This window comes from Alsobacter sp. P4_H11 (genome assembly GCF_056400925.1).
The window spans coordinates 1-57030 of the sequence record NZ_JBFUKI010000002.1 but is presented as its reverse complement, the minus strand read 5'-3'; the positions used below and the strand labels follow the sequence as shown (position 1 = coordinate 57030).

General features: G+C 68.5%; 47 protein-coding genes, 1 tRNA gene, 1 other RNA gene and 1 pseudogene (1 of these 50 only partly in view). 19 read left to right on the top strand and 31 right to left on the bottom strand.

Annotated features, from left to right (window positions below; all coding sequences use genetic code 11):
* The 11 genes from AC1DSZ_RS03705 to AC1DSZ_RS03655 all read right to left on the bottom strand — a co-directional run.
* Position 1, bottom strand: a 1-nt sliver of a protein-coding gene (locus AC1DSZ_RS03705) for an HAD family hydrolase (protein ID WP_476837041.1). Its footprint begins 617 nt before the window's first position; just 1 of its 618 coding nucleotides falls inside the window; the start codon is cut by the window's left edge — 1 of its three bases falls inside, at position 1; its stop codon lies off the left edge, out of view.
* Positions 2-3: 2 nt separating this feature from the next.
* Positions 4-648 (bottom strand): uracil phosphoribosyltransferase, encoded by a 645-nt coding sequence (gene upp / locus AC1DSZ_RS03700; protein WP_476837040.1) that lies wholly within the window; start codon positions 646-648, stop codon positions 4-6.
* 55 nt (positions 649-703) lie between these two features.
* The gene (locus AC1DSZ_RS03695) at positions 704-1963 is read right to left on the bottom strand and encodes a URC4/urg3 family protein (protein WP_476837039.1); all 1260 of its coding nucleotides are present in this window, start codon (positions 1961-1963) and stop codon (positions 704-706) included.
* Complete coding sequence (locus AC1DSZ_RS03690) at positions 1963-3225, bottom strand: GTP cyclohydrolase II (protein ID WP_476837038.1); 1263 nt, start codon at positions 3223-3225, stop codon at positions 1963-1965. Before AC1DSZ_RS03690 ends, AC1DSZ_RS03695 begins: the two co-directional genes overlap by 1 nt.
* An 86-nt stretch (positions 3226-3311) precedes the next feature.
* On the bottom strand, positions 3312-4538 hold the full coding sequence (locus tag AC1DSZ_RS03685; RefSeq protein WP_476837037.1) for a phosphopentomutase: 1227 nt from the start codon (positions 4536-4538) through the stop codon (positions 3312-3314).
* Positions 4535-6166 carry an ABC transporter ATP-binding protein gene (locus tag AC1DSZ_RS03680; protein WP_476837036.1) on the bottom strand — a complete coding sequence of 544 codons (1632 nt, stop codon included), beginning with the start codon at positions 6164-6166 and terminating at the stop codon, positions 4535-4537. The genes AC1DSZ_RS03685 and AC1DSZ_RS03680 overlap by 4 nt, the downstream gene beginning before the upstream one ends.
* Positions 6163-7362 (bottom strand): ABC transporter permease, encoded by a 1200-nt coding sequence (locus AC1DSZ_RS03675; protein ID WP_476837035.1) that lies wholly within the window; start codon positions 7360-7362, stop codon positions 6163-6165. Before AC1DSZ_RS03675 ends, AC1DSZ_RS03680 begins: the two co-directional genes overlap by 4 nt.
* Positions 7362-8480: a microcin C ABC transporter permease YejB gene (locus AC1DSZ_RS03670; RefSeq protein ID WP_476837034.1), complete on the bottom strand. Its 1119-nt coding sequence runs from the start codon at positions 8478-8480 to the stop codon at positions 7362-7364. Before AC1DSZ_RS03670 ends, AC1DSZ_RS03675 begins: the two co-directional genes overlap by 1 nt.
* 215 nt (positions 8481-8695) lie before the next feature.
* Positions 8696-10576, bottom strand: coding sequence for an extracellular solute-binding protein (locus AC1DSZ_RS03665; protein ID WP_476837408.1), 1881 nt, complete (start codon positions 10574-10576; stop codon positions 8696-8698).
* Between the two features lie 368 nt (positions 10577-10944).
* Positions 10945-12831 carry an extracellular solute-binding protein gene (locus AC1DSZ_RS03660; protein ID WP_476837033.1) on the bottom strand — a complete coding sequence of 629 codons (1887 nt, stop codon included), beginning with the start codon at positions 12829-12831 and terminating at the stop codon, positions 10945-10947.
* 146 nt (positions 12832-12977) lie between these two features.
* Positions 12978-13535, bottom strand: coding sequence for a c-type cytochrome (locus tag AC1DSZ_RS03655; protein WP_476837032.1), 558 nt, complete (start codon positions 13533-13535; stop codon positions 12978-12980).
* 274 nt (positions 13536-13809) lie between these two features.
* Between AC1DSZ_RS03655 and AC1DSZ_RS03650 the strand changes: the two genes are divergently transcribed.
* Positions 13810-14553 carry a 3-deoxy-manno-octulosonate cytidylyltransferase gene (locus AC1DSZ_RS03650; protein WP_476837031.1) on the top strand — a complete coding sequence of 248 codons (744 nt, stop codon included), beginning with the start codon at positions 13810-13812 and terminating at the stop codon, positions 14551-14553.
* Positions 14554-14568: 15 nt separating this feature from the next.
* Entirely contained in the window at positions 14569-15432 is an 864-nt protein-coding gene (locus AC1DSZ_RS03645; protein ID WP_476837030.1) for a prephenate dehydratase, read from the top strand.
* A gap of 169 nt (positions 15433-15601) precedes the next feature.
* Here the strand turns inward: AC1DSZ_RS03645 and nudC are convergent, their stop codons facing one another.
* Both nudC and AC1DSZ_RS03635 read right to left on the bottom strand, forming a co-directional pair.
* Positions 15602-16546, bottom strand: coding sequence for an NAD(+) diphosphatase (gene nudC / locus AC1DSZ_RS03640; protein WP_476837029.1), 945 nt, complete (start codon positions 16544-16546; stop codon positions 15602-15604).
* A gap of 41 nt (positions 16547-16587) precedes the next feature.
* Positions 16588-17025 (bottom strand): HIT domain-containing protein, encoded by a 438-nt coding sequence (locus tag AC1DSZ_RS03635; protein ID WP_476837028.1) that lies wholly within the window; start codon positions 17023-17025, stop codon positions 16588-16590.
* A gap of 249 nt (positions 17026-17274) precedes the next feature.
* On the opposite strand from AC1DSZ_RS03635, the gene ffs reads away from it, so the two are divergent.
* From ffs to recR, 4 genes are all read left to right on the top strand, one after another.
* An RNA gene (ffs, locus tag AC1DSZ_RS03630) (signal recognition particle sRNA small type) lies at positions 17275-17372 on the top strand.
* An 81-nt stretch (positions 17373-17453) separates the two neighbouring features.
* Complete coding sequence (locus tag AC1DSZ_RS03625) at positions 17454-19340, top strand: DNA polymerase III subunit gamma/tau (RefSeq protein ID WP_476837027.1); 1887 nt, start codon at positions 17454-17456, stop codon at positions 19338-19340.
* Between the two features lie 27 nt (positions 19341-19367).
* Positions 19368-19688 (top strand): YbaB/EbfC family nucleoid-associated protein, encoded by a 321-nt coding sequence (locus tag AC1DSZ_RS03620; protein ID WP_476837026.1) that lies wholly within the window; start codon positions 19368-19370, stop codon positions 19686-19688.
* 213 nt (positions 19689-19901) lie between these two features.
* The gene (gene recR / locus AC1DSZ_RS03615) at positions 19902-20504 is read left to right on the top strand and encodes a recombination mediator RecR (protein ID WP_476837025.1); all 603 of its coding nucleotides are present in this window, start codon (positions 19902-19904) and stop codon (positions 20502-20504) included.
* Positions 20505-20828: 324 nt separating this feature from the next.
* On the opposite strand, the gene AC1DSZ_RS03610 is transcribed toward recR, so the two are convergent.
* On the bottom strand, positions 20829-22010 hold the full coding sequence (locus AC1DSZ_RS03610; protein WP_476837024.1) for a DNA recombination protein RmuC: 1182 nt from the start codon (positions 22008-22010) through the stop codon (positions 20829-20831).
* A gap of 112 nt (positions 22011-22122) precedes the next feature.
* Between AC1DSZ_RS03610 and def the strand changes: the two genes are divergently transcribed.
* The 3 genes from def to truA are packed head-to-tail and all read left to right on the top strand — an operon-like array spanning position 22123 to position 24339.
* Entirely contained in the window at positions 22123-22641 is a 519-nt protein-coding gene (gene def / locus AC1DSZ_RS03605) for a peptide deformylase (protein WP_476837023.1), read from the top strand.
* 28 nt (positions 22642-22669) lie between these two features.
* Positions 22670-23602 (top strand): methionyl-tRNA formyltransferase, encoded by a 933-nt coding sequence (fmt, locus tag AC1DSZ_RS03600; RefSeq protein ID WP_476837022.1) that lies wholly within the window; start codon positions 22670-22672, stop codon positions 23600-23602.
* Positions 23602-24339 carry a tRNA pseudouridine(38-40) synthase TruA gene (gene truA, locus AC1DSZ_RS03595; RefSeq protein WP_476837021.1) on the top strand — a complete coding sequence of 246 codons (738 nt, stop codon included), beginning with the start codon at positions 23602-23604 and terminating at the stop codon, positions 24337-24339. Before fmt ends, truA begins: the two co-directional genes overlap by 1 nt.
* Here the strand turns inward: truA and AC1DSZ_RS03590 are convergent.
* The 10 genes from AC1DSZ_RS03590 to rpmH form a co-directional block, all read right to left on the bottom strand.
* Positions 24336-24920, bottom strand: a complete 585-nt coding sequence (locus AC1DSZ_RS03590) for a hypothetical protein (protein WP_476837020.1) — start codon at positions 24918-24920, stop codon at positions 24336-24338. The genes truA and AC1DSZ_RS03590 overlap by 4 nt on opposite strands.
* 123 nt (positions 24921-25043) lie before the next feature.
* Positions 25044-26210, bottom strand: coding sequence for a succinyl-diaminopimelate desuccinylase (dapE, locus tag AC1DSZ_RS03585; RefSeq protein WP_476837019.1), 1167 nt, complete (start codon positions 26208-26210; stop codon positions 25044-25046).
* A gap of 296 nt (positions 26211-26506) precedes the next feature.
* A complete protein-coding gene (dapD, locus tag AC1DSZ_RS03580; protein ID WP_476837018.1) occupies positions 26507-27349 on the bottom strand; it encodes a 2,3,4,5-tetrahydropyridine-2,6-dicarboxylate N-succinyltransferase in 843 nt (280 codons plus the stop codon).
* A 65-nt stretch (positions 27350-27414) separates the two neighbouring features.
* The gene (locus tag AC1DSZ_RS03575) at positions 27415-28161 is read right to left on the bottom strand and encodes a pyrimidine 5'-nucleotidase (RefSeq protein WP_476837017.1); all 747 of its coding nucleotides are present in this window, start codon (positions 28159-28161) and stop codon (positions 27415-27417) included.
* 402 nt (positions 28162-28563) lie between these two features.
* Positions 28564-29454 (bottom strand): acetylglutamate kinase, encoded by an 891-nt coding sequence (gene argB / locus AC1DSZ_RS03570; RefSeq protein ID WP_476837016.1) that lies wholly within the window; start codon positions 29452-29454, stop codon positions 28564-28566.
* Positions 29455-29525: 71 nt separating this feature from the next.
* Entirely contained in the window at positions 29526-29894 is a 369-nt protein-coding gene (locus AC1DSZ_RS03565; RefSeq protein WP_476837015.1) for a DUF423 domain-containing protein, read from the bottom strand.
* Positions 29891-30583 (bottom strand): ribosome biogenesis GTP-binding protein YihA/YsxC, encoded by a 693-nt coding sequence (gene yihA, locus AC1DSZ_RS03560; protein WP_476837014.1) that lies wholly within the window; start codon positions 30581-30583, stop codon positions 29891-29893. The genes AC1DSZ_RS03565 and yihA overlap by 4 nt, the downstream gene beginning before the upstream one ends.
* Positions 30583-32439, bottom strand: a complete 1857-nt coding sequence (yidC, locus tag AC1DSZ_RS03555) for a membrane protein insertase YidC (RefSeq protein WP_476837013.1) — start codon at positions 32437-32439, stop codon at positions 30583-30585. The genes yihA and yidC overlap by 1 nt, the downstream gene beginning before the upstream one ends.
* Before the next feature lie 3 nt (positions 32440-32442).
* On the bottom strand, positions 32443-32904 hold the full coding sequence (gene rnpA / locus AC1DSZ_RS03550; protein ID WP_476837012.1) for a ribonuclease P protein component: 462 nt from the start codon (positions 32902-32904) through the stop codon (positions 32443-32445).
* Positions 32905-32930: 26 nt separating this feature from the next.
* On the bottom strand, positions 32931-33065 hold the full coding sequence (gene rpmH, locus AC1DSZ_RS03545) for a 50S ribosomal protein L34 (RefSeq protein ID WP_188516119.1): 135 nt from the start codon (positions 33063-33065) through the stop codon (positions 32931-32933).
* Between the two features lie 288 nt (positions 33066-33353).
* On the opposite strand from rpmH, the gene AC1DSZ_RS03540 reads away from it, so the two are divergent.
* The 3 genes from AC1DSZ_RS03540 (at position 33354) to AC1DSZ_RS03530 (ending at position 37079) form a co-directional block, all read left to right on the top strand.
* A complete protein-coding gene (locus AC1DSZ_RS03540) occupies positions 33354-34157 on the top strand; it encodes a TVP38/TMEM64 family protein (protein WP_476837407.1) in 804 nt (267 codons plus the stop codon).
* A gap of 40 nt (positions 34158-34197) precedes the next feature.
* Positions 34198-35628 carry a dihydrolipoyl dehydrogenase family protein gene (locus tag AC1DSZ_RS03535; RefSeq protein ID WP_476837011.1) on the top strand — a complete coding sequence of 477 codons (1431 nt, stop codon included), beginning with the start codon at positions 34198-34200 and terminating at the stop codon, positions 35626-35628.
* 131 nt (positions 35629-35759) lie between these two features.
* Positions 35760-37079 (top strand): ATP-binding protein, encoded by a 1320-nt coding sequence (locus AC1DSZ_RS03530; protein ID WP_476837406.1) that lies wholly within the window; start codon positions 35760-35762, stop codon positions 37077-37079.
* A 398-nt stretch (positions 37080-37477) separates the two neighbouring features.
* Here the strand turns inward: AC1DSZ_RS03530 and AC1DSZ_RS03525 are convergent, their stop codons facing one another.
* Positions 37478-40576 carry an efflux RND transporter permease subunit gene (locus tag AC1DSZ_RS03525; RefSeq protein ID WP_476837010.1) on the bottom strand — a complete coding sequence of 1033 codons (3099 nt, stop codon included), beginning with the start codon at positions 40574-40576 and terminating at the stop codon, positions 37478-37480.
* A gap of 10 nt (positions 40577-40586) precedes the next feature.
* Positions 40587-41705, bottom strand: a complete 1119-nt coding sequence (locus AC1DSZ_RS03520; RefSeq protein ID WP_476837009.1) for an efflux RND transporter periplasmic adaptor subunit — start codon at positions 41703-41705, stop codon at positions 40587-40589.
* A gap of 166 nt (positions 41706-41871) precedes the next feature.
* On the opposite strand from AC1DSZ_RS03520, the gene AC1DSZ_RS03515 reads away from it, so the two are divergent.
* A complete protein-coding gene (locus AC1DSZ_RS03515; protein WP_476837008.1) occupies positions 41872-42444 on the top strand; it encodes a TetR/AcrR family transcriptional regulator in 573 nt (190 codons plus the stop codon).
* Between the two features lie 29 nt (positions 42445-42473).
* Here the strand turns inward: AC1DSZ_RS03515 and AC1DSZ_RS03510 are convergent, their stop codons facing one another.
* Entirely contained in the window at positions 42474-42821 is a 348-nt protein-coding gene (locus AC1DSZ_RS03510) for a hypothetical protein (RefSeq protein WP_476837007.1), read from the bottom strand.
* A 298-nt stretch (positions 42822-43119) separates the two neighbouring features.
* On the opposite strand from AC1DSZ_RS03510, the gene treZ reads away from it, so the two are divergent.
* The 4 genes from treZ (at position 43120) to AC1DSZ_RS03490 (ending at position 50140) form a co-directional block, all read left to right on the top strand.
* On the top strand, positions 43120-44898 hold the full coding sequence (gene treZ, locus AC1DSZ_RS03505) for a malto-oligosyltrehalose trehalohydrolase (RefSeq protein ID WP_476837405.1): 1779 nt from the start codon (positions 43120-43122) through the stop codon (positions 44896-44898).
* Positions 44899-45207: 309 nt separating this feature from the next.
* A complete protein-coding gene (locus AC1DSZ_RS03500) occupies positions 45208-46470 on the top strand; it encodes a class I SAM-dependent methyltransferase (protein WP_476837006.1) in 1263 nt (420 codons plus the stop codon).
* Entirely contained in the window at positions 46410-48290 is a 1881-nt protein-coding gene (locus AC1DSZ_RS03495) for a glycosyltransferase family 2 protein (protein WP_476837404.1), read from the top strand. The genes AC1DSZ_RS03500 and AC1DSZ_RS03495 overlap by 61 nt, the downstream gene beginning before the upstream one ends.
* A complete protein-coding gene (locus AC1DSZ_RS03490) occupies positions 48287-50140 on the top strand; it encodes a hypothetical protein (protein ID WP_476837005.1) in 1854 nt (617 codons plus the stop codon). The genes AC1DSZ_RS03495 and AC1DSZ_RS03490 overlap by 4 nt, the downstream gene beginning before the upstream one ends.
* A 161-nt stretch (positions 50141-50301) precedes the next feature.
* Here AC1DSZ_RS03490 and AC1DSZ_RS03485 read toward each other — a convergent pair whose 3' ends face one another.
* From AC1DSZ_RS03485 to AC1DSZ_RS03470, 4 genes are all read right to left on the bottom strand, one after another.
* The gene (locus AC1DSZ_RS03485; RefSeq protein WP_476837004.1) at positions 50302-50643 is read right to left on the bottom strand and encodes a hypothetical protein; all 342 of its coding nucleotides are present in this window, start codon (positions 50641-50643) and stop codon (positions 50302-50304) included.
* Between the two features lie 6 nt (positions 50644-50649).
* Positions 50650-50925, bottom strand: coding sequence for a hypothetical protein (locus AC1DSZ_RS03480; RefSeq protein ID WP_476837003.1), 276 nt, complete (start codon positions 50923-50925; stop codon positions 50650-50652).
* The gene (locus AC1DSZ_RS03475; protein ID WP_476837002.1) at positions 50922-51584 is read right to left on the bottom strand and encodes a nucleotide-binding protein; all 663 of its coding nucleotides are present in this window, start codon (positions 51582-51584) and stop codon (positions 50922-50924) included. The genes AC1DSZ_RS03480 and AC1DSZ_RS03475 overlap by 4 nt, the downstream gene beginning before the upstream one ends.
* A 136-nt stretch (positions 51585-51720) precedes the next feature.
* The gene (locus AC1DSZ_RS03470) at positions 51721-53880 is read right to left on the bottom strand and encodes a DEAD/DEAH box helicase (protein ID WP_476837001.1); all 2160 of its coding nucleotides are present in this window, start codon (positions 53878-53880) and stop codon (positions 51721-51723) included.
* Positions 53881-54149: 269 nt separating this feature from the next.
* On the opposite strand from AC1DSZ_RS03470, the gene AC1DSZ_RS03465 reads away from it, so the two are divergent.
* Both AC1DSZ_RS03465 and AC1DSZ_RS03460 read left to right on the top strand, forming a co-directional pair.
* Positions 54150-54226 (top strand) — tRNA-Arg (locus AC1DSZ_RS03465).
* 453 nt (positions 54227-54679) lie between these two features.
* Positions 54680-57030 (top strand): annotated as a pseudogene (locus AC1DSZ_RS03460) (calcium-binding protein); the annotation flags it as partial.

Sequence of the window (57030 nt, the reverse complement as noted above, 5' to 3'; positions counted from 1 at the left end):
TGGTCAGCGCGTGCCGTACATGCGGTCGCCCGCATCGCCGAGGCCCGGCACGATGTAGCCGTGGTCGTTCAGCTTCTCGTCGATGGCGGCGGTCCAGACCGGCACGTCCGGATGCGCGGCCGTGAGCCGTGCGATTCCCTCGGGCGCCGCCAGCAGGCACACGAAGCGCAGGTCCTTGGCGCCGCGTTCCTTCAGGCGGTCGATCGCCGCCACGGCCGAGTTGGCGGTCGCCAGCATGGGGTCGACCACGATCACGAGGCGCTCGGCAATGTCGGACGGGGCCTTGAAGTAGTATTCCACCGCCGTCAGCGTCTCGGGGTCGCGATAGAGCCCGATATGGGCGACGCGGGCGGACGGAACCAGCGTCAGCATGCCGTCGAGGAAGCCGACGCCCGCGCGAAGGATCGGAGCCAGCACCAGCTTCTTGCCGGCGATCATCGGGGCCATCGTGGTGGTGATCGGCGTCTCGGTTTCCACCAGCTCCGTCGGCAGGTCGCGCGTCACCTCATAGGCGAGCAGCATGCCAATTTCGTTCAACAGCTGGCGGAAGCCCTTGGTGGAGCGCTTCTTGTCGCGCATCAGCGTCAGCTTGTGCTGCACGAGCGGGTGGGAGACGACGGTGACGCCCTTCGGGGCAGCGTCCAGCATGGCGACCTCGATCAACCTGAATTGGATTCGAGCACCATAGCGCGGCGGCCGAAAACTAAAACACCGTGCCGTCGCTGATTACCGCGATCGGCGGCGCGCCGCCCGGGCGCTTCTCCCGCGCGATGCGCCGGCCCGCCGCCCAGGTGCCGCCTTCCAGCGCCTTGGCGAGCGGAAACTGCTCGGGCGTGAGACCCAGGCGGCTGCGGATCAGCGCCGCGACGTCGTCCAGCAGCGCCACCGTGAGGGCGCGCCATTCCACCACCAGCGTGGAGTCCACCGCGTGCGGCCTCTCGGCCTCGGTCGGGTCCTTTAGCGCCAGAACGCCGGCGTCCACGAAGAGGCCGCCATTGCGGTACTCGGCGAGACCCGTGAGCCCGTCCACCCCGGACACGCCCACGCCGGCCTGCTGCAGTGGCTCGATCAACGAATAAGCCAGCCATTGCGACAGCTTGTGGAAAGGCAGCAGCCCGGTGGTGGCGTCGTCGGTCACCAGGCTCGGATGCCGCCACGTGTCACCGAGATCGACGCCGCCCAGCGCGATGCGGCCGGGCCAGATCGCGCCGAGATGCTCCAGCAACGCCGACAGGATCGCTTCCGCCGGCAGGAGGCCGCCCTCGACCTGGGCCACGAGGTGGTCGAACAGACCGCCCGGCCGCGCCTCGTCATGCCGGGCGAACACGGCCGGTCGCGCGAGCGCCGCGCGGCCCAGGCGCCGGAGCAGGTCGACGCGGCCCTCAAGTCCGACCATGGGATTGTGCGCGTCGATCTGGAAGCCGGCCGCAACCTCATCCGCCTGCAGCGAAGCAAGGCGGCTTGCGTCCGCCCGCAGCGGCTCGCCGGGCCGAGCCGAGAACAGCCCGGCCGCGAACATGTCGAAGCTCGCCACCGCGAGCCCTTCGGACCGGGCGAAACGCTCGCCGCTCGCGGCTTCGAGATAGGACCAGTCCGGCCCCGCGCCGGCGTCGAGCAGCACGCTCACGATGGCGAGGTCGAAGGCCGCACGGGCGCGCGCGGCATCGGAGGGCCAGATGGTGTTGCGATCCAGCGTCGCCCAGCGGTCGAAGCCGCCGGCCGCGAAGTGGCGCCATCGCGCGTGGAACGGCACCTGGAAAGTCGGGTAGTTGCGCCGGATCGTGTCGAGCACGTAGTCGGCGCAGCGGCAGAGCTTGCCGGAATCCACCGTGAAGTGCGGCAACTCGCCCGCGATGCCGAGCGCCAGCATGCGGTGCGCCCGCTCGCGAACCGCGCGCGGCGACAGCAGCCCGCGCGCCAGCGCGGCGTCCGCGCCCGGTTCTGCCCCGGCGGCTCCGCTCATCAATATTTCTCCAGCGGTCGACCCACCGTGCGCCGCAGATCGTCCTGCCCGGGCGCGCCCTGCGGCGCGTAATAGCCCGCCGCCTTCTTGGCTTCCATCTCGACGGAGGCGTCCGGCGGGATCAACTCGTCCGGAATGGAGACGCGTTCGCCAATCTCGATTCCCGCGCCCACTATGGCGTCGTATTTCATGTTCGACATCGACATGAACCGGTCGATGCGGGTGATCCCGAGCCAGTGCAGCACGTCCGGCATCAGTTGCTGGAAACGCGCGTCCTGCACGCCGGCCACGCATTCGGTGCGCTCGAAATAGGTGGCCGCCTGGTCGCCGCCCTCCTGGCGCTTGCGCGCGTTGTAGACGAGGAACTTGGTGACCTCGCCGAGCGCACGCCCTTCCTTGCGGTTATACGCCACCACGCCCGCGCCGCCGCGCTGGGCTTCCTTCACGCATTCCTCGACGCCATGCGCCAGATAGGGCCGGCAGGTGCAGATGTCGGAGCCGAACACGTCCGAGCCGTTGCATTCGTCATGCACCCGGCAGGCGACGCGCCGGCGCGGATCGGCGAGGGCGGCGACATCGCCGATCACGTACACGGTTGTGCCGCCTATGGGCGGCAGGAACACCGCGAGATCCGGCCGCGTCACGATCTCGGGAAACATGCCGCCGGTCTGCTCGAACAGCGTCCGCCGCAACGCGTTTTCGCTGACGCCGAAGCGCGCCGCGACGCCGGGAAGATGCCACACGGGATCGATCGCGATCTTGGTGACCGAGATGTCGCCGTTCGCCTGCAGGATCGCACCATCATCCTTGAGCCGCCCGGCCGCCATGCCGGCCACGATCTCGGGCATGTTCAGCCGCGCCTTGGTGATCGCTATGCTGGGGCGAATGTCGACGCCCTGCGCGATCCAGTCGGCGAAGACCTCGCCGGCCGACGCGCCCCACGGGTCGAGCGAAACGATCTTGCCGGGATCGCGCCATTGCGGGTGCGGCCCCACCGGCGTCACCGGATGCGTGTTGCGCAGGTCCGGCCGCACCGCCGGGTTCAGCGCGCCCGACGACACCGCCAGCGCGCGATACAGCGAATAGGCGCCGCCATGCGCCCCGATGACGTTGCGGTCCGCCGGATTGGTGACGGAGCCGATCACCGGACCGCGCTCGGCCGGCGTCGCCGCGCCCCAGCGGATCGGGAAGCGGGTCACGCCCGTGCCGGGCTCGGGGTGCGACGTGAGCCGGATGTGGGTGTTGCGGTTGTCCGTGCTCATGCGCGTCTCTGGCGGCCCACGCCTCCGGGCGTGAGATCGATTGAAAACGATCGTCTGCCGACGTTACGGTCCCGTCAACGGCGCCGTCAAAGCCAGCTCCGGCCGGGTCCATGCGTGGGCAGGCCGAGCAGCGCGGCCGCGGTCTCGCCGATATCCGCGAAGGTCTCGCGCCGCCCGATCGAACCCGGCGTCGCGCCCGGCCCGAAGCACAGGATGGGCGTGTGCTCGCGCGTGTGGTCGGTGCCGCGCCAGGTGGGGTCGTTGCCATGGTCGGCCGTGAGGATCACGAGGTCGCCCGGCCGCAGCCGCGCGTCCAGCTCCGGCAGGCGCGCATCGAAGGCTTCCAGCGCGGCCGCATAGCCGGGCACGTCGCGCCGGTGGCCGAACTCGCTGTCGAAGTCGACGAAGTTGGCGAACAGGAAGCCGCCGCTGTCCATGGTGTCGACTTCACCAAGCAGGGCGTCGAACAGCGCCATGTTGCCGGCCGCCTTCACTTCGCGGCCCGTGCCCCGGTGGGCGAAGATGTCGCCGATCTTGCCGACCGTCACGACGGCGCGCCCGGCTTTCGCGGCACGGTCCAGGATCGTGCCTTCGGGGGGCGGGATTGCGAAGTCCTTGCGCCGGGGCGTGCGCACGAAGCCGGTGTCGGCGGATCCCGTGAACGGCCGGGCGATCACCCGCCCGATCCGCAGCGGATCGCACAGCCGTCGCCCGATGCGGCAGAGATCGTAGAGGCGCTCGAGCCCGAAGACCTCCTCGTGGGCGGCGATCTGCAGCACCGAATCCACTGACGTGTAGCAGATGGGCTTGCCCGTCCGCATGTGCTCGGCCCCGAGCTCGTCCAGGATCTCGGTGCCGGACGCGTGCTTGTCGCCGAGGATGCCGGGCAGCGCGCCCTCGCGGATCAGCGCAGCCGTGAGGTCCGGCGGGAAGCTCGGTTGCGTATCGGGGAAGTAGCCCCAGGCGAAATCGACCGGCGTTCCGGCGATCTCCCAATGGCCGGACGGCGTGTCCTTGCCGCGCGAGGTCTCGACCCCGTAGCCCCATTGGCCCCGCAGCGGGCCGTCGGCGGCGGCTGCCGGCCAGCGCCGGCCCGTGGAGGCTTCGGCCGCCAGCCCCAGGCCCAGCCGGGTCATGAAGGGCAGCCATAGCGGGCCGGCGCGCAAGCCCGCCCGGTCGCCCGCCCCGGCCGCGCAGGCCTCCGCGATGTGGCCGAGCGTGTCGGCCCCGACATCGCCATAGGCCGCCGCGTCCTCCGCGCCGCCGCAGCCGACGGAATCGAGCACGATCACGAAGACCCGGGAGTGCGTCACTCGCGCACCACGCCGCTATCGGCCGTTTCGAGGTTGAACGCGGCCGCGAACAGCGCGCGCGTGTAGTCGGTCTTGGGATGCGCGAAGAGCTCGGCGGCGGGGCCCTGCTCCACCACCTTGCCGTTCTGCATCACGATCACCTCGTTGGCGAGCGCCCGCACCACCCTGAGGTCGTGGCTGATGAACATGTAGGCGAGGTTGCGCCGCTGCTGCAGGTCGCGCAACAGGTCGACGATTTGCGCCTGCACGGACATGTCGAGCGCCGAAGTCGGCTCGTCCAGCACGACGAATTTCGGCTCCAGCGCCATCGCGCGCGCGATCGCGATGCGTTGGCGCTGGCCGCCCGAGAACTCGTGCGGGTAGCGGTCCATGGCGGCGGGATCGAGCCCGACGTCGAGCAGCGCCCGCGCGATCACCTCGCGCCGCGCCTCGTAGCTCTGGCCCTTGTCCAGCGCGTCCAGCCCCTCGCCGACGATGTCGGCCACCGACAGGCGCGGCGACAGCGAGCCGTAGGGATCCTGGAACACGATCTGCATGTCGCGCCGCAGCGGCCGCATGGCCTTGCTGTTGAGGCCGTCCAACCGCTGGCCGAGATACACGATCGGCCCCTGCGAGGAGATCAGTCGCAGCATCGCCAGGCCGAGCGTGGTCTTGCCCGAGCCGCTCTCGCCCACCACCCCGACGGTCTCGCCCTCGCGCACCGCGATCGTGATGCCGTCCACGGCCTTCACGTGGCTGACGACCTTCTTGAAGAACCCCTTGCGGATCGGGAACCAGACCCGGAGGTCCTGCGCCTCCACGATCACGGGCGCGTCCGCCTTCGGGGCTTCGGGCCGGCCCTTTGGCTCGGCGGCCAGCAGCTTGCGCGTATAGGCGTGCTGCGGCGCGTCGAACACCTGCGCGACCGGGCCGTGCTCGACGATCTGGCCGTTGGTCATCACGCAGACCCGGTCGGCGATCTTGCGCACGATGCCGAGGTCGTGGGTGATGAACAGCATCGCCATGCCGTTCTCGGTCTTGAGCCGCGCCAGCAGCTTCAGGATCTGCGCCTGCACGGTGACGTCCAGCGCCGTGGTGGGTTCGTCGGCGATCAGCAGGTCCGGCGCATTGGCGAGCGCCATCGCGATCATCACGCGCTGGCGCTGCCCGCCCGAGAGCTCATGCGGATAGGCGCCGAGCCGCCCCTCGGGATCGCGGATGCCGACCTGGTTCAGCAACTCCACGGTGCGCCGCCGCGCCGCGTCGCCCGAGAGCCCGTTGTGCAGCCCCAGGATCTCGCCGATCTGCCGCTCGATGGGATGCAGCGGGTTCAGCGACGTCATGGGCTCCTGGAACACCATCGTGATGGCATTGCCGCGCACCTTGCGCAGCTCGTCCTCGCTCGCACGCAGGAGGTCCTGGCCCTTGAACAGCACCTCGCCGGACGGATGCGACGCCGGCGGATAGCTCAACAGCTTCAGGATCGACAGCGCGCTCACGGACTTGCCGGAGCCCGACTCGCCCACCAGCGCCACCGTCTCGCCGGCATGGACGTCGAACGACACGTGGTCCACCGCCACGGTGGTCTTGCCGCCCTGGCGGAATTGCACGGACAGGTCGCGGACGGAGAGGAGGGGGGTCATGCTCATCCGAACGTCTTCCGCGGGTCGAAGGCGTCGCGGACGGCTTCGCCGATGAAGATCAGCAGCGACAGCATAATGGCGATCACCGAGAAGCCGGTGAGGCCGAGCCAGGGCGCGGAGATGTTGCTCTTGCCCTGCAGCAGCAGCTCGCCCAGCGACGGCGAGCCCGGCGGCAGGCCGAAGCCCAGGAAGTCGAGCGAGGTCAGCGTCGTGATCGAGCCGTTCAGGATAAACGGGAGGAACGTCATGGTGGCCACCATGGCGTTGGGCAGCACGTGCTTCACCATGATCCTGGCGTCGCTCAGCCCCAGCGCCCGGGCGGCGCGGACATAGTCGAAGTTGCGGGCGCGCAGGAACTCGGCCCGCACCACATGCACCAGCGCCACCCAGGAGAACAGCAGCAGGATGCCGAGCAGCGTGAAGAAGGACGGCTGGAAGAAGTTGGACAGGATCATCAAGAGGTAGAGCGACGGGATCGCGGACCAGATCTCGATCACGCGCTGGAAGTAGAGGTCGACGCGCCCGCCGAAATAGCCCTGGATCGCGCCCGCCATGATGCCGATCACGGACGAGATCACGGCCAGGATGAGCCCGAACAGCACCGACAGCCGGAAGCCGTAGATCACGCGCGCCAGCACGTCGCGGCCGCCGTCGTCCGTGCCGAGCCAGTTCCACTCGAGGTCCCGGCAGCCGAGCGTCTTGCCGGCTGCGTCCGGCCCCGCCCGCTTCTCGGCGACGGGGCGGCACACCTCGTCCTTCAGCGACCATGTCGGCGCGGCCGGCGCGGCGGTGGGGAGGTCGAGGTTGATGGTGTTGGACGCGAAGCGGATCGGCGGCCACAGCGCCCAGCCGTGCTCGGCGATCTCCTTCACGATCACGGGGTCGCGATAGTCCGTCTGCGCCAGGAAGCCGCCGAACTTCTCCTCCGGGTAGTCCACCGCGATGGGCGCGAGCCACTCGCCCTTGTAGCGCACCAGGATGGGGCGATCATTGGCCAGCACCTCGGCGAAAAGGCACAGCACGAACAGCACCATGAAGATCCAGAACGACCAGTAGCCCCGCCGGTTGGCCTTGAAGTTGGCCAGCCGCCGCTCGTTGATGGGCGACAGCCGCAGCAGCCCCTTGCGCGGCAACGGCGGCGCGAGCGGGCCGCCGGGGCTGGTCTCGGGCCCGAAGGTGCGGGTGGCCACGGGGGCGTCCATCAGACCTCCCGCGTCTCGAAGTCGATGCGTGGATCGATCCACGTATAGGTGAGGTCGGACAGCAGGTTCACCACCAGCCCGAGCAGCGAGAAGATGTAGAGGTTCGCGAACACCACCGCGTAGTCGCGGTTCACGATGCTCTCGAAGCTCAGCAGCCCCAGCCCATCCAGCGAGAACACGGTCTCGATCAGCAGCGAGCCGGTGAAGAACGCGTGGATGAACGCGCCCGGAAAGCCCGCGATCACGATCAACATGGCGTTGCGGAACACGTGGCCATACAGCACCTGCCGCTCCGACAGGCCCTTCATGCGCGCCGTCAGCACGTATTGCTTGCGGATCTCGTCCAGAAACGAGTTCTTGGTCAAAAGCGTCGCGGTCGCGAATGCGCCGAGCGCCATGGATAGGATCGGCAGCGTGATGTGGCGGGCATAGTCCAGCGCCTGCGCCCACCAGGGCAGCTGCGCGAAATTCTCGGACGTCAGCCCGCGCAGCGGAAAGAACGGCATGAAGGACGAGCCTTCGCCAAACAGCACGATCAGCAGGATCGCGAACAGGAATCCCGGGATCGCATAGCCGACGATCACCACCGCGGACGTCCAGGTGTCGAAGCGCGAGCCGTCCCGGACGGCCTTGCGGATGCCGAGCGGGATCGAGATCGCGTAGCTCAGCAGCGTCATCCAGAGCCCGAGCGAGATCGAGACCGGCAGCTTCTCCTTGATGAGCTGCAGCACCGGCGTGTCACGGAAATAGCTCTTGCCGAAATCGAACCGCAGGTAGTTCCACAGCATCAGGCCGAAGCGCTCGGGCGCGGGCTTGTCGAAGCCGAACTGCGCTTCCAGCTGCTTGATGAAGGCCGGGTCCAGCCCCTGCGCGCCGCGATACTTGGACGCCGCCTCGCCGGCCCCGCCGCCGGGCTGGTTCTGCGATCCGCCCGCGAAGTCGCCGCCAGCGCCGCCCGCGATGCGCGAGGTCGCCGACGTGTCGTTGCCCTGCAACTGCGCCAGCACGCGCTCCACCGGCCCGCCGGGCGCGAACTGCACGATCGTGAACGAGATCAACATGATGCCGAGCAGCGTCGGGATCATCAGCAGGATGCGGCGGGAGACGTAGGCGAACATCGCTCAGCGCCTCGCAGCGGGGGCACGCCCAGGGAAGGGCGACGCAACGACACCCTCATCCTGAGGAGCCCTGGGCAGCAGGGCGTTTCGAAGGACGAGGGCTCCAGCACGCTCCGCAGGTCGTGCAGACTGGAATCCCTCGTTCTTCGAGACGCGCCTGCGGCGCTCCTCAGGATGAGGGGCATTGGGGAGCGAAAGCACGTGGCGCGCCTGCATCAAGCCTTTCCGATTCGCTTGGCCTTGGCTTCGTCATACCACCACGTACCCGGGGCGCCGCGGGCATATTTGGGCTTGGTGGCCGGCTTGCCGAACATGTCCCAATAGGCGAGCCAGTGCGAGGCCTTGTACCACATGGGGATCCAGTAGCGCCCGGCGCGCAGCACGCGGTCCAGCGCCCGGCAGGCGGTTTCGAGCTCGGCCCGCGTGTCGGCCATCAGCGCGGCTTCCACCAGCGCGTCCACGGCCGGGTCCTGGATGCCGGCGACGTTGGACGAGCCAGGCGTCCTGGCCGAGGCCGAACCGAACATCAGCTTCAGGCCCTCGCCGGGCGTGGGCGACATGCCGTAGCGGCGGGACACGATGTCGTAGTCGAACTCGTCCGTGCGGCGCTGGTACTGCGAGGCGTCAACGATCCGGAAGCGCGGCTCGATGCCGAGCAGCTTCAGGTTCTTGAACAGCGAGCCCGTGTGCGGCTGCAGCGAGCCCGAGAAATCGAGGAACTCGATCTCGAAAGGCTGCCCGGCCGGCAGCCGCAGCGCATTGCCCTCGCGCTTGAGGCCGGCCTCGCGCAGGAGTTGGTCGGCCCGGCGCAGCAGGGCGCGGTCCTGGCCGGAGCCGTCCGACACCGGCGGGACGAAGGGTGCGCCGAACGCCTCGTCGGGGATCTTGCCGCGCCACGGCTCCAGCAGTTTCAGCTCGTCCGGCGAGGGCGGCCCCTCGGCCTTCATGTCGGAGTTCTCGAAAAACGACGCGGTTCGCTTGTAGACCCCGAACATGATGGTGGCGTTGGTCCACTCGAAGTCGAACAGCAGCCCCAGCGCCTCGCGCACGCGGCGATCCTGAAACTTCTCGCGCCGCGTGTTGAAGAACCAGCCCTGCGTGCCGGAGGGCGTCTCGTCCGGGATTTCCTCGCGCTTGACGCGGCCGTCCTTCACGGCCGGAAAGTCATAGCCGTTGGCCCAGTCGCGCGACGTGAACTCCTCGCGAAACGTCACGTTGCCGGCCTTGAACCCTTCCAGCGCCACCTGCCGGTCGCGGTAATATTCGTAGCGGACGCGGGCGAAATTGTTCTGGCCCACATTCACCGGCAGGTCCTTGGCCCAGTTGTCGGCCACGCGCTCATACTCGATGAAGCGACCCTGCTCGAAGCGGCCGACTTTGTAGGCGCCGGACCCGAGCGGCGGCTCCTGGGTGGCTTCCTCGAAGTTTTTCGCCGTGTAGTAGGCCTTGGAAAAGATCGGCAGCGTCGCCACCGTGAGCGGCAGGTCGCGCGAGCGCCCCTTGGCGTAACGCACCACCACGGTAAGGTCGTCCGGCGCCTCGGCGCTCTCCACCATGCGGATCGTCTGGGCGATCAGCGGGTGGCCCTTCTGCTTCAGCAGCAATATCGAGAAGGCCACGTCCTGCGCGGTGAGGCGCGAGCCGTCATGGAAGCGCGCCTCCGGCCGCAGCCGGAAGGTTTGCGTCAGGCCGTCTTCGGCCGTCGACACGGTTTTGGCGACGAGGCCGTAAAGCGAATCCGGCTCGTCCAGCGCCCGGGTCATGAGGCTGTCGAACAACATTTCGACGCCGGCCGCGCCGTTGCCCTTCAGCACATAGGCGTTCAGCGTGTCGAAGGTGTCGAACGCCTGGTTGCCGAAGGTGGTGCTGATCTGCAGTGAAACCGCGCCGCCGACCGGAGCCTTCGGGTTCACATAGGCGAAATGCGCGAAGTCGGCCGGATACTTCAGCTCGCCGAAGGTCGAGAGGCCAAGGTGCTCCCCCACGGCCGCGGGCGGAACGGCGGGAGTGACAGGCTCGGCAGGAGCCGTCTGGGCGATGGCTCTTGCGCCAGGCCAGCCCAAAGCCGCCGCCAACAGCCCCGCCCCGCCAGCCAGCACGGCCCGGCGTGAGGCTGAACCCTCTCCCGCGCAGCCGGGAAGGGCAGGGAGTGTGCGGGCGTGCAAGGCCCTCACCCCAACCCTCTCCCCGTCCCGGGGAGAGGGGGCAGATTGCATCTGCGGCGGCGCCTCTTCCCTTCGCCCCGGCACGGGGAGAAGGTGGCGCGAAGCGCCGGATGAGGGGCCGGCCGCAGCGTCCAAGGCCCTCACCCCAGCCCTCTCCCCGTCCCGGGGAGAGGGGGCCGATCGCGGCTGCGGCGCCGCCTCTTCCCTTCGCCCCGGCACGGGGAGAAGGTGGCGCGAAGCGCCGGATGAGGGGTCGGCCGCAGCCGCGCTTGCGCCAAACCCGGACATCTTACGCCGCTTCACTGCCGGCCTCCGGTCTTCTGCGCCAGGGCGGCGTCCCACCACCACACGGTCGGAAAGGCCGGCGAGGCGTAGCGGGGCATCACGGCTGGGCGGCCGAATCGGTTCCAGCGGGCCGTGCGGGTGGCGGGCGAGAACCATTGCGGCACTACGTAGTCGTGCGCCAGCAACACGCGGTCGAGCGCCTTGGTGGCGGCCACCAGCTCCTCGCGATCCCGTGCGAAGATCACCTTGTCGATCAGCGCGTCGACGCCCGGATCCTTGATGCCCAGCGTGTTGCGTGAGCCCGGCCGTTCGGCCGCCTTGGAGCCCCAGAAGTCGCGCTGCTCGTTGCCGGGCGAGAGCGACTGCGCCCACAGGTCGGTGGTGATGTCGAAATCGAAGTCGCGCATCCGGTTTTCGTATTGCGACGGGTCCACCACCCGCAGGCTCACGCCGATGCCGAGCCGCTCCAGCGAGGGTTTGTAAAACAGCACGAAGCGTTCGCTGGTAGGGTCATAGGCCAGGAACTCGGCCGTCAGCTGCTCGCCCTTGGCGTTGACGCGCTTGCCGCCCTTGATCTCCCAGCCGGCTTCCTTCAGCAGGCGATCGGCTTCGCGGAGGTTGTCGCGCACCTTGGTGGCGTCCCCGTTCACCGGGTTCGTGTAGGCGGCCGTGAACACGCTCGCCGGGATCTTGTCGCGCACGCTCTCCAGGATCTCGCGCTCCTTGCCCTCGGGCAGGCCCTTGGAGGCGAGTTCCGTGCCCTCGAAGAAGCTGCCGATGCGGCTATAGAGCCCGTAGAAGATGGTCTTGTTCATCTCCTCGAAGTCGAAGGCGAGGTTGAAGGCCCGGCGCACCCGCTGGTCGCCGAATTTCGGCTTGCGGAGATTGAACGCGAAGGCCTGCATGCGGCCGCTGGCGCGTTCGCTGAACTCCTCCTTGATGACGCGCCCGTCCTTCACGGCCGGGAAGTCGTAGCCGGTGGCCCAGTTCTTGGCGCTGTTCTCCAGGCGGAAGTCGTATTGGTCGCCCTTCAGCGCCTCGAACAGCACCGTCGAGTCGCGGTAATATTCGAAGCGCACCTGGTCGAAATTGTTGGTGCCAATCCGCTCGGGCAGGTCCTTGCCCCAGTAGTCGGCGACGCGCTCGTACACGGCGTTGCGGCCTGCGTCGAAGCCCTTGAGCCGGTAGGGCCCGGAGCCCAGCGGCGGCTCCAGCGTGGTCTCCTTGACGTTGCGCTTCCTGCCGTCCGGCGTCGTCCCCTCCCACCAGTGCTTCGGCAGCACGGTGAGCTGGCCGACGATCTGCGGCAGCTCGCGGTTGCCCGGCTGGTCGAACCGGAAGGTGATCTCGCGCTCGCCCGTCTTTTCCGCCTTCACCACATGGCTGTAGTAGAAGGCCATCTGCGGGCTGGTCTCCTTGTAGGTCTCGAAGGAAAAGATCACGTCCTCGGGGGTCACCGGCTTGCCGTCCTGCCAGCGCGCGTTCGGGCGCAGCCGGTAGGTGACCCAGGAAAAGTCCTCCGGGAACTTCACGCCGTCGGCCAGCAGCCCGTAAGCGGTTGAGACCTCGTCCAGCGACTGCTCGGTGAGCTGCTCGTAGACGAGGCCGACGCCGGCCTCGAGCTGGCCCTTCACGCCGGCCACCACCGGGTTGAAATTGTCGAACGCGCCCTGGCGGCCGAGCCGCACCGTGCCGCCCTTGGGAGCCTGCGGGTTCACGTAGTCGAAATGCGCGAAGCCGGGCTTGTAGCGGGGCTCGCCCATCAGCGAGGTGGCGCTGCGCCATTCAGGGTCGGCCGCGGCGGCGGGCGTGAGCGCGGCGCCCAGCAGGCTCGCAAGCGCGACCGCGCCCAGCGCCAGGGCGCGCCTCCAACGAAATGGTCCCGCTTCGCCCTGCCGCATGTGGCCTCCGTGTGGGTCGCCCGAAACGGGCGGATCGATCTGCGCGGGGGATTATGTCGCTTTTTCGCTCGCGGACCACAGCCGGGGGCCCGGAATCAAAAAGGCCGGGCGATGCCCGGCCTTCGCGATGATGGATGTCGAGCCGATCAGGGCGTCGGCAGCGGCGCCGGGCTGTCGGCCAGCGAGCGCAGATAAGCCAGCACGTCGGCGCGACGGTCGGCTTCCTTCATGCCGGCATAGCCCATCGCGGTGCCCTGGATGTAGCCCTTCGGGTTGGCGATGAACTTGTCCAGCGCCGCGAAGTCCCACTTCTCGCCCTTGGAGCCATGCTCCTTCAGGCCGGCCGAGTAGTTGAAGCCCGCATGCGACGCGAGGGGGCGGTTCACGACCTCGTAGAGGTTCGGGCCGACCTTGTTGGGGCCGCCCTTGTCGAAGCTGTGGCAGGCCGAGCAGGGCTTCACGAGGCCCTCGCCCTTCTTGGCGTCCGCCTTTGCGAGCAGCACCGGGAGCGGCTCGCTGGCGGCGGCCGGAGCCGCGCCGGCGGCGGCCTCGGGCTCGGCGGCCGGGAGCGCGTAGCCGGCGACCACCGGCTGCTTCTCGGCGAAGATCGATTCGGCCAGGATGCCCATGCCCATCACGAACAGCAGCGTGCCGAGCACAGCTCCGGCGATCTTGTTGAACTCGAAGGAATCCATCCCGAACATTCGATCACTCCGACCCACGTGGGGCTTAACTCGGCTCAGCGTCTCGCGGCGATCCGGCTCGGCGCCCCGCAGGGCGTCATGCGCAACCAAACCGCCTCCCCGCGGCCGCTGGAGCATAGGCGCGCAAACGCCGACGGCCCCCGCAACGTTTCCGCCGGGCGGCGGATGATTACCCGCTTTGCGGCGCTCTTGGCAACTCGTATAAGCGCGTTTCCGGTTGATACTTTTTGCCGCTTTTGGTCGTCAGGCCTGGCGGCTGCGCTCTGGCGGAACAATGTCCGATCCCGTCGTCCTCGTTCCCGCCCGCATGGCGTCCACCCGCCTGCCGGGCAAACCCCTCGCCGACATCCTCGGCGAACCCATGATCGTCCATGTCTGGCGCCGCGCCACCGAGGCCGGCCTTGGCCCCGTGGTGGTGGCCACCGACGAGCCCGCCATCGTGGCCGCCATCGAGGCGGTCGGCGGCCACGCCGTGATGACGCGCGCCGACCATCCATCGGGCAGCGACCGCATCTTCGAGGCGGTGCAGATCTTCGACCCCGAGGGCCGCCACGACGTGGTCGTCAACGTGCAGGGCGACCTGCCCACCATCGATCCGCGCGCCGTGCAGGCGGCCGTGCTGCCGCTCGCCAATCCGCTGGTCGACATCGCCACCATCGCGGCGCCGATCACCCGGGCGGAGGAGCGCGACGACCCCAACGTGGTGAAGCCCGTCGCCACCCCGATCGGGCCCGGCCTCTACCGCGCGCTCTACTTCACCCGCGCGACCGCGCCGACCGGTCCTGGCCCGCTGTTCCACCACATCGGCCTCTACGCCTATCGCCGCAAGGCGCTGGAGCGCTTCGTGTCGCTGCCGCCCGCCCCGCTGGAGTTGCGCGAGCGGCTGGAGCAGCTGCGCGCGCTGGAGGCCGGCATGCGCATCGACATCGCGATCGTGGACGACGTGCCGCTCGGCGTCGACACCCCGCACGATCTCGACCGCGCGCGCGAGTTGCTCGCCCGCCGCCGTCCCATCTGACCCGAAAGAACCGCGATGTCCCAGCTCAAGAAGGTGATCGCCTACCAGGGCGAGCCCGGCGCCAACTCCCACATCGCCTGCAAGGACGTGTACCCGGATTGGGAGCCGCTGCCCTGCGCGACCTTCGAGGACGCCTTCGCGGCCATCCAGGAGGGCGCGGCCGGGCTCGGCATGATCCCGATCGAGAACTCCATCGCGGGGCGCGTGGCCGACATCCACCATTTCCTGCCGGCCTCCAACCTGCACATCATCGGCGAGTATTTCCTGCCCATCCACTTCCAGCTCCTGGCCGTGAAGGGCGCGACGCTCGCGACCGTGAAGACCGTCTACAGCCACGTCCACGCGCTGGGCCAGTGCCGCAAGATCATCCGCGCCATCGGGGCGAAGCCCGTGATCGCCGGCGACACGGCCGGCTCGGCCCGCGAGGTCTCCGAGTGGAACGACCCCACCCGCGCGTCGCTGGCCACCAGCCTGGCGGGCGAGATCTACGGCCTCGAGACGCTGTCGCGTGACGTCGAGGACGAGAAGCACAACACCACCCGCTTCGTGGTGCTGTCCAAGACGCCCGCCTGGGCACCGGCCGGCAATGGCCCGACCGTCACGACCTTCCTGTTCCGCGTCCGCAACGTTCCGGCCGCGCTCTACAAGGCGCTCGGCGGCTTCGCCACCAACGGCGTCAACATGACCAAGCTGGAAAGCTACATGGTCGACGGCGAGTTCTCGGCCACGCAGTTCCTGGCCGACGTGGACGGCCACCCGGACGACTGGAACCTCAAGCTCGCCTTCGAGGAGCTGGAATTCTTCTGCAAGGAATTCCGCGTCATGGGCGTCTACCCGGCGCACCCCTACCGGGTGGAGAGCCAGAAGGCGGCCGAGTAGGCGCGAGGGTCGAGATGCGGAACCCTCTCCCGCGCAGCGGGGGAGGGCAGGGAGGGGGCGGTCCAGCGCCGCCAGCTCCTACAAGCAGCAACGCTCGACGGCCCGCTCTGTCGGCTGACGCCGACCTCTCCCCCGCTGCGCGGGAGAGAGATGCGCCCACCTATCCGGCCTAAAAGCCCTCGCCGTCCTCCGCCCAGGCCTTCAAAATCCCATGCGCGATTGCGATCGGCGGCGGGCAGCCGATGCCGTCCGGGTGGCGGCCGGCCAGCATCTGGCGCACTTCCTCGCGGGTGAACCAGCGCGCGTCCTCCAGCTCCTTGAAGTCCACCGTCAGCTCGTCAGCGGTCGCCTCCGCGATGCAGCCGATCATCAGCGAGGCCGGGAACGGCCAGGGCTGCGACGCGAGGTAGCGCACCCGCCCGGTGGCGACGCCCGCTTCCTCGAAGAGCTCGCGCCGCACCGCGTCCTCCAGCGTCTCGCCCGGCTCCAGGAAGCCCGCCAGGCAGGAGTAGACGCCCTTCACGAAACGCGCCTGCCGGCCGAGCACACAGCGGTCGCCCCGCACCGCCAGCATGATCACCACCGGGTCCGTGCGCGGGAAGTGCTGCGCCCCGCAGGCCGGGCATTCGCGCTTCCAGCCGGCGGAGCCCACAGTGGTGGGCTGTCCGCAATTGGAGCAGAAGCGGTGCCGCTGGTGCCAGTGCATCAGGCTCTTGGCCTGCGCGAACACGCCCAGGATGTGCGGCGGCAGCACGCCCTGCACGGCGAGAGATCGCAGGTCCATCGCCACCACGTCGTCGTGGCCCTGGTCGTTCTCGGGCGCGGGCGCCTCCAGCAGCGCCGCGTAGATCGGCCCCAGCTCGTCGAGCCCCAGGAACGCCTTCTCGCGCACGGTGCCGAGCTCGGCCAGGTCGGTCCGGTCGAACAGCGCCTCGGCGGCTCCGCCACGCTGGCGCAGCAGCGGCACGTCGCCCTGCAACACGACGCAGCGGGCCTGGGGCGAGGCCGCGAGCTCGGCCATGTAGGCGTCGTCGTCCCGATACTCGGCGCGGCGATCCAGCAGGTTCACCGAATAGCCAAGGGTCGCGGACCGCTCGGTGCGGGGAGGGGACATGGGCGGTTCCTCGTGTGGGCAGGTTGGGTTTTGAAAGCCGGCTACGCGACGCCGCCGAACGCGGCCGCGAGCTTGGCCAGCCGCTCGGCCAGCGCGTCGGCCGCATAGGGCGTCGCCGGCCCCGCGCCCCACACCGGCCGCGGCCAGGCCTCGTCGGTGGTGAACCGGCCGAGCACATGCACATGCAGCTGCGGCACCATGTTGCCGATGGCGCCGATATTCAGCTTGTCGGGCCGAAACAGCGTCTTCAAGACGCGCGACGCCTCGGTGATCTCGCGATAAAGCCGCATCTGGTCGATGTCGCCGAGGTCCAGGATCTCCCGCACCTCCGCCCGGCGCGGAACCAGGATCAGCCACGGATAGCGCGCATGCTTCATCAACAGCACGCGCGACAGCAGCAGGTCGCCCACCACGGCCGTATCGGCCGCCAGTTGCGGGTGAAGCTCGAAGCCGGCCTCGGCCGGAAGGGACGCAGTCATGCGCGCCAAGCTAATCCAATCCCGCCGCCGCGGCTCCAGTCTTTTCACGCAGGGCAGTTCTCCCGTCATTGCGAGCGACAGCGAAGCAATCCAGCTGATGCTGGGCCAGAGAGCGCCGGGCCTTTCGCCCAGCTTCTGGATTGCTTCGTCGCTTCGCTCCTCGCAATGACGGCCCCGATACCGAAGCAAGGCCCAAACCGCCCTCCGCCCCGGCTTGTATTCCCCGCCGGGATCGCCGATATAGAGCGCGGGAGGTTGGTGGTGGACGTTCCACTCGCCAACCGGGTCAGGTCCGGAAGGAAGCAGCCCTAACGAGAATCGGGCGGGTTACCGTCCAGCCTCCCACCCTTCGCGGCAATCTGGCCTCGATCGAAAAGGCTCCCCAACGGGGAGCCGTCGCAGCCCGGCCATGCGTCACCCAAGGCCCGATGAGCGACGACACCACGATTCACGACGGCGTCACGGTCGATGACGGCCCCGGCTTCCCGGGGCTCGACCTCCCGAGCGCCGCGCCGCCCGCCTCGGCCGCGCCGGTCGCCACCACGCCCTACCGCGTGCTGGCCCGCAAGTACCGCCCTCAGAATTTCGACGACCTGATCGGCCAGGACGCCATGGTGCGGACGCTTCGCAACGCGTTCTCGTCCGGCCGCATCCCGCAGGCCTGGATCCTCACCGGCGTGCGCGGCGTCGGCAAGACCACGACGGCCCGCATCCTGGCGCGTGGCCTCAACTTCCTGCGCGAGGACGGCTCGGGCGGCCCCACGGTGGATCTCACCGAGGAGGGCGTGCACTGCCGTGCCATCATGGAATCGCGGCACGTCGACGTGCTTGAGATGGACGCCGCCTCGCACACCGGCGTCGAGGACGTGCGCCAGATCACGGACGGCATTCGCTACGCCCCGGCCTCGGCGCGCTACAAGGTCTACATCATCGACGAGGTCCACATGCTCTCCGAGAAGGCGTTCAACGCCTTCCTGAAGACGCTGGAGGAGCCGCCGCCCCACGCCAAGTTCGTGTTCGCCACCACGGAGATCCGCAAGGTCCCGGTCACGATCCTGTCGCGCTGCCAGCGCTTCGACCTGCGCCGCGTGGACGCGTCCCTGATGGTGCAGCATCTCGGCGGCATCTGCGCCCGTGAGGGCGTCAGCATCGACGACGAGGCGCTCGCCATGCTGGCCCGCGCGGCCGAGGGCTCGGTGCGCGATTCGCTGTCGCTGCTCGACCAGGCCATCGCGCATGGCGCCGGCGCGATCGACGCCGACACGGTCCGGACCATGCTGGGGCTGGCCGATCGCGGCCGCGTCATCGACCTGTTCGAGGCCGTGATGCGCGGCGACGCCGCCGGCGCGCTGCGCGAGCTGCGCGACCAGTACGACTCCGGCGCCGACCCGGCCGTGGTGCTGAGCGACCTCGCCGAGTTCACGCATTTCGTCACCCGCCTCAAGATCGTGCCCGACGCCGCGCTGGAATCCAGCGTCACCGAGGCCGAGCGCGTGCGTGGCCAGGCCGCGGCGGCGCTGCCCATGCGCGTGCTCTCCCGCGCCTGGCAAATGCTGCTGAAGGGCATCGGCGAGGTGCAGTCGTCGCCCAAGCCCGTCGCGGCGGCCGAGATGGTGCTGGTGCGCCTGTGCTACGCGGCCGACATGCCGACCCCCGACGAGGCGCTGCGCACGCTGCGCGACAACCCGCCCGGCGGCGCGGGCGCGCCTTCCGGGTCCGGCGGCGGCTCCGGCGCGCGCGCTTCGCACGATGGCGCTCGCGCCTCGCACGATGGCGGATCGCGTGGCGGCGCGGCGCTCAGCGTCGCGACAAGATCCGAGCCGCGGCCCGCCATGGCCCCTTCGCCCCGCCAGGCGGCCGCCCCGACGCTCAAGCTCAACCGCTTCGAGGACCTCGTCGCGCTGGCGGCCGACAAGCGCGACATCACCATGAAGCTCGCGCTGGAGGCCGACATCCGCCTCGTGCGCTTCGAGGACGGCACGCTGGAGTTCTCGCCCGGCCCGAACGCCGCGCCGCAGCTCGCCGGCGACCTCTCCAAGCGCCTGAGCGAGTGGACCGGCCGGCGCTGGGTGGTGGCGCTCTCGTCCGAGCCCGGCCAGCCGACCTTGCGCGAGACCCAGGCCGCTCAGGAGCGCGACCGGCTCACCAACGTGCAGGCGCATCCGCTGGTGCGCTCCGTGCTGGAAGCCTGGCCGGGCGCCAAGATCGTGGACATCCGCGAGCCGCAGCCGGAAGCCGCCGCCGCCGAGGAGGACGCCACCGGCGAGCCGGGCGTCGACACGGACGGTTTCGACGGCTTCGACGACGAATTCTGATCCCCTCAGCCATCCGGGAGTTTGGCCGTGAAAGACATCATGGGCATGATGAAGAAGGTCCAGGAAATGCAGTCCAAGATGGCTGCGCTTCAGGACGAGCTCGAAACGCTGGAAGTGGAAGGCGCGGCCGGCGGCGGCATGGTCAAGGTCACGATGACCGCCAAGGGGCAGGTCAAGGCCGTGAACCTCGACGACAGCCTGATGAAAGCCGACGAAAAGGACATCCTCGAGGACCTGCTGATCGCGGCCCTCAACGACGCCCGCGGCAAGGCCGACCGCGCCGCGCAGGACAAGATGTCCACCGTCACGGCCGGCCTGCCCATCCCGCCCGGGATGAAGCTGTTCTGAGGGTAACTCGCTGACCCGCAAATCTACAAAGCCCTCATCCTGAGGAGCAGGCCCGCTTGGGCCTGCGTCTCGAAGGACGAGGGATCCAGTGGACCGCGATCATCAGCTTTCTGGACCCTCGTCCTTCGAGACGCGGGGCTTGCGCCCCGCTCCTCAGGATGAGGGCATCGAGGCGGTTGGCTTATCGTCGTCGCCGCCAAGCAAAGAACCACCATGGCGTCCATCACCGGCCCTGAAATCGAGCGACTGATCCAGCTCCTGGCGCGCCTGCCGGGGCTCGGCCCGCGCTCGGCCCGCCGCGCGGCGCTGCATCTCATCAAGAAGCGCGAGCAGCTGCTCGGCCCGCTCGCCGACGCCATCCGGGTCGCCAACGAGCGCGTGGTGGTGTGCTCCAGCTGCGGCAACGTCGACACCTCCGACCCCTGCGTGCTGTGCGCCGACCCGCGCCGCGACAACAAGGTCATGGTGGTGGTGGAGGACGTTTCCGACCTCTGGGCCCTCGAGCGCGCCCACGTGGCCAACGGCCGCTACCACGTGCTCGGCGGCACGCTCTCGGCGCTGGACGGCGTCGGTCCCAAGGACCTCAACATCGACAAGCTCGTCTCCCGCGTCGCCGAGGGCGGCGTGGAGGAGGTCATCCTGGCGCTCAACGCCACCGTGGACGGCCAGACGACCGCCCACTACGTCACCGACCTGCTATCCCACACGGGCGTGAAGGTCACGCGCCTCGCCCACGGCGTCCCGGTCGGCGGCGAGCTCGACTACCTCGACGAAGGCACCCTCTCGGCGGCGTTTCGGCAGCGCACGACGCTCTAGCCCGCCCTGCCGTCATTGCGAGCCGAAGGCGAAGCAATCCAGTCTAAAGGCCGGGCGTTAGGCTGGATTGCTTCGCTGTCGCTCGCAATGACGGCGAGGATGTCACGACCGTTGCAACTCACCCGCCGTCATCCCCGGCGCGCCGAAGGCGCGGGAAGGGGATCCAGAGCAAAGGCGCTCACCTCTGGATCCCCTTCCCGGCGCTACGCGCCGCCGGGGATGACGGCGAGAGGTGAGCCAGCGGCATGAGTGGTGACCGCGAAGGTGTCCCCGCCGCGCACTCCTTTTCCCCCGGAAGACGACGAGCCCCCAACCCCGCCGCCCTTACTCCGCCGCGCGGCCGAACAACGGCCCGGCCTCGGCGGACGGGGCCGCCACGGCCGGCGTCTCGAACTCCATCGCCTCGATCCGCTCGCCGCGCTTCAGGGCCTTGTCGGCCGAGGTGACGATCTGGGCGATGTCGTCGCCGGCCTGCCGCATGTGCTGGTCCAGCTTGCCGGTGCGGTCGCGCAGGCGCCGCACGTCCTCGATCAGCTTGGCGACCTCGGCCTGGATCTGGTGCGCCTGCTCGCGCATGCGGGCGTCGCGGACGATGGCCTGCATCACCTGGATCGCCATGGCGAGCAGGGATGGCGACACGATCAGCACGCGGGCCCGGTGGGCGCGCTGCACAAGGTCCTCGAAATGCTCCTGCAGGTCGGCGAACAGCGATTCGGCCGGCACGAACAGCACCGCGATGTCCTGCGTCTCGCCCGGGATCAGGTATTTGTCGGCCACGTCCTTGATGTGCCCGCCCACGTCGGCGCGCACCCGCTGCATCGCGATGCGGCGCGCGTCGTCGCCCTGCGCCTCGCGGAACGCCGTGAAGCCCTCCAACGGGAACTTGGCGTCCACCACCAGCGGCCGCTCGTCGCCCGGCAGGCGGATGATGCAGTCCGGCCGCTTGCCGGACGACAGCGTCGCCTGGAACGCGAAGGCGCCCGGCGGCAGCCCGTCGCGCACAATGGCCTCCATGCGGCCCTGCCCGAAGGCGCCGCGCGTCTGCTTGTTGGAGAGCACGTCCTTGAGGCTCAGCACCTCGCCGGTGAGGTCGGTGAGGTTCTTTTGCGCCGCGTCGATCACGGCGAGGCGCTCGTTGAGCCGCGACAGGTTCTCGGCCGTCTGCTTCTGGCTGGCGTTGAGCCCGTCGCCGACGCGGTTCTGCAGGCTGTCCAGGCGCTCGGCGATCAGCCGCACGAGATCGACCTGCCGGTTGCCGAACACCTCGCCGATGGTTTGCATCCGGCCCGTCATCTCGGACTGGATCTGCGCCAGCCCGGCGAGCTTCTCGTCCAGCTCGCGCTGCCGCTCGGCGGCGGCCGCCGCCTCCTCGGCGCGATGCCGGGCAGCGCCCAGCGCCGTCAGGCCGAGCCACAGCAGCGCCAGCACGGCCGCGCCCAGCAGGCCAAGCACGGCTTCGCCCCACGACACCGCGTGGCCGCCGACGACGAGGATGATCCGGTCCATCCCGCGAACTTAGGCGCGATTCGCCTGCAACGCGAGAACGAAGGCGGAACGGTTTGCTTTTGCGTTTCCGAGTCGTTATCTCCACCGCGTCATCCGGAAAGCTGCGCCCGCCATGTCGACCCGACCCATCCTCGTCATTCCCGATCCGAAGCTGCGCCTCGTCTCCGCGCCGGTGGTGCGCCCCGTGCGCGATCTCGCGCCGCTGATCGACGACATGTTCGAGACCATGTACGAGGCGCCCGGCATCGGCTTGGCGGCGATCCAGATCGGCGTGCCCGAGCGCATCGTCACCATCGACGTCGCCAAGCAGGACGCCCCCAAGGAGCCGCTGGCGCTGATCAATCCCGAGATCGTGTGGTCGTCCGAGGAGCGCTCCGTCTACGAGGAAGGCTGCCTGTCGATCCCGGAATACTACGAGGAAGTGGAGCGCCCGGCCCGCGTGCGCGTGCGGTTCACCGACCGCGACGGCGGCGCGTGCGAGATCGAGGCCGACGGGCTGCTGGCCACCTGCCTGCAGCACGAGATCGACCACCTCGAGGGCACGCTCTTCATCGACCACATCTCCAAGCTGAAGCGCGATCGCGTGCTGAAGAAGTTTTCCAAGCAGGCCAGGCGCGACGCGCAGGCCTGACCGGTCCGACACACCAAGCGGGGTCGCCATGCTGCGCGTCGTCTTCATGGGCACGCCCGATTTCGCCGTGCCGACGCTCACCGAGATCGTCGGCCAGGGCCACGAGGTAATTGCCGTCTACACCCGCGCCCCGGCGCCGGCCGGCCGCGGCATGGCGCTGAAGCCTTCGCCGGTGCATCAGGCGGCGGACCGCTTCGCCATCCCGGTGTTCACCCCCGCGACCCTGCGCGGCGAGGAGGCGGCCGAGCAGTTCCGCTCGCTCGACGCCGACGTCGCCGTGGTGGTCGCCTACGGGATGATCCTGCCGGAAAGCATCCTCGCCGCCCCCGAGCTCGGCTGCCTCAACCTCCACGCCTCGCTGCTGCCGCGCTGGCGCGGCGCTGCGCCCATCCAGCGCGCCATCATGGCGGGGGACGCTGAGACCGGCGTCGCCGTGATGCGCATGGAAAAGGGGCTCGACACCGGCCCGGTCGGCATGGCCGAGCGCGTCGCCATCGGGCCCGACATGACGGCCGGAGAACTGCACGACCGCCTGGCCCCGCTCGGCGCCGACTTGATGGTGCGCGCCCTGGCGGCGCTGTCGCGCGGCGGCCTCCAGTTCACGCCCCAGCCGGCCGAGGGCGTCACCTACGCGCACAAGATCGCCAACGAGGACGCCCGGATCGATTGGACCCAGCCGTCGCAGGCCGTGCACGACCGCATCCGCGGCCTCTCGCCCTTCCCGGGCGCCTTCGCGACGATCGACCTCGGCCGGGGCCCCGAGCGGATCAAGGTGCTGCGCAGCGCGATGGTCCCGGACCGCTCCGGCGATCCCGGCCTCGTGCTGGACGACGCCCTCACGGTCGCGTGCGGCGCTGGCGCCGTGCGCCTCCTGCAGGTGCAGAAGGCCGGCTCCCGGGCCATGGCGGCGGACGAGTTCCTGCGCGGCGTCCCGGTCCCGGCCGGCGCGAGGTTCGGCTGATGCCGCGCTACAAGCTCGTCATCGAGTATGACGGGACGCCCTTCGTGGGCTGGCAGTTCCAGGCGGTGGGCGACAGCGTCCAGGCCCGCATCGAGGACGCCATCGCGCGCTTCACCGGCCAGCAGGTCCGCATCCAGGGCGCGGGGCGCACGGACGCGGGCGTGCACGCCACCCACCAGGTGGCGCATGTGGATCTCGACCGCGACTGGCCGACCGACACCGTGCGCGACGCCATCAACGCCAAGATCCGCCCCGCGCCGGTCGCCATCCTGTCGGCCGAGAAGGTCGCGGACCATTTCAACGCCCGCACCTCGGCGCGGGGGCGGCGCTACCTCTACCGCATCGTCAACCGCCGTCCGCCCGTGGCTCTCGACGCCGACCGGGTCTGGCACGTGAAGTGGCCGCTCGACGCGGACGCCATGCAGGACGCCGCGCAGGCGCTCGTCGGCCGGCACGATTTCACGACGTTCCGCTCGTCCGATTGCCAGGCGCTCAGCCCGGTGAAGACGCTGGACCGGCTGGACGTGGAGCGCATCGGCGACGAGATCCGCGTCTTCGCGTCGGCCCGCTCGTTTCTCCACCACCAGGTGCGCTCCATGGTGGGCTCGCTGCAGCTCGTCGGCGCCGGTCGCTGGACCAAGGACGATCTGCGCGACGCGCTGGAATCCCGCCAGCGCTCGCGCTGCGGCGCCATGGCGCCGTCCTGCGGCCTCTACCTGATCGGCGTCGACTACTAGGCCAGCAGAGAGGCCGCGGCCGTCACCGCGCCATTCACGCAGAGCTCCACCAGCACAACCACGGCGGCCACTCCGCCCGAGACGCCGAGCGCCGTCTTGGCCAGGAACCAGCGGCACTGGACGATCAGGATGCCGAAGGCGAGCAGGAACAGCGTGGTGAGCCCGGCCGTCGCCCAGCCGACCACGTGCAGCGCATGCGGGGCCGCCATGATGGTGGTCGCCACCACGGCCGACCAATTATACGCGATGATGTAGCGCGCATAGCGCCGGCCGACGCCGAGCAGCCGGGCCAATCCCACCATCGCGATCGGAAAGGCGAGCCAGCAGCCCGTCACCAGCAGCGCCTGCCGGGTCACCAGCAGCGGGCTCTCGAACAATCCGTCCTCGAGCGGCAGGCCGGCCTGCAGGCGCGCATCCGCGAGCAGCACCACGAAGGCGGGAGCGACCAGCAGCATGGCCGCAAAGGATCGCCAAAACGCCTCGAAGGACACCTCGAAGGCGCCGAGGCCCTCCGGGTCGCGGTTCAACAACTTGACGGATCCGGCCAGCGATCGGCCAACCTCATCCATGGTCAGGAACATGCGACGCTCCCGCTGAATTGCTGCACTGCAACATAGACTGCGCCCGTCTCCGACTTTTGTCGAGTGACGTGCGGCACATTCAACGGAACGTGAGGAGGATCGTTCCTCCCGCCGAGGCCCCGCCTAGGCGAGAGCCCGGCGGATCATTTCCTCGTAGATCCCCGCGAGCGCCTCGATGTCGGCGACCTCGGCGCATTCGTCGACCTTGTGCATGGTCTTGCCGACGAGCCCGAATTCGATCACCGGGCAATAATCCTTGATGAACCGCGCGTCCGATGTGCCGCCCGTGGTGGACAGCGCCGGACGGCGGCCCGTCACGGCCTCCACGGCGTCGGCGGCCAGCGACACGAACGCGCCGGGAGGCGTCAGGAACGCGGGCGCGTTGGAGGGCCGGAATGCGACGTCGTAGCGCACGGCGTTGCCGGCCGCCTCGGCGAGGCGCCGGCGGATCTCGTCCGCAAGCGTCTCGTGCGTCCAGACATCGTTGAAGCGGACGTTGAACACCGCCCGGGCGCTGGCCGGGATAACGTTGGTGGAGGGGTTGCCGACATCCACGCTGGTGAATTCGAGGTTGGACGGCCCGAACTGCGCCGTGCCGGCGTCCAGCGGCTTCGCCATCACGGCGTCGAGCAGCCGCACGAGGCCGCGGATCGGGTTCTCGGCCAGGTCAGGATAGGCCACGTGGCCTTGCACGCCCTCCACCGTGATCTCGCCCGTGAGCGAGCCGCGGCGGCCGATCTTGATCATGTCGCCGAGCGCGTCCGGATTGGTGGGCTCGCCCAGCACGCAGAAGTCGAACCGCTCGCCGCGCGCATGCGCCCATTCGAGCAGCTTCACGGTGCCGTTCACGGCGGGGCCTTCCTCGTCGCCCGTCAGCAGAAACGCCACCGAGCCGCGCGGCGGCCGGCCGCCATGGGCCGCCAGCCAGCGCAGCGTCGCCGAAACCGAGGCCGCCACGCCGCTCTTCATGTCGGTCGCGCCGCGGCCATAGAGCACGCCGTCCTGGATCTCGCCGCCGAACGGCGCATGCGTCCAGCGGCTCTCGTCGCCGGGCGGCACCACGTCGGTGTGGCCGGCGAAAACCAGGCAGGGCGCTTCCCGGCCGATGCGGGCGTAGAGGTTCTGCACGTCCGGCGTGCCGGGCTCGGCGAAGGTGAGCAGATGCGTCTCGAACCCGGCCTTGGCGAGCACGTCGGCGAGCAGCTGCAGCGCCCCCGCTTCGTGCGGCGTCACCGACGGACAACGGATCAACGCCTGCGTGAGCGCGACGGGATCGTGTGGATCGAGCATGGAATCATCCCCAACCAACAGCGCCCTCATCCTGAGAGCCTGGCCGAAAAAATCGTTCGAACATTCTCAATACCCTCATCCTGAGGAGCAGGCCGTCTTCGGCCTGCGTCTCGAAGGACGAGGGAGTCCAGCTTGCACAGACTTCCAGCCCCCTGGAGTCCCTCGTCCTTCGAGACGCATCGCCAAGAGGCGATGCTCCTCAGGATGAGGGGGGTAGTGGTTGGCGCGGCTCTCAGATGCGGACGCGCCAGGCCGAGCGCAGGCGCAGCGCCCGAACCCTGACCGGAATCGATCCCTCAATCCCGCAGCAGCTCGTTGATGCTGGTCTTGGAGCGCGTCTGCGCGTCGACCTTCTTGACGATCACGGCGCAATACAGCGACGGGCCGGGCTCGCCGTTGGGCAGCGGCTTGCCGGGCATGTTGCCGGACACCACCACCGAGTAGGGCGGCACCTTGCCGATATGCACCTGGCCGGTCTCGCGGTCGACGATCTTGGTGGACTGGCTGATGAACACGCCCATCGAGATCACCGAGCCTTCGCCCACCACGACGCCTTCCACCACCTCGGAGCGCGCGCCGATGAAGCAGTTGTCCTCGATGATGGTGGGGCCGGCCTGCAGCGGCTCCAGCACGCCGCCGATGCCGACGCCGCCCGACAGATGCACGTTCTTGCCGATCTGCGCGCAGGAGCCCACGGTGGCCCAGGTGTCCACCATCGTGCCGCTGTCCACATAGGCGCCGATGTTCACGAAGGACGGCATCAGCACCACGCCGGGCGCCACATAGGCGCCGCTGCGCACCGTGCAGTTGGGCACGGCCCGGAAGCCGGCGGACTGGAAGGCGGCCGCGTCCCAGCCATCGAACTTGGAGGGCACCTTGTCCCACCAGGTCGCCGCGCCGGGGCCGCCCTTGATGATGGCGTTGTCGTTGAGGCGGAACGAGAGCAGCACGGCCTTTTTCAACCACTGGTTCACGGTCCAGCCGTCCGCGCCCTTTTCGGCGACCCGGGCCTTGCCGCTGTCCAGCAGGGCGAGCGCCTCGTTCACGGCGTCCCGCACCTCACCCTTGGTGCTGGTTCCGAGCTCGGCCCGGTTCTCCCAGGCGGCGTCGAGGGTGGCGGCGAGGTGGGCGTGCGACATGGCGGGCGTCCGGAGTTGGCGAAAGGTCGCGCGTGCTTAGCAACGCGCGCCGCCGCTGTCATCCGTCACGCTGCGCCGGCGACCGCCTCGATCTCGCGAAGGGGCGTGTTCGTGCGCAGGAAGTCGGCGAGGTCCACCGTGGAGTGGTGGATATAGGGGGCCACCACGGCCTCCTGTTCCTCCGCCTCGCGGTAGAGGTCGAAGGTCTTGGGCAGCACCAGCACGGTCGTCATGCCGAGCGCGGCCGGAACCACGAGGTTCTTGGCCAGATCCTCGAACATCGCCGATTTGCGTGGGTCGACGCCGTGAAGGTTGAGGAATTTCTCATAGGTCCGCGCCTCGGGCTTGGGCACGAAGTCCGCCGCCACGATGTCGAAGATCTCCTCGAAATGGTCGCGGATGCCCAGCTTGCCGGCCACGTTCTCGGCGTGCTGGCGCGAGCCGTTGGTGAGGATCAGCTTGCGGCCGGGCAGCTTCTCGATGGCGGCGCCCAGCGCCGGATCGGGGTCCAGCAGCGACAGGTCGATCTGGTGCGCGAAATCGAGGAAATCTGCCGGCTCGATGGCATGCTCGTCCATCAGGCCCTTCAGGGTCGTGCCGTAGCGCCCGTAATAATATTTCTGCAGGGCCCGGGCCGAAATGCCGTCGATGCCGAACATGTCTGCCAGAAACAGCGTGATCCGCTGGTCCACCTGCGGCCACAACTGCGCGTGCGCCGGATAGAGCGTGTTGTCGAGATCGAAGATCCAGGTCTCGACATGGTCGAAACCCGGTGTCGCCGAAGCGGGCGGCGGGGGAACGTGACGTGTCATTGGACGACGGAGCCTCACATCGCACAACGTCGAGATTGTGGCGAAAGAGGATCAGTGTCGACCGGAGAGGTTAAGGGATTGGGGAGGGTGCTTACTTCAGCCACGCCGTCCCAACGCCTCGCCGTCATTGCGAGCGACAGCGAAGCAATCCAGCCTAAAGGCCCGGCAATAAGCTGGATTGCTTCGCTGTCGCTCGCAATGACGGCGAGGATGTCACGACCGTTCCCCCACCCGGCCGTCATCCCCGGCGGCCTGCGGAGCAGGCCGGGAAGGGGATCCAGGGCCGCCGCGCTCACTCCTTGGATCCCCTTCCCGGCGCCGCGCGCCGCCGGGGATGACGGAGAGAGTGCGGCCGATCATTCGGCATCGCAGAAGCGAAAACGGCCGGCAGCCGCCACCGCCTCACCGCGTGATCAACGTCCCGGCGCCCAAATCCGTCAGCAGCTCCAGCAGCACGGCGTGCGGGACCTTGCCGTCCAGGATCACGACGCCTTCCACGCCCTGCTCCAGCGCGTAGATGCAGGTCTCGACCTTGGGGATCATGCCGCCCGTGATGGTGCCGTCCGCGATCAGCGCGCGGCACTGGTCGACGGTGAGCTCCTTGATGAGGTTCTTGTTCTTGTCGAGCACGCCCGGCACGTCGGTGAGCAGCAGCAGGCGCTTGGCCCCCAGCGCGCCCGCGATGGCGCCCGCGAAGGTGTCGGCGTTGACGTTGTAGGTCTGGCCCTCGGCGCTGTTGGCCACCGGCGCCAGCACGGGGATCAGCTCTCGGCCGAGCAGCGCCTCGAGCACGGTCTTGTCGACCTTCTCGGGCTCGCCCACGAAGCCGAGGTCGACCACTCTCTCGATGTTGCTTTCCGGATCGATCACCGTGCGGGTGACCTTGCGGGCCGTCACCATGTTGCCGTCCTTGCCGCACAACCCGATGGCGCGGCCGCCCTCGTTGTTGATGAAGCCGACGATCTGCTTGTTGATGAGGCCGGCCAGAACCATCTCGACCACCTCTACGGTGGCCTTGTCGGTGACGCGCAGGCCCGCCGCGAACTCGCTCTTGATGCCGAGCCGGCTCAGCATGGCGCCGATCTGCGGGCCGCCGCCGTGCACCACCACGGGATTCACGCCCGATTGCTCCAGCAGGATCATGTCGCGCGCGAAGTCGCGCGCCACCTGCTCGTCGCCCATGGCGTGGCCGCCATACTTCACCACCACGGTGGCCTCGTCGTAGCGCAGCATGTGCGGCAGCGCCTGGACGAGGATTTCGGCCTGCTGGTGGGGATCGTTGCTGTCGGGCATCGGCGGCGCTCGCTCTGCTGCGGTCTCTGCGGCAGCCTTCTAGAGCACCCGGGGCCGAAGTGGAAACCGCTTTAGCGCGCCCGGGCGAAAACCGCGCTCCCGGCCAGCAGCAGCCAGCCGCCCATCAGAAGAAAACCGCCGGTCGGGGCCGCCATCGGGATAGGGCGCCACTCGGCGAGCGCCCCAAGCGCCAGGGCGCCGGAAAACAACGTGACGCCGAAGGCCAGCAACGCGCCGGCCGCCAGCGTCGGGCGGCGGGGTAGGGTGGTGAGATCCGCCGCGAGCGCGACGCCGAGCAGGGCCGGGGCGTGGAACAGCAGAAAATTGGCCGCGGTCGCGAGGTTGGGCCCGCCGATATGCGCCGAAGCCGCCGCGAGCGCCACGCCGGCGCAGCCGGAGACGCCGGCGAGCGCGATCAGGGCGCGCGAGCCGGGGCTCACGCCTTCACGACCTCGAGCGCCCCGCGCTCCACCAGCAGCTTGGCCACCGAGGCGCGCAGCTCCGATACGCCCTCGCCCTCGTGGCTAGAGGTCGCGATGATCTCCGGATAGGCGGCGGGCCGGCGCTTCAGGGCGTCCAGCGTCTCCTGCACGCGCTTCTCGGCCTCGCCCTTTTTCAGCTCGTCCACCTTGGTGAGGACGATCTGGTAGGACACCGCGGACTTGTCGAGCAGGTCCATGATCTCGGTGTCGACGGCCTTCAGCCCGTGGCGGCTGTCGACCAGCACGAACACGCGCGCCAGCGTGGCGCGGCCGCGCAGATAGTCGTGGATCAGGCCCGTCCAGGCCTGCACCTTCTGCTTGGACACCGCCGCGTAGCCGTAGCCCGGCATGTCCACCAGCGTGAAGCGGCCGTTCACGTCAAAGAAGTTCAGCTCCTGCGTGCGGCCGGGCGTGTGCGACGTCCGGGCCAGCGCATTGCGGCCCGTGAGCGCGTTGATCAGGCTCGACTTGCCGACGTTGGAGCGCCCCGCGAAAGCGATCTCGAGGTTGCTCATGGGCGGCAGCTTGCCGGTCGGCGCGGCCGCCCAGAAGAAGCCGGCCTCCCCGGCGAAGAGCTTGCGCCCGGCCTCCGCCAGCGCGGGGTCGAGCGCGGCCTTTTCGGGATGCGTGGGTGCGGGCTCGCTCATCAGGCCGGCTTGCCGGCCTTCGCGTCGGGCTTGGCCTCCGCGGCGGCAGGCTTGGGCGGGGCCTTCTTGAAGGCGCCGCGCAGGTTGTCCCACAGCTCCACCTTCACGCCCTGGCGCTTCATGATGAGATATTGCTGCGACACCGACAGGAGGTTGTTCCAGGACCAGTAGATCACCAGCCCGGCCGGGAAGGACGCCAGCAGGTAGGTGAAGAACACCGGCATCCAGGTGAACATGGTCTTCTGGACCGGATCCGTAGGCTCCGGGTTCATCTTCATCTGGACGAACATCGTCACGCCCATGATCAGCGGCCAGATGCCGATCATCAGCACGTGCGGGGGCGTCCAGGGGATCAGGCCGAAGAGGTTGAAGATCGAGGTCGGGTCCGGCGCGGCCAAGTCCTTGATCCAGCCGAAGAACGGCGCGTGCCGCATCTCGATGGTGACGAACAGCACCTTGTAGAGCGCGAAGAACACCGGGATCTGGATGATGACCGGCAGGCAGCCCGCCACGGGATTGATCTTCTCCCGCTTGTAGAGCTCCATCAGCTCCTGCTGCTGCTTGACCTTGTCGTCCGGGTACTGCTCGCGCAGCGCCGCCATCTGCGGCTGCACGGCCTTCATCTTCGCCATCGAGCTGTAGCTCTTGTTGGCGAGCGGGAAGAACAGCGCCTTCACGATCACGGTCACGACCAGGATCGCGATGCCGAAATTGCCCACGAGCTTGAAGATGCCGTCCAGCAGCTTGAACATCGGCTGCGTGATGAACCAGAACCAGCCCCAGTCGATCAGCAGCTTGAAGCGCTCGATGCCGAGCGTGTTCTGGTAGCCGTCGATCGTGTTGACCTCCTTGGCGCCCACGAAGAGGCGCGTCGTCGAGGTCGCGGCGGTTCCGGGCTGCACGGTCTGCGGCTGCAGCGTCACCAGCGTCTGGAAGTTGTGCTGGCCGCCCGGGGGCGTCGCGGACGAGAACGTCGCCGTGTAGGGCGCCTTCTGGTCGGGGATCAGCGCGGCGGCCCAGTACTTGTCCGTCATGCCGACCCAGCCGCCGGTGGCCTGCGGGAAGCTCTTGCCCTTCTCGGTCGCCGACAGCGCGGCTTCCTTCTCGAGCGAGTCGTACTTCTCTTCCTTGAGCCCCTGCTCGCCCAGGATGCCGAGCAGGCCCTCGTGGAGAATGTAGTAGCCCTGCGTCACCGGCTTGCCGATGCGCCGCACGAAGCCGTAGGGCGTCAGCGACGCCGTGGTCCCGTCGCGGGCCTCGACGCTGTCCGTCACCGTCAGCATGTAGTTGCCGTCGATCGCGATCAGGCGCTTGAAGACGAGGCCCTTGCCGTTGTCCCACGTCAGCGTGACGGGCTTCGCCTCGGTGAGCGTCTGCGAGTCGGCCGTCCACACCGTGTTGGGCAGCGGCACGTCCACGGCGGCGCCCGGCGCGGGCAGCCAGCCGAGGCGGGCGAAGTAGCCTTCGGGGCCGCCCGCCGGCGAGAACACCACGATGTTCGGGCTCTGGCGGTCCACGGTCTCGTGGTAGTCCTTCAGCGCGATGTCATCGACGTCGCCGCCGCGCAGCGCGATGGAGCCGCGCACCCGGGCGGTGTCGATCTTCACGCGCGGAGAGGCCATCAGCGCCATGTCGCGCGTCGGCGCGATCACCGCCATGCTCTCGGAAGGCGGCGTGTTGGTCTGCGGGCTCGCGCCCGGGATCGGGCCCTGGCTGTTCTGCGCCGCCACCTTCGCGTTCTGAGCCGCGTCCTGCTTCGCCTTGTCCATCGTGGGCACGCCGAAGAAGACGTTCCAGCCGATGAGCACCGCCAGCGAGAGGGCGATCGCGAGGAAGAAGTTCTTGTTGTCCTGCATGGCTCAGCGAGTCTCTCGGAGGCGGGGGACGACGGCGTTCGGGGATGGCGGCAGATCGGGCCGACGCGCGCCGGAGCGGCCGCGCGGCCGTTCGAGCCCCTCGATGGCGTCGACGATGTCGATCAGAAGAACAGGGAATTCCGCCGACAGGATGTCACGGCGGGCCACGACCACGAAGTCGTAGGCGTCCTTGGCGGCAAGCCGATCGCCCTGCGTGGCCGCGATCTCGCGCAACGCGGCGCGCAGCCGTCGCTTGACGCGGTTTCGCTCCGTCGCGGTGCCGACCTTGCGGCTGACCGTCAGACCGAAACGGGGACCGGCGACGCCGCCGACATCCGGCGCGCGCGCGATCCCCTGCAAGGTCAGTCTCGGCGTATGAAACCGTCGCCCTTTGGCGGCGGCCAGATAATCCGCTCGCCTCGTCAGCCGTCCCGGAAGGGTCCGGGCCCGCGAGGTGTCGGTCATGACGGGCGCGCTCGCGCGCTCCCCGCTCAGGCCGAGAGGCGCTTGCGGCCGCGGGCGCGGCGAGCGGCGATGATCTTGGCGCCGCCCTTGGTGGCCATGCGGGCGCGGAAGCCGTGGCGGCGCTTGCGCACCAGCTTGCTGGGTTGGTAGGTCCGCTTCACGGGTGTTCTCCGTTCGGGCCCAGCCAAACAAGGGTTCTGGGCCTGTCATTCTGTGGTTGCGAAACGACTTCGCCGGCGGCCAATCCACCGGAGTTGTCCTTCCGACATGTGCGATGACGCTCGAAAGCTCGCGGGCTTATGGCGGATGGCCGGCCGAAAGTCAACGCGTCCGCGCGCTGCGCACAGGCTGAATCACGCCTCATCACAGTGCCGCGACGTCGCGTGCGGGACGCTTCGCCTTGCGATAGCGTCAGCCGGACGCAGGGGGGATTCTCGCACGTGACAGAGATGGGCGGCAAGCCGGCGGGCGCCGCGCCCCCGAAAGCAGGCGTCGGGCGGCGGCTGGGCGTCGGGCTCGCCGCGCTCGCCCTGCTGGCCGGCGCGGCGGTGGCGCTGGGCGGCCTGCTGACGCCCGAGGCCGTGCTGCCGCGCATCGAGGCCGTGCAGGCCGCCGTCGCCGCGAATCCCGTGCGCTCCGCGCTCGTGTTCACGCTCGCCTACGCGGCCCTGGTTGCCCTCTCCACGCCGGGCGCGACGTTGTGCACGGTGCTGGGAGGGCTGCTGTTCGGCTGGTGGCAGGGCGGCCTTGCCTCCCTGCTGGGCGCCACGGCGGGCGCGGTCCTGCTGTTCCTGGCCGCCCGCACCCTGCTGGGCGGCCCGCTCATGCGGCTGGCGGGGGACCGCATCCGCCCGCTCGCGGCCCGGATGCAGGCGGACGCGGTCAGCTACATGCTCTTCCTGCGGCTCACGCCCGTTTTCCCGTTCTGGCTGGTGAACCTCGCCCCCGCGCTGCTCGGGGTGCCGCTGCGGATCTTCGCCCTCACCACTCTGGTGGGCATCACGCCAGCCACCTTCGCGTTCGCGACGGCAGGCTCGGGCCTCGGCTCCGTGGTGGCGGCACAGCAGCGCGCCTTCCAGAGCTGCATGGAGGCCGCGGGGCGGCAGGCGGCCGGAAGCGCTCCTTGCCGGTTCGACGTTTCGCTGGACGCGATCGTGACGCCCGGCCTGCTGATCGGGTTGACGGCGCTCGGCTTTGCGGCCCTCATTCCGGTCGCGCTGCGCCGCCTCGGCTTTCTGGGCGGCAAGCGCTGATTCCCGCCCCCCAGACCGTCGCACGCCGAGGCCCGCCCGCATGTCCGATCCCGTCCTGAAGCCGGACCTCTGCGTGATCGGGGCCGGCGCGGCCGGCCTGTCCGTCGCCTCCGTGGCGGCGGCGTTCGGCGTGCCGGTCGTGCTGGTGGAGCGTGGCCGCATGGGCGGCGAATGCCTCAATGTCGGCTGCGTCCCCTCCAAGGCCCTGCTGGCCGCCGCCGAGGCCGCGGAGGCGTTTCGCCGCGCCTCGCCGTTCGGGATTGCGTCGGCCAAGCCGCGCGTCGACTGGCCTCGCGTCCGCGCCCATGTGGACCACGTCATCGCGGCGATCGCGCCGAATGATTCCGCCGCCCGCTACGGCGCGATGGGCGTGCAGGTGATCCACGCGGAGGCCCGGTTCACGGACGCGCGCACGCTCCAGGCGGGAGCTGCGACCATCCGGGCGCGCCGCTACGTGATCGCGACCGGCTCGGTCCCGGCCGTTCCGCCGATCCCGGGCCTCGCCGAGACGCCGTTCCTCACCAACGACACGCTGTTCAGCCTGCCCGTTCGCCCCGATCGGCTGCTGATCCTCGGCGGCGGCCCGGTCGGCGTCGAGATGGCGCAGGCCTTTCGCCGTCTCGGCTCGGAGGTCGCGCTCGTGGAGCAGGGCGCGTTGCTCGGCAAGGTCGATCCGGAGCTCACCGCCCATCTGGTCGCCGCGCTGGAGCGCGACGGCGTCGAGATCCACGCGCAAACGGCGGTCGCGAGCGTCTCGAACGGGCCGCAGGGGCCCGTTCTCAGGCTGGCGGACGGCCGGGAGCTCGCCGGCTCGCACCTGCTGGTCGCGACCGGCCGGCGGGTCGTCAAGGATGGGCTCGGCCTCGAGGCGGCCGGCGTCGACGCCGACCCCAGCGGCATCCTGGTGGACGCCGGCCTGCGCACGCGCAACAAGCGGATCTACGCCATCGGGGATTGCGCCGGCGGCCCGCACGCGGGGGACAGGCTCACCCACATGGCCAACCACCATGCCGGCCTGGTGATCCGCAACGCGCTGTTCCGCTTGTCCGGCAAGGTCGAGCAGGTCGCGGTCCCGCGTGTGGTCTATACGGAGCCCGAGCTCGCGACCGTCGGCCTCGACGAAAACGAGGCGCGCAAGCGTCATAAGACGATCCGCGTGCTGCGCTGGCCCTATGCGGAGAATGATCGGGCGCAGGCCGAGCGCTTGACCGCCGGGGAGATCAAAGTCATCACCACGGCGTCCGGCGTGATCCTGGGCGCCGGCATCGTGGGGGCCCGGGCCGGCGACCTCGTCACGACCTGGACGCTGGCGGTGAAGAAGGGCCTGTCCGTTGCCGACCTGCGCGACCTCATCGTCCCCTATCCGACGCTCTCGGAGGTGTCCAAGCGCGCCGCGGTCTCGTTCTACGCCGGGCAGACCCGCGGCCCCATGGTCCGGCGCGTGCTCTCCCTGCTGCGCGCCTTCGGATAGCCGCCAGGAGGCTGCGCCGCGTGGCTGATGCGCCCACCCCCACGGATGCCAAGGCGACGGATATCTCCGGCCGGCGTTGGCTCGGCCCCGGCCTGTCGGAAAAGCTGCTGGTGCTCACGGTGGTGTTCGTGATGCTGGCCGAAGTGCTGATCTATGTGCCGTCCATCGCGAATTTCCGCCGCAACTGGCTGAACGACCGCATCGGCGCGGCGCAGATCGCAGCCCTGGTGCTGGACGCCGCCCCGGCCGGCGCCGTGCCGCAACCGCTCGCCATGAGCCTGCTGCAGCAGGTCGGCGCCGTCACGGTCGCGGTGCGTTCGGGCGGCGCGCGCCGCCTGCTGGCGGCCTCCGACATGCCGCCCGAAGTCGCCCAGGACGTCGACCTGCGCGAGCAGAGCGCCCCCACGATGATCGGCAACGCCTTCCGGACGCTGCTCGCGCCCGAGCCGCGCTATATCCGGGTAATCGGCGCCGGCATGGGGTCGGTCGAGTTCGTCGAGATCGTCCTGGACGAGGCGCCGTTGCGCGCCGCCATGCTGCGTTTCTCGGTCAACATCCTGCTGCTCTCGCTGGTGATCTCCGGCATCACGGCGCTGCTCGTCTATGTGTCGCTGCTGCGCATGATCGTGCGGCCGGTGCGCCGGCTCACCATGAACATCGTTGCCTTCCAGGAAGACCCGGAGAATCTCGGCCGCACCATCAAGCCGTCAGGCCGCTCGGACGAGATAGGCCTCGCCGAGCGCGCGCTTGCCAAGATGCAGGGCAGCCTCGCCGAGGAACTGCGGCAGAAGAAGCACCTCGCGGCGCTGGGCCTCGCGGTCAGCAAGATCAACCACGACCTGCGCAACCTTCTGTCGGCCGCCCAGCTCTTCTCGGACCGGCTCAGCGCCCTCAGCGATCCCACCGCCCAGCGCCTCGCGCCCCGCCTCATCGCCACGCTGGACCGCGCCATCGGCTTTTGCCAGTCGACGCTGGCCTATGGGCGCGCGGTGGAGCGCCGGCCGGAGCACGAGCCCATCATGCTGCGCGACCTCGCGGAGGAAACCGCCGCGCTGCTGGGCCTCGGCGACGGCGCGGGCGTGGCCTTCGAAAACGCCGTCCCGCCCGGCCTGGTCTGCCACGCCGACCGCGAACAGCTCTCGCGCATGCTGCTGAACGTCGCCCGCAACGCCACCCAGGCGCTTGGCGAGCAACCCGACGGTCTGGTCCGCATCCGCGGCTTCCAGAACGCCGGCGCGGTGGTGATCGACGTGATCGACAACGGCCCCGGCGTCCCCGCCCGCGCCCGCGAGAACCTCTTCCAGGCCTTCGCGGGCTCCGCCCGCGCCGGCGGCACCGGCCTCGGCCTCGCCATCGCGGCCGAACTCGCCGGCCTGCACGAAGGCTCCGTCACGCTCGTCGGCGACGGCCCCGGCGCGGTGTTCAGGATCACGCTGCCCAAGCGCGGCTGACGCCCGGAAGGGTGGCCCCCGTCATCCTAACGCCCCGCCATTATCCCAACGCCTCGCCGTCATTGCGAGCCGGAGGCGAAGCAATCCAGTCTAAAAGCCCGGCATTAGGCTGGATTGCTTCGCTGTCGCTCGCAATGACGGGAGGGTGTCACATCTATCCTAACGCCTCGCCGTCATTGCGAGCCGGAGGCGAAGCAATCCAGTCTAAAAGCCCGGCATTAGGCTGGATTGCTTCGCTGTCGCTCGCAATGACGGGAGGGTGTCACATCTATCCCAACGCCTCGCCGTCATTGCGAGCCGGAGGCGAAGCAATCCAGTCTAAAAGCCCGGCGTTAGGCTGGATTGCTTCGCTGTCGCTCGCAATGACGGAGAGGGTGGCATCGGCATTCCGCCCCCGCCTACTCCGCCGCCAGCGCCGGGCGATGCGGGCCCTCGGCGGCGGCTTCGGTCACGGTCGGGGCCTCGGAGCGTCGGTCGCGGGCGAAGAGGGTGTAGAACATCGGCACCACGAACAGCGTGAAGATGGTGCCGATCGACATGCCGGACGCGATCACGATGCCCATGGAGAAGCGCGCGGCCGCGCCGGCGCCGCTGGCGGTGAGCAGCGGGGCGACGCCCAGCACCATCGCGGCCGTGGTCATCAGGATGGGGCGCAGGCGAACCTTGGCGGCTTCCTGGATGGCCTCGCGCGGGCCGACCTGCCGGCGCGCCTGGAGCTCGTTGGCGAACTCCACCATCAGGATGCCGTGCTTCGTGATGAGCCCCACCAGCGTGATCAGCCCGACCTCCGTGTAGATGTTCAGCGTCGCGAGCCCGGCGTTCAGGAACGCCAGCGCGCCGAACATCGACAGCGGCACCGACATCATGATGATGAACGGGTCGCGGAAGCTCTCGAACTGCGCGGCTAGCACGAGGTAGATGACGATCACCGCGAGCCCGAACGCCATGCCGATGGAGCTGCCTTCCTGCACCTCCAGCCGCGACTGGCCCGCATAATCCTCGTAGAAGCCCTGCGGCAGGATGTCGGCCGCAACCGCGCGCAGCGTCGCCAGGCCCTCGCTGGTGGTGACGCCCGGCAGCGGCAGCGCCGAGATGGTGGCCGAGTTCAACTGGTTGAACTGCTCGATCGCGGCCGGCGCCGCGCCGGTTTCGATCTTCACCACCGACGAGATCGGCACCATCACGCCGCTGGACGCGCGGACATAGTATTGGCCCAGCCGCTCGGGGTTGAGCCTGTCCTCCTGCGCCACCTGGGTGACGACGTCATAGGAGCGGTTGTCGCGGTCGAACTTCGAGATGGTGCCGCCGCCTACCAGCGCGCCGAGCGCCGCGCCGATCTCGCTCACCGGCACGCCCAGCGTGGCGGCGCGGTCGCGGTCCACCGTGATGCGGGCGCGCGGCGTCTCAAACGACATCGAGTTCTGCACGACGATGAACTTGCCCGACTGCAGCGCCTTGATGCGCACCTGCTCGGCCACCTCATAGGCCTGCGAGGCGTCCCCGATGGTGCGCAGCGCGTACTGGATCGGGAGGCCGCCGCTGGTGCCCGGCAGGGCAGGGGGCGAGAAGATGAACGCCTGCAGGCCCGCATTGGCGTCCAGCATGGACTGGATGTCCTGCTTGATCGCCGCCGCCTTGCGGTGACGGTCGTTCCAGGGCTGCAGCTTGAAGCCGATGAAGCCGGTGCCGCCGCCATCCGTGCCCATGATCGCGAAAGTGTCGTCGATCTCCGGGATCTTGTCCTTGGGCGGATTCAGGAACCCGGCCGCGAACTTCTGGGTGTAGTCCGAGGTCGCATATTTGGGCGTGTTCACGAGGCCCAGAAACGCGCCCTGGTCTTCCTCGGGGGCGAGCTCCGAAGGCGTCTTCATGAACAGGAAGCCCGTGGTGGCCAGGATCGCCACCATGATGATGAAGGTCACGGGCCGGAAATCGAGCGAGCTTGTCAGCCGCCGGCCATACCAGTTTTCAAGCTTCGTGAAGGCCCGGTCCACGAAGCCGGCAAAGCCCTTGTTGCCGCCATGCGGCTTCAGGAGGCGCGACGACATCATGGGCGACAGCGTCACGGCGATGATGCCCGAGATCACCACCGCGCCCGCGAGCGTGAAGGCGAATTCCCGGAACAGCGTGCCGGTGAGGCCCTGCGTGAAGCCGATCGGCGCGTACACGGCCGCGAGCGTGATCGTCATCGAGACCACGGGCCCGAAGATCTCGCGCATGCCCACGATGGCGGCGTCGATCGGCTTCAGCCCTTCCTCGATATGCCGGTGGATGTTCTCCACCACCACGATGGCGTCGTCGACCACGAGGCCGATGGCCAGCACCATGGCGAGCAGCGTCAGGAGGTTGATCGAATAGTCGAGCAGAAACAGGACGAAGCAGACGCCCACCATCGACAGCGGGATCGTGACGATCGGGATGATCACCGACCGGAACGAGCCCAGGAACAAGAGGATCACCAGGATCACAATCGCGGCCGCTTCCGCGATGGTCTTGAACACCTCCTCGATGGAGGCCGAGATGAAGTTCGAGGCGTCGTACACCACCTCGGCCGTCATGCCCTTGGGCAGCGTCGGCTTGATGTCCTCGATCGCCTTGGTGACCTGCTTGGCCACCGACAGCGGATTCGCGGCCGGCGTCGGCGTGACGCCGATGAAGGTGCCGGCCCGGCCGTTGAACGCCACCTTGGTGTCGGTGCTCTTGGGGCCGAGCTCCACCCGCGCCACGTCGCGCAGGCGCACCACCTGGTCGCCGCTGGTGCGGATCGGCAGCGCCGCGAAGGTCTCGGGCGTCTGCAGCGTGGTCTGCATCTCGATCGCGTAGGCGACGTACTCGTTCTGCGTCTTGCCCGGCGCGGCCAGGAAGTTGCTGGCCCGGATCGCCGTCACCACGTCGGTGGCGGTGACGTTGCGCGACGCGAGCTTGATCGGGTCGATCCAGATGCGCATCGAGAAGTCGCGCCCGCCCAGGATGTCGGCCGAGCCGACGCCCTCCAGCGTGGCGAAGCGCGGCTGCACCACGCGGGTCAGGAACTCCGACACCTGCTCGGGGTTCATCTCCGAGCTCGCGAAGGTCAGGTACATCAGCGCGAAGGTCTGGCCGGTGCCCTTCACCACCACCGGGTCCTCGGCGTCGGTGGGCAGCTGCGCGCGCACCTGCTGCACCCTGGCGGTCACCTCGGTGAGCGCCGCGTTCGGGTCCGTGTTGAGGCGCATGCGAACCGACACGGTGCTGAGCCCCAGCCGGCTCTGCGTGGTGACGTAGTCCACGCCCTCGGCGCTCGACACCGCCTTGGCGATGGGCGTCGACACGAAGCCCTGCATCAGGTCCGCGCTCGCGCCCGTGTAGGTGGTCGTCACCGTGATCGTGGTCTCGTCGATCTTGGGATACTGGCGCACCTGCAGGCTGATCAGCCCCTGCGCGCCCAGGAGCAGGATCATGAGGCTGACCACGATGCTCAGCACGGGCCGGCGGATAAAGAGTTCGGTGAAGCTCATGGCCGTGTCCTCAACCGCCCGACGCCAGCTTCGTGATGTCGATCGTGTTGTCGATCTTCACCGTCGCGCCCGCCGTCAGCTTGTTCTGGCCCGAGGCCACCACCTTCTGCCCGGCCGGAATGCCGGACACGACTTCCACCATCTTGCCCTCGCGCCGCCCGGCCTTCACGAAGACCTGCTTGACGATGAGCTTGCTCTTGTCGCCGTCCTTCTGCTCCTCGATCGTGAACACGTAGTCGCCATAGAGGCTCGCGATCACGGCCGTCTGCGGCACGGAGACCACGTTCGGCTCCGCCGGCAGGTCGATCCGCACGCGCAGGAACTGGCCCGGGATCACGCTCTCGTCGCGGTTGTCGTCCAGCAGCGCCTGCACGGAGACGAGCCGCGTCTGCGGATCCACGCGCGGGTCGATGCCGATCACCTTGCCGTTCTTGGAGAGGTCGTTCTCGGTCACGCCGAAGCGCACCGTCTGGCCCACCTTCACCTTGGCGATCAGCTGCTCCGGCACCGTGAAGTCCACCTTCATGGACTGCAGGTTCTGGTAGGTCGCCACCACGGAGCCGATTTGCAGATACTGCCCCGGATTGATGCGCGGAATGCCGATCGTGCCGCCGAACGGCGCCTTCAGGCCCTTCTGTTCGATCACGGCCTGGATGCGCTGCAGCCGGGCCCGCGCGGTCGCCAGCTGGGCGACCACCTGGTCGAAGGCCGCCTGCGTGTCGAAGCCGCGCTGGCGCAGCGTGCTGGAGCGCTCGAGGTTGCTCTCCGCCAGCTTCACGGCCGCCTGCGCGTCGGCGAGATCCGCCCGCTCCACGGCGTCGTCGAGCTGCACCACGAGGTCGCCCTTGTTGAAATGCTGGTTGGCGCTGAAGCGGATGTCCTTCACGACGCCGCCGGTCTCCACCGCCAGCTCCACGCCCTGCTCGGCGCGGGCGCTGCCGATCGCCAGGATGCCGGGCGTCCAGGTCGTCGCCGTCGCGTCGGCGGCCGAGACCGTCTGGGCCGGCCGCTGCATGGTGGCGAAGAACTGCGTGATCATCTTGTCACGGAAGAAGTTGAACCAGACCAGCCCTCCGCACAGCCCGATGGCGAGCAGGAAAACAAGGGCCACGACGATGCGACGCTTCATGGGGGTGGTCCGTTCGGTCCGGTCGGTCTGGCGCCGACTTGCAATGCGGGGGCGACCTTGCAGCGCCTTCGCGGCGCTTGCATGACGATCAATGCGGGTTGTATAAACCGTCCAGACGGTACAGTCAAAGGGCGCGCCCGCGTCCTCTCCCGCCGAAAGGCCCGCCATGATCCCACCCCGCCGCACGCGCGCCAACTCGCGGGACAAGATCCTCGACGCCGCGGCCGAGATCGTCGGCGAGATCGGCGCCGGCAAGCTCACGCTGGACGCCGTGGCCCAGCGCGCTGGGCTCAGCAAGGGCGGGCTGCTCTACAATTTCCCCAGCAAGGACGCGCTGCTGTCGGGCATGCTGGAGCGCATGATCGGCGAAAGCGTCGCCGAGAAGGAGGCGCTGCGCGGCCGCATGGCGGGCGCGCGCAATCTCGAGGCGCGCTTGTCCATCGCCGTGTCGCTGAAGATGCGCGCCGGCGCGGCGCAGGAGGTCGCGAGCGGCATGCTGGCGGCGCTCGCCGAAAACCCCGGCCTGCTCGACCCGGTCCGCACGCTGATCGCCGAGGAATGGCGCGCCATCAAGGCCACGTCGGAGGATCCGGAGGCCGCCATGCTGGCCTGGCTCGCCGTGGAGGCGCTCGGCAGCCTCGACATGCACGGCGTGAGCCCGGTCACGGCCGCCGATCGCGCCCGCATCGAGAAAGCCGTCACGCGGCTGCTCGACCATGGCATGAAGGGCGACGGCTGAGCCGGCGCCCGCGTTTCAGTTCAAGAGAGCTAGTTCGCCGGTGCGCGCCGGGTCAGGTCGATCACGGTCCTGGGCGGCACCGAGACCTTGAAGCGGCGGGTCTTCTCCACCACCACGGTGCGCGGCGCTCCGCTGCGGCTTTCGACCGTCGCGACGCTGCGCCCCTGCGCAACCGCGCGCGCGTTCGAAGCCACCAGCTTCTCCACCTGCGGCCGAACGTCCTCGGCGGCGAGCTCCATCAGCCCGGCCACGATGTGGACCTGCTGGTCGACGTCGTCCGTCAGCCCCTGGGCGGCGAACGTCGCCTCCTCGAGGGTCGGCGGCTCGTGGCGGACGCGGAGCGGGCGCATTTCGCGGGTCTGGGCCTTGGGAGGCACGGTAATCTCCATCGGATAAGCGCGCAGCATACGCCTGATATAGATATTGTGCACTGCAACATTTACAAGGGTGCTCCGCGTTTCGCGGCTAAACCCTGACGATGCGTTCACAAATGCGAGCGCGACGAGGTTCTGCGCCCTAATTCGATCACTTCCGCATGATGGCCGCCATGGGGCGGAACCGGGGCGCCGACGCCGCATTGTTCGGCCGACCGACAGGGGGCGACCAGTGACACGCGAGCCAGAACCTCTCCCCAACGCATCACGGGCGATTGCCGATCCCGCGCCCGCGCGGTTTATCCGCCCGCTGCCGTTCGGGGCGAGCCTTGAGGAAGACGGCGTCTTCTTCCGCCTTTGGGCGCCCAAGCAGAAAATTGTCAGCCTGGAGATCGAGGGCAGGGCGCCTGTCGCGATGATCGCCGCCGAGGGCGGATGGCGCGAGATCAAGGTCGAGGGCGTCGGCCCCGGCGCCCGCTATCGCTTCCGGCTCGAGGACGGCCTGGCCGTGCCGGACCCCGCATCCCGCTTCCAGCCCGAGGACGTGCACGGACCGAGCGAGGTCATTGATCCCGCAGCTTACGCGTGGAAAACGCCCGCGTGGCGCGGCCGGCCCTGGGAGGAGTGCGTCCTTTACGAGCTCCATGTCGGCGCCTTCACGCCCGAGGGCACCTACGCGGCGGCCGCCGGGAAGCTCGACCATCTCGCCGATCTGGGCGTCACCGCCGTGGAGCTGATGCCCATCGCGGATTTTCCCGGCGCCCGGAACTGGGGCTATGATGGCGTGCTTCCCTATGCTCCCGACGCCGCCTATGGCCGGCCCGAAGATCTCAAGGCCTTCATCGACGCCGCCCATGCGCGCGGCCTGATGGTGTTCCTGGACGTCGTCTACAATCACTTCGGGCCAGACGGGAACTACCTGCCGCTCTACGCCCCCATCTTCACCGATCGCCACAAGACGCCCTGGGGCGGCGGCATCGATTACGACGGCCCCCACAGCCGCCCGGTGCGCGAGCTCGCCATCGAGAACGCGCTTTACTGGCTGGACGAGTACCGCTTCGACGGCCTGCGCCTCGACGCCGTCCACGCCATCATGGACGACACCGACGACCATCTCCTGCGCGAACTCGCCCGCCGCGTCCGCACGGCCTTTCCGGAGCGCCACATCCATCTCGTTCTCGAAAACGAGGAAAACGAGCCCGCCTTGCTGCAGCGCGAGGGGGGACGCCATCCCCAGCACTACACGGCGCAATGGAACGACGACGTCCACCACGTGCTGCACACGGCCGTGACGGGCGAATCCGCCGGTTACTACGCCGCCTATGCGGGCGACGCCGGCAAGCTGGCCCGCGGCGTCGCCGAAGGCTTCGTGTTCCAGGGCGAGCACATGGAGTATCGCGGCTCGCCCCGCGGCGGCCCCAGCGGCGACCTGCCGCCCAGCGCCTTCGTGGCCTTTCTCCAGAACCACGATCAGGTCGGCAACCGCGCCTTCGGCGATCGCATCACCTCAACCGCCAAGCCCGAAGCCGTTGAGGCCGCCCTCGCGGTGCTGCTGCTCCTGCCGCAGATCCCGATGTTGTTCATGGGCGAGGAATGGGCGAGCGCCCGGCCTTTCCCGTTCTTCTGCGATTTCGGCCCCGAACTGGGCGAAGCCGTCCGCAAGGGCCGCCGCGAGGAATTCGCCCGCTTCCCTGAATTCCAGGACGAAGCCTCCCGCGCCCGCATCCCGGACCCCACCGCCGAGGCGACCTTCCAGTCCGCCAAGCTCGACTGGGACGCCCTGTCCCAACCCGCCCACGCCGCCCGCCTCGCGCTGGTCCGCCGCTTGCTGAAGCTGCGTCACGACCACATCATCCCCCTCCTGCCCACCCTCAACCGCGGCGGAACCGGCCAGGCGATCGGCCCATCCACAGTCGCGGCGACATGGCAGGCGAACAACGGCCGCACCCTGCGCCTTCTCGCCAACCTCTCGGCCGAGCCGGTTGAAGTGAGCCTTCCCGAGGGCGAACCGCTGGTCATTCAGGGGGCGCTCTCAGACAAGGCGCTGGCACCATGGACGACGGCCTGGTGGATCGGCTGAGGCCGCGGGCGGGGCAGCCTCTTCACCGGATGGTCCAACGACTTGATCGCTCGGTGAAGTGGCGTCGGCTTCTGGCGGGTGAACAACTTCAGCGTGCATTGACAGTCACGCAAGTTTATCTTTAATCAATAACGATACGATCAGTTTTATTCGGAGACTTTGGTGGACCAGCCTAGTCACGGCGCCGCCGTGCTTCAGAATGCACGAACGTCCTCCCTCGCGGACCTGGGTAATGATGCGCAGCCCGCCACTGGGCTCTCTCAAACGATCTCGCGAGATGCACAACCTGGCTCACCGATCCGCGTAAGGGTGTTTTCTGATCTGGACCAAGCTCTGAGCCCTGCCGCGTTCTGGTCCCCGCAGCATCTCGTGGACTCGGCTTGGCGAGAGCATGGGCCATTCGCGTTTTGGCTGACGGAGGCTCTGGCGCCGGGCGTCTTTGTCGAGCTTGGGACGCACAATGGCTACTCGTTCCTGTCCGTCTGCCAGGCCGTACAGCGATTGGGTCTTTCCACGGCGTGCTACGCGGTGGATACGTGGCGCGGCGACGAGCATGCAGGTTTCTACGGCGAGGACGTGCATGCATGGCTCTCGACCACAGTGGAACAGAACTACTCTAGTTTTGCGCGGCTGCTGCGTTGCCGTTTCGATGAGGCGCTGGCGCATTTCGCAGACGGCAGCGTCGATCTGCTGCACATCGACGGTCGTCACACGTTCGATGACGTAGTCGAGGATTTCGAGTCGTGGCGGCCTAAGCTGTCGAGCCGCGCAATCGTGTTGTTCCACGACACCAACGTGCGGGAGAAAGATTTCGGTGTCTGGAAGCTCTGGCGGACCGTGTCGGAGCAGTATCCGTCGTTTGAATTCCTTCACGGGCATGGTCTGGGCGTGCTCGCTTGTGGGGCCGAATTTCACGAGCGGCTGCGCCCGTTGTTTCAGGCGGCTCCTGCCTCCGTCAGCGCAATCCGAGCGGCCTACGCCAATTTGGGCGGGGCCATCAGCCTTCGTTACAGCGTAGAAAATCTCGGACTCGGGTTGGCCGAAGCACGCGCTTGCTTGGCGGGCGAGGTGGCCAAAGTCGCTGCCGCACGTGACGAGACCGAAGAGCTGCGCCAAGCGCATCACACCACGATCGTCTTGCAAGAATCTGTTCAGGTCGCACTGGCCGCAGCCAGGGAAGAGGCTGAAACTCTCAGGACTGAGCATGCCGCCCGCTTGGCGAAAGAGGCAGCCGAAGCCGCTAACGCGCGGCAGATCGCCGATAACGCCCTCACAGAAGCGCGGGCGGAACAACATAGGCTGCTCGCCGATCAAGAAGCCCTGCGCTCGGCCATCGCGACGATGTCGTTGATCGCGACCGAGGCGCAGAATCGGCTTGCCGGGCTGGAACAGAGCACGTTCTGGAGGGCGAGCCGGCCTCTGCGAGACGCGGTTGATCGGATGCCTCACCCATGCGTCGGCTTCTGCGCCGAAGCGCCAAGGCCGTCTGGTGGCTGGCAACGCCGCAACACATGCTGGACCGCGTGCGCTTCCTCCGCGCTCATGGCCGATTGCGTCCGTCGTGGCGCCTGACGAACCAACCGGCAAGCTTTGTAGACGCGATTGGCGCGGGTAGCCGCGCGCCGGCTAAGGGGTCGTCAGCAGGTTTCCTGGCGTTTCATCCGTCTCCGTCAGACAACGGTCCCTATCGCACCGCAGATCAGGCTGGAACCTATACGCTGGAGGCGCGTGAAAGCGGATACACCTATGTGCCACCCCGTCGCCCGCACGATTTCGACGAGCGTCTCGGGGCGTTGAAGCGGCGGCCACGCTTTTCCATCGTGACGCCGACCTACGATACCACGCCCGACCTGCTCGGGCGCATGCTGACCTCGGCCATGTCGCAGTGGTATCCCGATTGGGTTCTGATCCTCGTGGACGACGCCAGCCCTGCGCCAGAGACACGTGAGACTCTGCGCCTGATCGACCATCCGCAGGTTCGCGTGCTTTTCCTCGATCAGAACCGCGGGATATCGGGCGCAACGAACGCAGCCATCGAGCAGGCTGAGGGCGATTATGTCGTATTTCTCGATCACGACGACGAGCTAACCGAAGATTGCCTATGGGAATTGGCTCTCCGGATCGAACAGGACGAACCCGACTTTCTCTTCAGCGACGAAGACAAGCTCGACGAGCAGGGCCGGTTCTGCCAGCCTTTCTTCAAGCCGGACTGGTCTCCGGACACGATGATGAGCACGATGTTCACCTGTCATGTGAGCTGCATTTCTCGCAGCTTACTGCAGGAAGTCGGTCCTCTTAATTCTGAGTTCGACGGCGCGCAGGACTGGGATCTGATCTTGCGCGTCACCGAGCGCGCGCGGCGCATCGCTCACGTGCCGAAGGTGCTCTACCACTGGCGCATCATCCCCGCCTCCGTGGCGGCTGACATCTCCGCAAAGCCTTATGCGGTGGCGGCCGGGCGTCGGTGTCGTGAGGCTGCGCTCCAGCGACGCGGCCTCACCGGCGGCCTGGACGCAGTCGAGCAGGTGTTCGGCTACTATCGAACGCGCTACGCAGTCCGTGGCGCGCCAACGATATCGATCATCATACCAAGCCGAAACAATGGCGTCGTCCTGAAGCGTTGCGTTGAATCAATCAAGGCCGTCAGCAGCTGGCTGAACTTTGAGATCATCATTCTCGACAACGGATCAGACCACGCAGCCACCCTAGCGATACTGCACATGTTGGGCGCACGAGAGGGCGTTCGCATCATACGCCATGACGCTCCCTTCAACTATTCAGAGTTGAACAACATCGGGGCCCGAGCAGCCCAAGGCGAGATCTTGTTGTTCTTGAATGACGATACCGAGTTGCTCACTGCAGACGGTCTGGAACGGATGGCCGGATATGCCCAACTGGCCCACGTGGCGGCTGTCGGCGCCAAGCTGCTTTACCCGAATACGAAGCGTGTTCAGCATGTCGGCGTCGTCAATCTCGCCGCCGGACCCAACCATGCTTTCCTGCAAGCCGGAGCCGATGACCCCGGCTACTTCATGCGCAATCTGCTGGAGCACAACTGGTCAGCCGTGACAGGCGCATGCCTGATGATTGCGCGTGACAAATTCGAGGCCGTGAGCGGCTTCGATGAGAGTTTTCCGGTCGCCTACAACGACGTGGAGTTCTGCTTCCGTCTTCTGAAGCAGCGGTTTTTCCACGTCGTTTGCCCGTCCGTGCTGTTCTTGCATCACGAGTCGCTCAGCCGTGGGCTGGATCACGCGACCCCGGAACGGCGGGCCCGCCTCGACGAGGATCGCTACCGCCTCTACGCCGAGCACCCTGACATGTACATGCAAGACCCGTTTCACAATCCAAATCTGCACCCGGACGATGTGCATTTCGGCGTGCCGGCATGAGCGGGGAACAGATGCTTGAGAAGAGCGCGGGCAGCTTGGAAGCCGCCCCGCTGGCGTGGCCTGAGCGACTGCGGAATTTGGCCCCGTTGATCGCGGAGGCCGACCTTGTTTCGTTCGACTTTTTCGACACGTTGTTTGTGCGGCCGCTCGTCGACCCCGAGGATGCGTTCGACGTTCTGTGTGAAACACGAGGCATCGAGGCGTTTCGCGCCCGGCGTCGCGCGGCACAATCGCGCGCATTTCAGGTGATGATCCAAAACCGCCGCGGCGAGATCGACATCGACGGCATCTACGAATGTTTTGACGATCTGCCAAATCCCGATGCGGTGCGCAACGCTGAGTTCGACCTGGAACATGCAGTAACACTGCCCAATCCCGAGATGGTGGCTGTGTTTCTTGCCGCCATCAAGATGGGCAAGACGGTCGTCGTCACGTCGGACATGTATCTGCCGAGACATTGGTTTTCTGCTCTGATGCAGCGCCACGGATTGCCGGACGTTCCGCTCTTCATTTCGGCCGATCGCAATGCGACCAAGCGCGATCAGGGAGAATTATTCGGAATTCTGTCCGCCGAAACTGATGTGCCGAACCATCGAATACTGCACATCGGAGACAATGCTGAGTCCGACGTCGCTAAGGCGCGCGACCGCGGCATTGTCGCGTTCCACTATGACGAGCCGCGCTTACCGCCGCGACGCAAAGGCATCTCGCCCGCCGCCTCACTCGCGCGGGGACTAATTCGCGCCCATCAGTCAGAGGTGCCGCCCGGCAGCCTTCACGAACTGGGTTTCATGAAAGGTGGTCCCGCGGCCTTGGGTTTCCTAGACTGGATCAGCGAGGAGGCGCGGCAGGACGGGATAGACCACCTCCTCTTCGTCTCTCGGGATGGCTATGTGCTGAACGCCCTGGCGAGGCGCCAGCCCGAGCGCCTGCCGCCGTTTTCTTATTTGCTGGGCTCGCGCGTCGCCTTCGCGTTGGCGGCGACCTCCACGGCCAACTTCGACACATGCCTGCCGTTTTTAGTCTCGGGTTCGGACGGCCTGACGCCTGCGGAGGTGCTCGCACGCATTGGCGTAACCGCCCCAGCCGAGCGGGTGTTGCAGGCGCTCGGGCTTGGAGAGGACGTGTCGTTGCGCTCCGACGCCATCGAACCGATGCTGGGACTGCTCCAAGCCTTGCGTTGGGATATTCTGAAAGTGTGCCGTCGCAATCGGCGCGGCCTCTTCCGGCATCTGCTGCAACTCGGTGTAAAGCCGGGGCAGCATGTCGCGATGGTCGATGTCGGCTGGAACGGCACAACCCAGCAGACCTTCGTCGAAGCGCTTCAGGATCTGATGCCGCTCACGGTGACAGGTTACTACTTTTGCCTCAACGACAGCGAAGATAGTCGTCGCCGGAGCGCCTCCATGTCGATGAAGGCCATGGTGAACGCCCAGAGCGTCCCGGCCGACATGCTTGGCGCGATCTATGCGAACAGGGTGGCGGTGGAGCTGTTTTTCTCTGCCCCGCATGACGCGGTGATCGGCTATGCGGACGGGCCTGGTGGCGTTGTCGCCGTTCAGGATCCCGGGCGCGCCGCGGCGGGCAACCCCGCCGCGGTCGCCCGCCAGTTGGAGCGCGGCATCCAAGATTTCGCCGAAAGCTACCGCCAGTGGCAGGATCGCTTGCAGTTGCGGCGGCCTGATCCGCTCGGATTAGCCATGCCTCTGCTGGAATTCGTAGCCGATGGTGGCTGGGCCGATCATCCGGAGTTGCGGTCGGTCAAAAACTTCGACGCGTGGGCCAGCTCCAGCAATCGTGACATGTGGTTGTCCGACTACGCCGGCCGTGGCTGGAAAGTAGCGCCCTGACGAGCCTTTGGCCGCACCGTGCAGCCGGAGGCAAGAAGGGCGCGCTGGCGGTTGAAGGGCGCCCTAGCCGAGCCAGGGTCCGCAATCTCCGCCCGAGCGCCGCAGCCCACCTAACCTTGAGGGGGGGAGGGCTCGCCCCTTGGCCCGGCCTCCATCCGAAACTACGGCGTCGGGCACTTGAACGGCGGAAACGTGCTTGCCGTGCCGGCGTTCATCGCCATCACGGTGAGGATGTTGGCCATGGCGAACTCCTCGGGCGAGCGGGGGCACACGTCGGCCGGGGCCGTGCAGCCCGAGGCCAGGAAAGCGCGGTGGCGGTCGAGGAAGTCCTGGCTCAGGCCGGTCTGGCCGCGTCGCGCCAGCGCGTCCGTCCAGGCCTTGGTGTAGCGGGCGCACTTCACCTCGGTCCAGCTCGGCTCGGCGGCCCCCTGCGCGAGCGACGGATCAGCGGCGACGAGCAGCGACGCGAGGGCGAGCAGGAGACGGCGCATCGGAACGGTCACGCAGCCTCAGGCGCCCTTGGCGGCCTTCAGCTCCGCCACGGACGGGTGCCCATACTGCTTCAGCGCCGCGTCCACGCCTTCCATGATCACGTCGTGGATCTTGCGGTCCGTCACATACGCGATTTCGCGCAGCTTCAGGTACACGGGCTTGGGCAGGTAGATGCTCGTGTGGATCACGTCCGGGCGCTCCTTGCGGCCAGCCGGGGCGGCCGGCGCGGTTGCGGCCGGCGCATTCGCCTTGGCGAGCTTCAACTCGCCCAGAACCGAGGGACGCTTGCTCACGCGCGGTGTTCCTTGTTGGCGGGTTTCGCCCGCATCTTGCCGTCGACCCAGCTCCAGAGCAGGCGGATCTCATCCGCGGCCTTGCCCTTGCCGGCATATTCGGTGACGCCCATGCCGGTCGCCATGGCGTCCTGGTGATCGGCGCGCAACGCCAGCGGCGGGTCGGCCAGCACGCCGAATTCGGCGAGCCCGCGCGCCGCCTCGGAGGCGCGGGTGCCGCGGCCGGGCGGGCACTGGTTCAGCACGAAGGCGAAGTTCTCGCGCATGCCGAGCCGCATCAGCGATTCCAGCGTCGGCAGCGTGGCCTGCAGGTCGAGCCGCGACGGGCGCGCCGGCACGAGGCAGAGCGTGGCGGCTTTCATCGCGAGATTGCCGCCGGTGTTCTCCACCCCGGCGGTGTCGAGGATCGCCAGCGTGAAGCCGCGGCCCTTCAGGGCCTCGAGCACCTCGGGAAGGCGAGGCAGGTATTCGGGGCCGACCTGGTCCACCGCGACGCTCTCGCTGCCGCGGGCGCCGCCCCAGTTCGCCAGCGAGCCCTGGGCGTCGAGGTCCAGCGCGACGACGCTCTCGCCCGCCGCCGCGGCCGCCACCGCGAGCGAGGCCGCGATGGTGGTTTTGCCCGTGCCGCCCTTTTGGGTGACCAGCGTGATGGTACGCACCGAACGCCTCCTGATTCGCCCCCAATCTACAGCGCGGCGGCGCCGCGGCGCCACACACGGGAGGGAGCGGGATCAATCGGATTCGGCGCTGTGGCGCAAAGGACTCAGTGGCGGGAGCGGCGCGCCCCCGCCGGGCTCAGCCCTTTTTGCCCTTGCCCTTGTGCGGGCGCTTCGGCCCGTCGGGCCGGCGCTGGTCCGGAACGCCTTTCACGGAAGCCTTGAAGCCGGGCTTGAAGCCCGCCTTGGCGGCCGGCTTGGCGCCCGTCTTGGGCTTGAAGCCCGTCTTTGGCTTGAAGCCTGGGGCCTCGTCCGCAGGGCCTTCGGCGCGCTTGCTCTTGAACGGCTTCTTCTCGGGCCGCCGCTCGGCGTCCTGCGGCCGGTCGGCGCGCTCGAAAGCGCGTTCCGGGCGCTCTGACCGTGCGGGCCGCTCAGGCCTGGCTTCTCGCTCCGGTCGCGCCGGGCGTTCGAAATCATCCGGGGCGGCCGCGCGAACCGGGCGCTCCGCCCGGGCCGGCCGCTCGGCGCGCTCGGGACGCTCGGGACGATCGCCACGCTCGGGACGGAACTCGGCCGGCGCGTCGCGCAGATGCGGCGGCGGACGGTTGCGCCGCGGGGCGCCGCCGCCCATGGCCGGGGCCTCGGTGCGCTCGATGCGGATGTCCTCGCCCTTGCCGCCCTTGCCAAGGGCCGCCTGGGCGAAGCGCTCTGCCGCCTCCTCGGTGATCTCGAACTTGGTCTCGCGGTCGAAGATCTTGATCGACCCGACCTCTTTCTTGGTCACGTGGCCGCGGCGGCAGATGATGGGCAGCAGCCAGCGCGGGTCGGCGTTGTTCTGCCGGCCGATGCTGAGGCGGAACCACACCATGGGGCCGCCCGGGCTGCGGTCCGCCGCGATCGGGTCGTAGGTGGAGCGGGGCTCGCGGTCGTCGCGCGTCCGCGCCGGACGGGGCTCGCGGGCGTCGCGCGGATCGCGCTCGCGCTGCGGGCCCGGATCATAGAGCTCCTCGGGCTCGGGCAGCCGCGAGCGGGTGGCCCGCACGAAGGCGGCCGCGATGTCCTCGGGCGTGCGCTTCTCCAGCAGCAGGCGCACGGTGGCGAGGTCCTCCTCCGAGCTCTCCTCGTCGAAGATCGGGTCCTGCACCAGCCGCTCCTGGTCGCGCTTGCGCACGTCCTCGGCGGAGGGCGGTCCGAGCCATTGTGCGTCGAGGCCCGCCTGGGCGAGCAGCCCCTCGGCGCGGCGGCGGCGGTTGAACGGCACGATGATGACGCACACGCCCTTGCGGCCGGCGCGGCCCGTGCGGCCGCTGCGGTGCAGCAGCGCGTCGCGCCCGCGCGGCAGTTCGGCGTGGATCACGAGGTCGAGGCCGGGAAGGTCGATGCCGCGGGCCGCCACGTCGGTCGCCACGCACACCCGGGCGCGGCCGTCGCGCAGCGCCTGCAGGGCGTGGTTGCGCTCGTTCTGGCCCATCTCGCCCGACAGCGCCACGGCCGAGAAGCCCCGCTCCAGCAGGCTGCCGTGCAGCTTCCGCACGGCCTCGCGGGTGTGGCAGAACACCAGCGCGCCGGGGCTGTCGAAATAGCGCAGCACGTTGACGATGGCGTGCTCCACCTCGCTGGGCGCGCAGCGCACGGCCTTGTAGTCGATGTCCCCATGCGGCTGCGAGCGGTCCACCGTGTCGATGCGCAACGCGTCGCGCTGGAACCGCTGCGCCAGCGCGGCGATCTCCCGCGCGATGGTGGCCGAGAACAGCAAGGTCCGCCGCTCCGCCGGCGCGGCGTCCAGAATGAACTCCAGATCCTCCCGAAACCCGAGGTCCAGCATTTCGTCGGCTTCGTCGAGCACGACGGCGCGGAACGCGCTCGGGTCCAGGCGGCCGCGCTCCAGGTGGTCGCGCAGGCGCCCGGGCGTGCCCACCACGATATGCGCGCCGTCCGCCAGCGCCCGCGCCTCGCGGCGCACGTCCATGCCACCGACGCACGCGGTCACGCGCGCGCCCGTGTGCGCGTAGAGCCACGCGAGTTCGCGCTGCACCTGCAGGGCGAGCTCGCGCGTCGGCGCGATCACGAGCGCCAGCGGCTCGGCGGCGCGCCCGAAGCGCTCCTCCGCGCCCAGCAGCGTGGGGGCGAGCGCCAGCCCGAACGCGACCGTCTTGCCCGAGCCCGTCTGCGCGGACACGAGCAGGTCGCGCTCCTCCGCGCCCGGCTGCAGCACGGCCTCCTGCACGGGCGTGGGCTCGGCGTAGCCGCGCTCCTCGAGCGCGCGCGCAACGCTGGAATTCGTCAATGGAAAAGGCATGTGCGTCCGGAAGACAGGGCGGGCAGGGGGTCCTTCGGCCATCCGTCTCGTCGGGCTGTAAGGACCTCAACGCGCAAACGCGCGGATCTGAACGCAGGGCTAGACCTCCGGGGCCCCGCCGTCAACCGCGGCGGGACCCTGGAGCCGCGCCGGCCTCCGCGCGCCGCGCCGCAAGATCGTCATCAAAGGCGCCCGAAGGGGGTTGCGCATGCCGATCCGAGCCGCTATTCAGACGCCCGTGACGGACGGCCACGCCGCTCCATCACCCCGCGCCCGTAGCTCAGCTGGATAGAGCATCAGACTACGAATCTGAGGGTCGGACGTTCGAATCGTTCCGGGCGCGCCATTTTTGGCCATGGTTGGGCAGTGCCCGCTGGCCGCTGCGTTTTCAACCATATGCAGCCTCCGGTGTCGTTCGTTGAGCGACGCAGGCGCTCGGCCGTGAGCCGCAGCCCTCGTTAGCCCCAGTTGTGCGGGTGACCCACGCCTCCCTTGAAGCCGAGCGCCCCCGGTCCGGCATTCGCTCGCCGCTGACGGCAACTAGGCGGGGCGCCTCGCCAAATATGGTCGCACCTGTTGACGATACGCACATGTGCAAAAAGCGTAAGCATCGATCTCGCCTCAGGCGAGAAAAACATGTAATCGCAACCATAATACGCAGACACGATCGTTGAAACAGAATACAACTCACCGCAACCGGCGATTTATTGTGCTTATTGCGGGGCTGCATTACCTGTGGCTCGGGTGTTTTTTCGAATTTCGATCGCGTTAAGCGCAAAGCATTTCAAGGAGCATGGCCATGGTCAGCACTGTTTCGTCGCGAGCCAACCCGATGCTGCCAGTTGGCGCATCCTCCCCGCTCGCTTCATCCGGCCTCGCGGCAACGTCCGGCAACGATTCGATTGTGGGTACGGACGGAAACGACACGCTCGTGGGCGGAGCCGGCGACGACACGCTGGCAGGTGGATCGGGCGACGACACCTATGTGTGGAGCCGCGGTGACGGGAATGACGTCATCGACGAAGCCTACTGGTGGAGCGGAGCGGCCGACAAGCTGATCCTCACGGGGGTCACGGCCGCGCAGGTGAGCTTCAGGCGGGTCGGGAGCGACGTTGTCCTTGTGATCGCGCCCAGTGTTCCCGGGGCCGCGGACGGCGGCAGCGTGCGGCTCCTGGGCTACGACCCGGACGGAGACAAAGGTGTCGACAGCATCGTTCTGACGGACGCTACCTGGACTGCGAACCAGTTGCGCGCCAAGGTTCTGGCGGTTGCGACAACCACAGGCGCCGATTACATCCTAGGGTTCGACGGCGGAAGCAGCGACACGCTCGTGGGCGGAGCCGGCGATGACACGCTGGCAGGTGGATCGGGCGACGACACCTATGTGTGGAGCCGCGGTGACGGGAATGACGTCATCGACGAAGCCTATTGGTGGAGCGGAGCGGCCGACAAGCTGATCCTCACGGGGGTCACGGCCGCGCAGGTGAGCTTCAGGCGGGTGGGGAGCGATGTTGTCCTTGTGATCGCGCCCAGTGTTCCCGGGGCCGCGGACGGCGGCAGCGTGCGGCTCCTGGGCTACGACCCGGACGGCGACAAAGGTGTCGACAGCATCGTTCTGACGGATGCTACCTGGACTGCAAACCAGTTGCGCGCCAAGGTTCTGGCGGCTGCGACAACCACAGGCGCCGATTACATCTTGGGGTTTGACGGCGGAAGCAGCGACACGCTCGTGGGCGGAGCCGGCGACGACACGCTGGCAGGTGGATCGGGCGACGACACGTATGTGTGGAAGCGCGGTGACGGGAATGACGTCATCGACGAAGCCTACTGGTGGAGCGGAGCGGCCGACAAGCTGATCCTCACGGGGGTCACGGCCGCGCAGGTGAGCTTCAGGCGGGTGGGGAGCGACGTTATTCTCGTGATCGCGCCCAGTGTTCCCGGGGCCGCGGACGGCGGCAGCGTGCGGCTCCTGGGCTACGACCCGGACGGCGACAAAGGCGTCGACCGCGTCGTTCTCGCCGATACGACATGGACGGCAACGCAGGTTCGCGCCAAGGCGAATGCATCCCGAATGCCTGGGGATGACAGCATCGTGGGTTCCGCCAGCAATAACACGCTCGCCGGCGGCGCGGGCAATGACACGCTCGTGGGCGGCGATGGCGACGACGCCTATGTGTGGAAGCGCGGCGACGGCAACGACGTCGTTGACGAAACCAACACGTTTGGAGGCGTTGCCGACAAGCTGATCCTGACGGGCGTCTCGGCCGCGCAGGTCAGCTTCCGCCGCATCGGACAGGATGTCGTCCTGGTGATCGCTCCGACCGCGCCGGGCGGCGCGGATGGCGGCAGCGTGACGCTGCTGGGCTATGATCCCAGCTATGAAAAGGGCGTCGAGAACGTTGTCCTCACGGACGCGACATGGACGGCCGATCAGCTCCGCGCCAAGGTCCTGGCCGCGGCGGCGACCTCGGGCAATGACTGGATAAACGGCTTCGACGGCAACGACACGCTCTCGGGCGGCCTTGGGGCCGACACGCTCGCGGGCGGCTATGGCGACGACACCTATGTGTGGAAGCGCGGCGACGGCAACGACGTCATTGATGAAACCCACCCGTTGGGGGGCGTGTCCGATAAGCTGATCTTGACGGGCGTCTCGGCCGCGCAGGTCAGCTTCCGCCGCATCGGACAGGATGTCATCCTGGTGATCGCTCCGACCGCGCCGGGCGGCGCGGATGGCGGAATCGTGACGCTGTTGGGCTATGATCCTTACTATGAGAAAGGCGTCGACAGCATCGTCCTCACGGACGCGACATGGACGGGGGATCAGGTGCGCGCCAAGGTCCTGGCCGCGGCCGCGACCACGGGAAATGACTGGATCAACGGCTTCGACGGCAACGACACGCTCTCGGGCGGCCTTGGGGCCGACACGCTCGCGGGCGGCTATGGCGACGACACCTATGTGTGGAAGCGCGGCGACGGCAACGACGTCATTGATGAAACCCACCCGTTGGGGGGCGTGTCCGATAAGCTGATCTTGACGGGCGTCTCGGCCGCGCAGGTCAGCTTCCGCCGCATCGGACAGGATGTCATCCTGGTGATCGCTCCGAGCGCGCCGGGCGGCGCGGATGGCGGAATCGTGACGCTGTTGGG

What these genes read in the sequence shown, in the direction of transcription:
- AC1DSZ_RS03675 (WP_476837035.1), bottom strand. Translation starts at nt 7,362, where the DNA reads ATGGACGCCCCCGTGGCCACCCGCACCTTCGGGCCCGAGACCAGCCCC.
- AC1DSZ_RS03495 (WP_476837404.1), top strand. Translation starts at nt 46,410, where the DNA reads ATGCTGGACCGCGTGCGCTTCCTCCGCGCTCATGGCCGATTGCGTCCG.
- AC1DSZ_RS03530 (WP_476837406.1), top strand. Translation starts at nt 35,760, where the DNA reads ATGCTGGCCGAAGTGCTGATCTATGTGCCGTCCATCGCGAATTTCCGC.
- nudC (WP_476837029.1), bottom strand. Translation starts at nt 16,546, where the DNA reads ATGTCCCCTCCCCGCACCGAGCGGTCCGCGACCCTTGGCTATTCGGTG.
- yihA (WP_476837014.1), bottom strand. Translation starts at nt 30,583, where the DNA reads ATGAGCGAGCCCGCACCCACGCATCCCGAAAAGGCCGCGCTCGACCCC.
- AC1DSZ_RS03660 (WP_476837033.1), bottom strand. Translation starts at nt 12,831, where the DNA reads ATGCGGCAGGGCGAAGCGGGACCATTTCGTTGGAGGCGCGCCCTGGCG.
- upp (WP_476837040.1), bottom strand. Translation starts at nt 648, where the DNA reads ATGCTGGACGCTGCCCCGAAGGGCGTCACCGTCGTCTCCCACCCGCTC.
- AC1DSZ_RS03635 (WP_476837028.1), bottom strand. Translation starts at nt 17,025, where the DNA reads ATGACTGCGTCCCTTCCGGCCGAGGCCGGCTTCGAGCTTCACCCGCAA.
- AC1DSZ_RS03610 (WP_476837024.1), bottom strand. Translation starts at nt 22,010, where the DNA reads ATGGACCGGATCATCCTCGTCGTCGGCGGCCACGCGGTGTCGTGGGGC.
- AC1DSZ_RS03670 (WP_476837034.1), bottom strand. Translation starts at nt 8,480, where the DNA reads ATGTTCGCCTACGTCTCCCGCCGCATCCTGCTGATGATCCCGACGCTG.
- AC1DSZ_RS03535 (WP_476837011.1), top strand. Translation starts at nt 34,198, where the DNA reads ATGTCCGATCCCGTCCTGAAGCCGGACCTCTGCGTGATCGGGGCCGGC.
- AC1DSZ_RS03520 (WP_476837009.1), bottom strand. Translation starts at nt 41,705, where the DNA reads ATGAAGCGTCGCATCGTCGTGGCCCTTGTTTTCCTGCTCGCCATCGGG.
- rnpA (WP_476837012.1), bottom strand. Translation starts at nt 32,904, where the DNA reads ATGACCGACACCTCGCGGGCCCGGACCCTTCCGGGACGGCTGACGAGG.
- AC1DSZ_RS03470 (WP_476837001.1), bottom strand. Translation starts at nt 53,880, where the DNA reads ATGCCTTTTCCATTGACGAATTCCAGCGTTGCGCGCGCGCTCGAGGAG.
- AC1DSZ_RS03540 (WP_476837407.1), top strand. Translation starts at nt 33,354, where the DNA reads ATGGGCGGCAAGCCGGCGGGCGCCGCGCCCCCGAAAGCAGGCGTCGGG.
- yidC (WP_476837013.1), bottom strand. Translation starts at nt 32,439, where the DNA reads ATGCAGGACAACAAGAACTTCTTCCTCGCGATCGCCCTCTCGCTGGCG.
- AC1DSZ_RS03525 (WP_476837010.1), bottom strand. Translation starts at nt 40,576, where the DNA reads ATGAGCTTCACCGAACTCTTTATCCGCCGGCCCGTGCTGAGCATCGTG.
- truA (WP_476837021.1), top strand. Translation starts at nt 23,602, where the DNA reads ATGCCGCGCTACAAGCTCGTCATCGAGTATGACGGGACGCCCTTCGTG.
- dapD (WP_476837018.1), bottom strand. Translation starts at nt 27,349, where the DNA reads ATGTCGCACGCCCACCTCGCCGCCACCCTCGACGCCGCCTGGGAGAAC.
- AC1DSZ_RS03575 (WP_476837017.1), bottom strand. Translation starts at nt 28,161, where the DNA reads ATGACACGTCACGTTCCCCCGCCGCCCGCTTCGGCGACACCGGGTTTC.
- fmt (WP_476837022.1), top strand. Translation starts at nt 22,670, where the DNA reads ATGCTGCGCGTCGTCTTCATGGGCACGCCCGATTTCGCCGTGCCGACG.
- AC1DSZ_RS03590 (WP_476837020.1), bottom strand. Translation starts at nt 24,920, where the DNA reads ATGTTCCTGACCATGGATGAGGTTGGCCGATCGCTGGCCGGATCCGTC.
- recR (WP_476837025.1), top strand. Translation starts at nt 19,902, where the DNA reads ATGGCGTCCATCACCGGCCCTGAAATCGAGCGACTGATCCAGCTCCTG.
- AC1DSZ_RS03695 (WP_476837039.1), bottom strand. Translation starts at nt 1,963, where the DNA reads ATGAGCGGAGCCGCCGGGGCAGAACCGGGCGCGGACGCCGCGCTGGCG.
- AC1DSZ_RS03515 (WP_476837008.1), top strand. Translation starts at nt 41,872, where the DNA reads ATGATCCCACCCCGCCGCACGCGCGCCAACTCGCGGGACAAGATCCTC.
- AC1DSZ_RS03490 (WP_476837005.1), top strand. Translation starts at nt 48,287, where the DNA reads ATGAGCGGGGAACAGATGCTTGAGAAGAGCGCGGGCAGCTTGGAAGCC.
- AC1DSZ_RS03645 (WP_476837030.1), top strand. Translation starts at nt 14,569, where the DNA reads ATGTCCCAGCTCAAGAAGGTGATCGCCTACCAGGGCGAGCCCGGCGCC.
- AC1DSZ_RS03655 (WP_476837032.1), bottom strand. Translation starts at nt 13,535, where the DNA reads ATGTTCGGGATGGATTCCTTCGAGTTCAACAAGATCGCCGGAGCTGTG.
- AC1DSZ_RS03680 (WP_476837036.1), bottom strand. Translation starts at nt 6,166, where the DNA reads ATGAGCATGACCCCCCTCCTCTCCGTCCGCGACCTGTCCGTGCAATTC.
- AC1DSZ_RS03625 (WP_476837027.1), top strand. Translation starts at nt 17,454, where the DNA reads ATGAGCGACGACACCACGATTCACGACGGCGTCACGGTCGATGACGGC.
- AC1DSZ_RS03650 (WP_476837031.1), top strand. Translation starts at nt 13,810, where the DNA reads ATGTCCGATCCCGTCGTCCTCGTTCCCGCCCGCATGGCGTCCACCCGC.
- def (WP_476837023.1), top strand. Translation starts at nt 22,123, where the DNA reads ATGTCGACCCGACCCATCCTCGTCATTCCCGATCCGAAGCTGCGCCTC.
- AC1DSZ_RS03690 (WP_476837038.1), bottom strand. Translation starts at nt 3,225, where the DNA reads ATGAGCACGGACAACCGCAACACCCACATCCGGCTCACGTCGCACCCC.
- dapE (WP_476837019.1), bottom strand. Translation starts at nt 26,210, where the DNA reads ATGCTCGATCCACACGATCCCGTCGCGCTCACGCAGGCGTTGATCCGT.
- argB (WP_476837016.1), bottom strand. Translation starts at nt 29,454, where the DNA reads ATGCCCGACAGCAACGATCCCCACCAGCAGGCCGAAATCCTCGTCCAG.